At 41.7% G+C, this 57671-nt stretch carries 59 protein-coding genes and 2 pseudogenes (1 of these 61 running past the window's edge); 37 read left to right on the top strand and 24 right to left on the bottom strand.

Going from position 1 to position 57671, the window contains the following annotated elements; translation table 11 throughout:
- Positions 1–499, top strand: partial view of a plasmid replication protein, CyRepA1 family gene (locus PUQ00_RS10400; RefSeq protein WP_300415819.1) — the final stretch only. Its footprint begins 2645 nt before the window's first position; 499 of the gene's 3144 nt are visible here — the last part of the coding sequence; the start codon falls outside the window, past its left edge; its stop codon occupies positions 497–499.
- Between the two features lie 111 nt (positions 500–610).
- Here the strand turns inward: PUQ00_RS10400 and PUQ00_RS10395 are convergent.
- Positions 611–916, bottom strand: a pseudogene (locus PUQ00_RS10395) (DUF2470 domain-containing protein).
- Between the two features lie 253 nt (positions 917–1169).
- Here PUQ00_RS10395 and PUQ00_RS10390 point away from each other — a divergent pair.
- On the top strand, positions 1170–1922 hold the full coding sequence (locus tag PUQ00_RS10390; RefSeq protein ID WP_300415818.1) for a metallophosphoesterase family protein: 753 nt from the start codon (positions 1170–1172) through the stop codon (positions 1920–1922).
- A 137-nt stretch (positions 1923–2059) separates the two neighbouring features.
- On the opposite strand, the gene PUQ00_RS10385 is transcribed toward PUQ00_RS10390, so the two are convergent.
- Complete coding sequence (locus PUQ00_RS10385) at positions 2060–2923, bottom strand: M48 family metalloprotease (protein ID WP_300415816.1); 864 nt, start codon at positions 2921–2923, stop codon at positions 2060–2062.
- Between the two features lie 379 nt (positions 2924–3302).
- Between PUQ00_RS10385 and PUQ00_RS10380 the strand changes: the two genes are divergently transcribed.
- Positions 3303–3833: a DUF4330 domain-containing protein gene (locus PUQ00_RS10380; RefSeq protein WP_300415814.1), complete on the top strand. Its 531-nt coding sequence runs from the start codon at positions 3303–3305 to the stop codon at positions 3831–3833.
- 201 nt (positions 3834–4034) lie between these two features.
- Here PUQ00_RS10380 and PUQ00_RS10375 read toward each other — a convergent pair whose 3' ends face one another.
- Positions 4035–5027, bottom strand: a complete 993-nt coding sequence (locus PUQ00_RS10375) for a zinc ABC transporter substrate-binding protein (RefSeq protein ID WP_300415812.1) — start codon at positions 5025–5027, stop codon at positions 4035–4037.
- A gap of 483 nt (positions 5028–5510) precedes the next feature.
- Between PUQ00_RS10375 and PUQ00_RS10370 the strand changes: the two genes are divergently transcribed.
- The 7 genes from PUQ00_RS10370 (at position 5511) to PUQ00_RS10340 (ending at position 11009) form a co-directional block, all read left to right on the top strand.
- Complete coding sequence (locus PUQ00_RS10370; protein ID WP_300415810.1) at positions 5511–5780, top strand: hypothetical protein; 270 nt, start codon at positions 5511–5513, stop codon at positions 5778–5780.
- Positions 5774–6109, top strand: coding sequence for a hypothetical protein (locus PUQ00_RS10365; RefSeq protein ID WP_300415808.1), 336 nt, complete (start codon positions 5774–5776; stop codon positions 6107–6109). Before PUQ00_RS10370 ends, PUQ00_RS10365 begins: the two co-directional genes overlap by 7 nt.
- 461 nt (positions 6110–6570) lie before the next feature.
- A complete protein-coding gene (locus PUQ00_RS10360) occupies positions 6571–6921 on the top strand; it encodes a YtxH domain-containing protein (protein ID WP_300415806.1) in 351 nt (116 codons plus the stop codon).
- An 11-nt stretch (positions 6922–6932) separates the two neighbouring features.
- Positions 6933–7472 (top strand): DUF948 domain-containing protein, encoded by a 540-nt coding sequence (locus tag PUQ00_RS10355; protein ID WP_300415804.1) that lies wholly within the window; start codon positions 6933–6935, stop codon positions 7470–7472.
- A 389-nt stretch (positions 7473–7861) separates the two neighbouring features.
- The gene (locus tag PUQ00_RS10350; protein ID WP_300415802.1) at positions 7862–8671 is read left to right on the top strand and encodes a TPM domain-containing protein; all 810 of its coding nucleotides are present in this window, start codon (positions 7862–7864) and stop codon (positions 8669–8671) included.
- Between the two features lie 213 nt (positions 8672–8884).
- Entirely contained in the window at positions 8885–9514 is a 630-nt protein-coding gene (locus PUQ00_RS10345; RefSeq protein WP_300415800.1) for a precorrin-8X methylmutase, read from the top strand.
- Positions 9515–9614: 100 nt separating this feature from the next.
- Positions 9615–11009: a right-handed parallel beta-helix repeat-containing protein gene (locus PUQ00_RS10340; RefSeq protein ID WP_300415798.1), complete on the top strand. Its 1395-nt coding sequence runs from the start codon at positions 9615–9617 to the stop codon at positions 11007–11009.
- A 162-nt stretch (positions 11010–11171) separates the two neighbouring features.
- Here PUQ00_RS10340 and PUQ00_RS10335 read toward each other — a convergent pair whose 3' ends face one another.
- Together PUQ00_RS10335 and dapB are read right to left on the bottom strand one after the other, a co-directional pair.
- The gene (locus PUQ00_RS10335) at positions 11172–11855 is read right to left on the bottom strand and encodes a phosphate ABC transporter permease (protein ID WP_300415796.1); all 684 of its coding nucleotides are present in this window, start codon (positions 11853–11855) and stop codon (positions 11172–11174) included.
- Positions 11856–11887: 32 nt separating this feature from the next.
- Positions 11888–12724: a 4-hydroxy-tetrahydrodipicolinate reductase gene (dapB, locus tag PUQ00_RS10330; protein WP_300415794.1), complete on the bottom strand. Its 837-nt coding sequence runs from the start codon at positions 12722–12724 to the stop codon at positions 11888–11890.
- Between the two features lie 939 nt (positions 12725–13663).
- Here dapB and PUQ00_RS10325 point away from each other — a divergent pair.
- A complete protein-coding gene (locus PUQ00_RS10325) occupies positions 13664–13927 on the top strand; it encodes a tyrosine-type recombinase/integrase (protein WP_366145951.1) in 264 nt (87 codons plus the stop codon).
- A gap of 69 nt (positions 13928–13996) precedes the next feature.
- Positions 13997–14701, top strand: coding sequence for a hypothetical protein (locus PUQ00_RS10320; RefSeq protein ID WP_300415792.1), 705 nt, complete (start codon positions 13997–13999; stop codon positions 14699–14701).
- Here PUQ00_RS10320 and PUQ00_RS10315 read toward each other — a convergent pair.
- From PUQ00_RS10315 to PUQ00_RS10290, 6 genes are read right to left on the bottom strand one after another with little or no spacing between them, the layout of a single operon-like run.
- A complete protein-coding gene (locus PUQ00_RS10315; protein WP_300415790.1) occupies positions 14687–17005 on the bottom strand; it encodes a pentapeptide repeat-containing protein in 2319 nt (772 codons plus the stop codon). The two genes, PUQ00_RS10320 and PUQ00_RS10315, sit on opposite strands and share 15 nt — an antisense overlap.
- Before the next feature lie 15 nt (positions 17006–17020).
- Positions 17021–18712 (bottom strand): putative Ig domain-containing protein, encoded by a 1692-nt coding sequence (locus tag PUQ00_RS10310; RefSeq protein WP_300415788.1) that lies wholly within the window; start codon positions 18710–18712, stop codon positions 17021–17023.
- Between the two features lie 57 nt (positions 18713–18769).
- Complete coding sequence (locus tag PUQ00_RS10305) at positions 18770–19693, bottom strand: MoxR family ATPase (protein ID WP_300415786.1); 924 nt, start codon at positions 19691–19693, stop codon at positions 18770–18772.
- Positions 19675–20640, bottom strand: coding sequence for a hypothetical protein (locus PUQ00_RS10300; RefSeq protein WP_300415784.1), 966 nt, complete (start codon positions 20638–20640; stop codon positions 19675–19677). The genes PUQ00_RS10305 and PUQ00_RS10300 overlap by 19 nt, the downstream gene beginning before the upstream one ends.
- Before the next feature lie 48 nt (positions 20641–20688).
- Positions 20689–21528 (bottom strand): CHAT domain-containing protein, encoded by an 840-nt coding sequence (locus PUQ00_RS10295; protein WP_300415782.1) that lies wholly within the window; start codon positions 21526–21528, stop codon positions 20689–20691.
- Positions 21525–21893 carry a hypothetical protein gene (locus PUQ00_RS10290; RefSeq protein WP_300415780.1) on the bottom strand — a complete coding sequence of 123 codons (369 nt, stop codon included), beginning with the start codon at positions 21891–21893 and terminating at the stop codon, positions 21525–21527. The genes PUQ00_RS10295 and PUQ00_RS10290 overlap by 4 nt, the downstream gene beginning before the upstream one ends.
- Before the next feature lie 212 nt (positions 21894–22105).
- Here PUQ00_RS10290 and psbP point away from each other — a divergent pair, with 212 nt between their 5' ends.
- From psbP to PUQ00_RS10275, 3 genes are all read left to right on the top strand, one after another.
- Positions 22106–22651, top strand: a complete 546-nt coding sequence (gene psbP / locus PUQ00_RS10285) for a photosystem II reaction center PsbP (RefSeq protein ID WP_300415778.1) — start codon at positions 22106–22108, stop codon at positions 22649–22651.
- A 111-nt stretch (positions 22652–22762) separates the two neighbouring features.
- Entirely contained in the window at positions 22763–23356 is a 594-nt protein-coding gene (locus tag PUQ00_RS10280; RefSeq protein ID WP_300415829.1) for a nucleoside triphosphate pyrophosphatase, read from the top strand.
- A gap of 138 nt (positions 23357–23494) precedes the next feature.
- The gene (locus tag PUQ00_RS10275; RefSeq protein ID WP_300415777.1) at positions 23495–24232 is read left to right on the top strand and encodes a phycocyanobilin:ferredoxin oxidoreductase; all 738 of its coding nucleotides are present in this window, start codon (positions 23495–23497) and stop codon (positions 24230–24232) included.
- A gap of 37 nt (positions 24233–24269) precedes the next feature.
- Here the strand turns inward: PUQ00_RS10275 and PUQ00_RS10270 are convergent, their stop codons facing one another.
- On the bottom strand, positions 24270–24569 hold the full coding sequence (locus tag PUQ00_RS10270; RefSeq protein ID WP_300415827.1) for an N-6 DNA methylase: 300 nt from the start codon (positions 24567–24569) through the stop codon (positions 24270–24272).
- 1038 nt (positions 24570–25607) lie between these two features.
- On the opposite strand from PUQ00_RS10270, the gene PUQ00_RS10265 reads away from it, so the two are divergent.
- The 3 genes from PUQ00_RS10265 (at position 25608) to PUQ00_RS10255 (ending at position 29126) form a co-directional block, all read left to right on the top strand.
- Complete coding sequence (locus PUQ00_RS10265) at positions 25608–27032, top strand: HlyD family efflux transporter periplasmic adaptor subunit (protein WP_300415775.1); 1425 nt, start codon at positions 25608–25610, stop codon at positions 27030–27032.
- 109 nt (positions 27033–27141) lie between these two features.
- Positions 27142–28296, top strand: coding sequence for an ABC transporter permease DevC (devC, locus tag PUQ00_RS10260; protein ID WP_300415773.1), 1155 nt, complete (start codon positions 27142–27144; stop codon positions 28294–28296).
- A gap of 119 nt (positions 28297–28415) precedes the next feature.
- The gene (locus tag PUQ00_RS10255; protein ID WP_300415770.1) at positions 28416–29126 is read left to right on the top strand and encodes a DevA family ABC transporter ATP-binding protein; all 711 of its coding nucleotides are present in this window, start codon (positions 28416–28418) and stop codon (positions 29124–29126) included.
- A 189-nt stretch (positions 29127–29315) separates the two neighbouring features.
- Here the strand turns inward: PUQ00_RS10255 and PUQ00_RS10250 are convergent, their stop codons facing one another.
- Entirely contained in the window at positions 29316–30134 is an 819-nt protein-coding gene (locus PUQ00_RS10250; RefSeq protein ID WP_300415768.1) for a hypothetical protein, read from the bottom strand.
- Positions 30135–30239: 105 nt separating this feature from the next.
- Here PUQ00_RS10250 and PUQ00_RS10245 point away from each other — a divergent pair, with 105 nt between their 5' ends.
- From PUQ00_RS10245 to recG, 6 genes are all read left to right on the top strand, one after another.
- On the top strand, positions 30240–31037 hold the full coding sequence (locus tag PUQ00_RS10245; RefSeq protein ID WP_300415766.1) for an HAD family hydrolase: 798 nt from the start codon (positions 30240–30242) through the stop codon (positions 31035–31037).
- A 50-nt stretch (positions 31038–31087) separates the two neighbouring features.
- Entirely contained in the window at positions 31088–31828 is a 741-nt protein-coding gene (locus tag PUQ00_RS10240; RefSeq protein WP_300415764.1) for a Uma2 family endonuclease, read from the top strand.
- 242 nt (positions 31829–32070) lie between these two features.
- Positions 32071–32865, top strand: a complete 795-nt coding sequence (rpsB, locus tag PUQ00_RS10235) for a 30S ribosomal protein S2 (protein WP_300415762.1) — start codon at positions 32071–32073, stop codon at positions 32863–32865.
- 217 nt (positions 32866–33082) lie between these two features.
- Positions 33083–34027: a translation elongation factor Ts gene (gene tsf / locus PUQ00_RS10230; RefSeq protein WP_300415760.1), complete on the top strand. Its 945-nt coding sequence runs from the start codon at positions 33083–33085 to the stop codon at positions 34025–34027.
- Between the two features lie 225 nt (positions 34028–34252).
- Positions 34253–35086, top strand: coding sequence for a hypothetical protein (locus tag PUQ00_RS10225; protein ID WP_300415758.1), 834 nt, complete (start codon positions 34253–34255; stop codon positions 35084–35086).
- Positions 35087–35187: 101 nt separating this feature from the next.
- Complete coding sequence (gene recG / locus PUQ00_RS10220) at positions 35188–37800, top strand: ATP-dependent DNA helicase RecG (protein WP_300415756.1); 2613 nt, start codon at positions 35188–35190, stop codon at positions 37798–37800.
- Positions 37801–37900: 100 nt separating this feature from the next.
- Here recG and PUQ00_RS10215 read toward each other — a convergent pair whose 3' ends face one another.
- From PUQ00_RS10215 to PUQ00_RS10200, 4 genes are all read right to left on the bottom strand, one after another.
- Positions 37901–38752, bottom strand: a complete 852-nt coding sequence (locus PUQ00_RS10215; protein WP_300415754.1) for a hypothetical protein — start codon at positions 38750–38752, stop codon at positions 37901–37903.
- Positions 38753–39281: 529 nt separating this feature from the next.
- Entirely contained in the window at positions 39282–40235 is a 954-nt protein-coding gene (locus tag PUQ00_RS10210) for a glycosyltransferase (RefSeq protein ID WP_300415752.1), read from the bottom strand.
- A gap of 209 nt (positions 40236–40444) precedes the next feature.
- Positions 40445–41827 carry an aminopeptidase P family protein gene (locus tag PUQ00_RS10205; protein ID WP_300415750.1) on the bottom strand — a complete coding sequence of 461 codons (1383 nt, stop codon included), beginning with the start codon at positions 41825–41827 and terminating at the stop codon, positions 40445–40447.
- Between the two features lie 40 nt (positions 41828–41867).
- The gene (locus tag PUQ00_RS10200) at positions 41868–42137 is read right to left on the bottom strand and encodes a hypothetical protein (RefSeq protein ID WP_300415748.1); all 270 of its coding nucleotides are present in this window, start codon (positions 42135–42137) and stop codon (positions 41868–41870) included.
- 1098 nt (positions 42138–43235) lie between these two features.
- Here PUQ00_RS10200 and PUQ00_RS10195 point away from each other — a divergent pair.
- Together PUQ00_RS10195 and PUQ00_RS10190 are read left to right on the top strand one after the other, a co-directional pair.
- The gene (locus PUQ00_RS10195) at positions 43236–43544 is read left to right on the top strand and encodes a hypothetical protein (protein WP_300415746.1); all 309 of its coding nucleotides are present in this window, start codon (positions 43236–43238) and stop codon (positions 43542–43544) included.
- A gap of 674 nt (positions 43545–44218) precedes the next feature.
- Positions 44219–44851 carry an HD family hydrolase gene (locus PUQ00_RS10190; RefSeq protein WP_300415744.1) on the top strand — a complete coding sequence of 211 codons (633 nt, stop codon included), beginning with the start codon at positions 44219–44221 and terminating at the stop codon, positions 44849–44851.
- Here PUQ00_RS10190 and PUQ00_RS10185 read toward each other — a convergent pair.
- From PUQ00_RS10185 to PUQ00_RS10175, 3 genes are all read right to left on the bottom strand, one after another.
- Positions 44848–45567: a peptidase E gene (locus tag PUQ00_RS10185; protein WP_300415742.1), complete on the bottom strand. Its 720-nt coding sequence runs from the start codon at positions 45565–45567 to the stop codon at positions 44848–44850. The two genes, PUQ00_RS10190 and PUQ00_RS10185, sit on opposite strands and share 4 nt — an antisense overlap.
- Before the next feature lie 215 nt (positions 45568–45782).
- Positions 45783–46514 carry a biotin/lipoate A/B protein ligase family protein gene (locus PUQ00_RS10180; RefSeq protein WP_300415740.1) on the bottom strand — a complete coding sequence of 244 codons (732 nt, stop codon included), beginning with the start codon at positions 46512–46514 and terminating at the stop codon, positions 45783–45785.
- A gap of 78 nt (positions 46515–46592) precedes the next feature.
- On the bottom strand, positions 46593–47072 hold the full coding sequence (locus PUQ00_RS10175; protein WP_300415738.1) for a YbjN domain-containing protein: 480 nt from the start codon (positions 47070–47072) through the stop codon (positions 46593–46595).
- A gap of 491 nt (positions 47073–47563) precedes the next feature.
- On the opposite strand from PUQ00_RS10175, the gene PUQ00_RS10170 reads away from it, so the two are divergent.
- The 4 genes from PUQ00_RS10170 to PUQ00_RS10155 all read left to right on the top strand — a co-directional run bounded on the left by PUQ00_RS10170 (position 47564) and on the right by PUQ00_RS10155 (position 48902).
- A complete protein-coding gene (locus PUQ00_RS10170; protein ID WP_300415736.1) occupies positions 47564–47731 on the top strand; it encodes a type II toxin-antitoxin system RelE/ParE family toxin in 168 nt (55 codons plus the stop codon).
- 19 nt (positions 47732–47750) lie between these two features.
- On the top strand, positions 47751–47963 hold the full coding sequence (locus tag PUQ00_RS10165; RefSeq protein ID WP_300415825.1) for a type II toxin-antitoxin system RelE/ParE family toxin: 213 nt from the start codon (positions 47751–47753) through the stop codon (positions 47961–47963).
- Complete coding sequence (locus PUQ00_RS10160) at positions 47935–48252, top strand: DNA-binding transcriptional regulator (protein WP_300415734.1); 318 nt, start codon at positions 47935–47937, stop codon at positions 48250–48252. Before PUQ00_RS10165 ends, PUQ00_RS10160 begins: the two co-directional genes overlap by 29 nt.
- Before the next feature lie 521 nt (positions 48253–48773).
- Positions 48774–48902 (top strand): hypothetical protein, encoded by a 129-nt coding sequence (locus PUQ00_RS10155; RefSeq protein ID WP_300415732.1) that lies wholly within the window; start codon positions 48774–48776, stop codon positions 48900–48902.
- On the opposite strand, the pseudogene PUQ00_RS10150 reads toward PUQ00_RS10155, so the two are convergent.
- Positions 48883–49002, bottom strand: a pseudogene (locus PUQ00_RS10150) (DUF2887 domain-containing protein); the annotation flags it as partial. The gene PUQ00_RS10155 and the pseudogene PUQ00_RS10150 overlap by 20 nt on opposite strands.
- Before the next feature lie 66 nt (positions 49003–49068).
- On the opposite strand from PUQ00_RS10150, the gene PUQ00_RS32765 reads away from it, so the two are divergent.
- The 4 genes from PUQ00_RS32765 (at position 49069) to PUQ00_RS10135 (ending at position 52305) form a co-directional block, all read left to right on the top strand.
- On the top strand, positions 49069–49140 hold the full coding sequence (locus PUQ00_RS32765) for a tetratricopeptide repeat protein (RefSeq protein WP_309143364.1): 72 nt from the start codon (positions 49069–49071) through the stop codon (positions 49138–49140).
- A 185-nt stretch (positions 49141–49325) separates the two neighbouring features.
- The gene (locus PUQ00_RS10145; RefSeq protein ID WP_300415731.1) at positions 49326–50759 is read left to right on the top strand and encodes a BCD family MFS transporter; all 1434 of its coding nucleotides are present in this window, start codon (positions 49326–49328) and stop codon (positions 50757–50759) included.
- 90 nt (positions 50760–50849) lie between these two features.
- Positions 50850–51656 (top strand): inositol monophosphatase family protein, encoded by an 807-nt coding sequence (locus PUQ00_RS10140; protein ID WP_300415730.1) that lies wholly within the window; start codon positions 50850–50852, stop codon positions 51654–51656.
- Between the two features lie 109 nt (positions 51657–51765).
- Positions 51766–52305 (top strand): hypothetical protein, encoded by a 540-nt coding sequence (locus PUQ00_RS10135; protein WP_300415728.1) that lies wholly within the window; start codon positions 51766–51768, stop codon positions 52303–52305.
- A gap of 69 nt (positions 52306–52374) precedes the next feature.
- Here the strand turns inward: PUQ00_RS10135 and PUQ00_RS10130 are convergent, their stop codons facing one another.
- The 3 genes from PUQ00_RS10130 to PUQ00_RS10120 all read right to left on the bottom strand — a co-directional run bounded on the left by PUQ00_RS10130 (position 52375) and on the right by PUQ00_RS10120 (position 54216).
- Entirely contained in the window at positions 52375–52734 is a 360-nt protein-coding gene (locus PUQ00_RS10130; RefSeq protein ID WP_300415727.1) for a cupin domain-containing protein, read from the bottom strand.
- Positions 52735–52990: 256 nt separating this feature from the next.
- Positions 52991–53638: a pentapeptide repeat-containing protein gene (locus PUQ00_RS10125; protein WP_300415725.1), complete on the bottom strand. Its 648-nt coding sequence runs from the start codon at positions 53636–53638 to the stop codon at positions 52991–52993.
- Between the two features lie 83 nt (positions 53639–53721).
- Positions 53722–54216: a hypothetical protein gene (locus tag PUQ00_RS10120; RefSeq protein ID WP_300415723.1), complete on the bottom strand. Its 495-nt coding sequence runs from the start codon at positions 54214–54216 to the stop codon at positions 53722–53724.
- Between the two features lie 1175 nt (positions 54217–55391).
- Here PUQ00_RS10120 and PUQ00_RS10115 point away from each other — a divergent pair.
- The 3 genes from PUQ00_RS10115 to PUQ00_RS10105 all read left to right on the top strand — a co-directional run bounded on the left by PUQ00_RS10115 (position 55392) and on the right by PUQ00_RS10105 (position 57523).
- Positions 55392–55535: a hypothetical protein gene (locus PUQ00_RS10115; protein WP_300415721.1), complete on the top strand. Its 144-nt coding sequence runs from the start codon at positions 55392–55394 to the stop codon at positions 55533–55535.
- Positions 55536–55539: 4 nt separating this feature from the next.
- Positions 55540–56412: a 3-deoxy-7-phosphoheptulonate synthase gene (gene aroF, locus PUQ00_RS10110; RefSeq protein WP_300415719.1), complete on the top strand. Its 873-nt coding sequence runs from the start codon at positions 55540–55542 to the stop codon at positions 56410–56412.
- 199 nt (positions 56413–56611) lie between these two features.
- On the top strand, positions 56612–57523 hold the full coding sequence (locus PUQ00_RS10105; protein WP_300415716.1) for a hypothetical protein: 912 nt from the start codon (positions 56612–56614) through the stop codon (positions 57521–57523).
- Positions 57524–57671 lie beyond the last annotated feature (148 nt).

Below are 57671 nucleotides of genomic sequence, written 5' to 3'. Positions count from 1 at the left end.
GCAAGAATGGCATCAGCAATTATCTTGGGGTGAAGGGAAAGTTTTTCTACCAGATTTAAAAACTTACACGCTCAAAGTTGAGGCGATGAGAGCATTAGGAATGCTTCAGTTTCTCGAAGTAAAACGAGAATTTAGCGAGAGTCATACAGATTTGATATTGCTGAAAAATGTTGTTTTTCAGCATAGTAAGCATATCAAAAGAGCGCTTGGTATTAACTTAATCGGGGAGAAAGAGCAGGTTTCGGCAATAAAAATACTCAGCCGACTGTTAAATTTGTTGGGCTTGAAACTAAAGCGGATAAATGAAGTTTATCAAATTGACCTAGAAACGCTTGATGATGGGAGGGAAAGAATATTTGCAGTTTGGCATCAACGGGATGAGTTGATGTTGGCTCATGTTAAGAGCGTTGGCTATGAGTTGCCTGATTATTTTTCAGATTGGAAGCTTGAAATTATCCAAACCAAGCCTTATGTCGCAGTGGTCAATATCCTACCCTAATATCTAGTGGTGATCCATGTCATGCTTCAAAAATAATATGTTTGGGTTAAGGCTTGCTCTACTTAGACTTAAACGATGTCTTACTATTTAGTCATACAATTATGCCAATTTCTACTTTGCCTTCAGCCGCGCCTGCTTCACCATCGCAATTAGAGTTTGATGGGCATCTTCCGCATCTGCTAAAACATGATCAAACTGAATGCGAACTGGCACAGCTTCCCCATTCACTTGCGCTGTTAAATCCATACCTTGTGCATCAATTGACAGCATTTGTGCTGCCATGTCTCCGACGGGCTACGCCTACGCATCTGTGATACCGCCAAAAGCCTTAGCATAAATAACTATGGCATCACTATGATCATCATTCATATGTTTGCAGATGCGCGAACTAATATCAGCAGACAAATCCTTAGACATTGTGAGATGGAAAATAAGCAATACAGTAACAGCTTAAATTTTAAGCTAACAACGTGAATAAAATTTGCTGATTTTCTTTTTTAGCACTCAAAACTATATATATTACCCCATCCCCATCATAAATTATTTTTATTACTGGGAGAATAATTAAATTAAAATAAAACTTGTTCAGTATTTTTACCTTTCATTGCGGAAACCAGAAAGCTTAAACTGTAGCAGAAGTATTAGCCAAAACTATTGAAGCTAAGAGACAATGAGCGAAATTAGCCCCAGACGAATTGTAATTGGGGATGTGCATGGTCACTATGAAGGTTTGATGACATTGTTGGAGGCGATCGCCCTCACCTCAGAGGATCAAGTCTATTTTCTGGGAGACTTAATTGATCGCGGGCCTCATAGTGCACAAGTAGTTAATTTTGTCAAGCAAAATAACTACCCATGTTTGCTGGGAAATCATGAGCAGATGTTATTAAACATTCTGACCAATGAAAGAACCTCCTCCCCGACGATGCAAGCATGGCTGTATAGTGGAGGGCAAGCTACCGTAGCCAGTTACCACCAGGCCACAATCCCCGACGACCATCTGGATTGGTTCAAGAGTTTACCTACATATCTGGACTTGGGGGATATTTGGTTAACTCATGCTGGTGTTGACCCTTCCAAGTCGGTGACAGAACAAACTGCCGATCAACTGTGTTGGATACGAGAGGAATTTCATAGTATTGAAAAACCTTACTTCCCAGATAAGCAAATTATCATCGGTCACACCATTACTTTTACTCTGCCAGGTGTTTCTCCTGGTAAACTGGCACAAGGACAGGGATGGCTAGACATAGATACAGGCGCTTATCATCCCCGAAGTGGCTGGTTGACTGGACTGGATGTCACGAATAACTTAGTTTATCAAGTTAACATTTTTAAAAATTATCTCCGTGTTTTGCCCTTAAAAGATGTAGTGATCCAAGTTGATCCAGCCAAAATCAAAGTTGATCGCCGCAATTATTAGAATTGAGCAATATTTGAGATGAAAAGGAGTAGTGCTGTTAGCTTTCTTCGGCGCGTTTAGCCTGTGCTGAGTGGGGAATCTCACTTGTTTACTCAGAATTTTTAATTGAGAACTGGGAACTGTTTTCCCTAATGCCCTCAAGACCTCGCTAATGATCGAATATTAGCTTTATAACTACCATTATCTAAGCCATATTTTCCATTACTAGGTTGAGAGTTAATTGCAACTCTGAGGGCATCAATGCGATCGCTAGTTCCGGGGTGCGTACTCAAAAATATCGGAGCAGAACCACCCTTTTTCAGCAGCTTCTGCATAAAGGAAACCATTGCAGACTGAGCATAACCAGTGCGTGTCAAAGTTCTTAACCCTCTTTGATCAGCCTCAAATTCATTTTTACGACTGCGTGGTAAGTCTCGTGCTAACTGTACACCAATTTGCACCGCCGTACTCCGGTCTAAGCCAGCAGCTGTTAATAGGCCACTTTCGAGCGCTTTTTGCTGCATCTGTTTGACTACGTGTTTTCCGCCAATGTGACCAATTTCATGGGCGAGTACACTTGCTAGTTGCGCTTCATTGTCTGCGCTTTTCAGCAAACCCGTGTGGACATATACATAGCCACCTAAGGTAGCAAAAGCATTAATAGTGTCATCCTGAACTACTTGGAAGGTATAGGGGAGATCGGGGCGATCGCTATTAGCTGCTAAACGCCGGCCAACTTGGGTTACATAGCGATTAACTTCGGGATTGTGGTTAAGCCGGACTTGACTGCCGACTAATTCCTGATTAATCTGCTTACCAAGATCAACTTCTTGGTTAGGGGATATATTAGAAAGCTGAAATGCCTGAAATCCTTGGAGTAGAAGAGGCAAGAAGTCTAAAGTTCTTCCAGGCAAGGGTGTACTCAGACACAAACTCAGGGCGACTACCACTGAAATTAAAGGATAAAACCAGCGACGCCGTGACACACGGTAATTTGCCAAAAAACCTTTCCAATTCAACATAATCTGCACTGAAGATAATTTTCGGAGAACATAAAATGATCAGACGGTTTTAAATCATTCTAAGTTGCATTCTTAATTCAAGACCAAAGTGGTTGTTATACAACCAATCCTTACGCAAATCTAACGAATTGTGGAGGACTAGGGATTCCCTCTAGGGATAGGCTTAAACACTAGATTTTACGTTCTGGGTGCGTCAGTCATAACAGGCAAAGTTTGAGAGTCATCTACCGCTACTCCCAACTTCCGAACTCGTGATAAACTGTCGCATAACCGCAACGCCTAGCCGCTTTGAGTTATTACCAAATAGGTAAAATTGCTATTCCATCGAAAACCTTCTTGCTACAATCAATTACTTCGCTATTACCTCGGAAAACTTTTTATGGCTATTTTAGATTCAAAAGGTCGTTTGTTCGGTAAAATTAACCTCCTAGATTTAGGTGCTGCGCTGGTAATTCTGCTAGTTATATTTGGCATCTTTGTCTTTCCTGGCACTTCTGGTTCTGTTGCCCAAGTCGGAGCAAAAACAGTACCCATAGAAGTAGACTTAATAGTTCGTGGTTTGAATGTACGTGATCCTGAGCAATTATTTGACAACGGCTTAAAAAAAGGCGGTAAAACTAATGTAATTATCCGTAATCAGCCCTATGGAGAAATAGAGATTAAATCCATTCAACAGCTACCTAGAACAATCAATATTCCCCAACCTGATGGCACTGTTAAAGAATTGCCAGACCCCAAGACCAACAATTTTAGTACAGATATGCTTTTGACCCTAGAAGGTAAAGCCCAACGCACTGAAAACGGACTAGTTCTAGGTAGCAGTAAAGTGAAAATTGGTATGCCATTTGAGTTGGAAGGTTTTAACTATAACTTCAATGCAACTGTTATTGATATCAGATTCGAGAAATAACATTCACACTTTCTTTGATATATTTCCCCGTTTCTGACAGGAGAAGCAACAAAGAGCCTGATAAACTTAAAACCTCAGCCCCAACCCCTCTCCGTGAGTTCGGAGAGGGGAGATAAAGCATACCTTTATGGGAGTGACGTTAAGCTGTACCTGATTCTTAATTAGGAAACGCTATATCAGATTACTGAATTGGGGTTATAACTACTTAGTGGCTTTCGCTTCAAACATTAAATACGTCCCTCCTAACCCTTCTACAATTGTGCGTGTATTGGCAATCATCATTTTCTGATAAGTGTCCCCCTCGCTTCCTGGTTCACCAAGTCCCTCAGCATACAACTTCCTCTCAGAAATTTTTACTTTAGCAACTCTTGCTACAGATTGAAGCAAATTAGGGTTAATTGCCGCCTCAGTAAAAATTGTTGACACTTTAGCCCGTTTAATATTTGTTACCAAATTTGTCACTTGTGTAGCCGTCAGGTTTTCGTCGCTACTAATACCTTGCAATCCTCCTGCTAGTGAAAGACCATATGCTTTGGCGTAATAACTCAGTGCATCAGAGGTTGTAACTAACTTGCGTTCTTTAGTAGGAATACTGGTAATTGTTGACTTAATCCAGCTATCTAGTTGAGTCAGTTCATTTGTGATTTTTTTGGTATTGCTGGTATAAGCTTCTGCATCACTAGATTCTAATTTTCTCAGGTTACTATTAATTACCTCCACCATTCTGATCGCATTTTTGGTATTGTGCCAAAGATGAGGATCAGTTACATTTTTACCGCCTTTCGGAAATTTTTGTGGCTTAGATACTGCAAGTTGGCCAACGGCTATTTTCGGTGCAGTATTTTTAGTCGCTTTAATTAATTTGATCAGATTTGGTTCTAAATTGTAACCATTATAAAGAATAAGATTAGCTTTCTCAATGGCTTTACGATCTTCCGGTTTTGGTTTATAAAATTGGGGGTTGGCTGTAGGGGAAATTAAGCAGGTAAGGTTAACTGTGTTCCCGGCAATCTGTTTGGTTAAGTCACACAGTACGCTTGTAGTCGCTACAACTTGGGGAAGATTCTCATTTACCTGAGTGCTAGTCTGAGTGAATGTGGTTCTTGCAGCTTGATTTCCACACCCAACAAATCCAATCGTCAAGGCAACAAGAATAGCTCGGAACGAATTATTTGATGGTAGCTTTTTTGACATCCTTAACTCCTACTGGATGTATTGAAAAAATAATCATTATCAGTAACGAATTAGTTAAATTCTGGGAGAAGCCTTGAACAAGGAACAGGTTAAAGGTTAAGGGAAGAGGAATTAATAAACTCTCTCCTTTCCCACTTTCCCTTTCCCCAGACCACATCCAGCTATTTTTGCTTGGTAAACCACTCACTGGTGAGGCTTTTGCAGGCAAAATGTTAGTTAACTTTATACGACAGACTGGAAAACTGGTAGAGGTAGAAGCACAATAATAAAGGCGATGCTGGCGAGCCTCTGGTAAGGAGTGTAGTGTAGTTCTCTCACCGTCGGGTTGAAGGGGCTATCCTATTCTATTGTGCTTACACGCCACAAAGGTCGCAAATCGACTAGGATTATCAGGTTAAGGAGTGGAACGTAGCAATGCTGGGGCTTATTGAGCATACAGGTTGATTTCGCAAACCTAGTCGTGAATCTAAGGCAATTGTAACTGTGGTTTTGCGAGGTGTGGGCATATGGTTGTTACAAAATTGGCGAATTGGCGATTTTTTAGCCATCAGCCTTTGTTACACTAATTTTCATCTAGTAAAGCCTTTCAATAGCGATCGCGAGCATTATCTAACTGCTCTATATTGCCATAATCCCGGCTGTACTTTGTGCCATAATTTTTATCCTTTAGTTTCTTCATCATTAAATAAGAGCCAAGTCAAATATATAGAACAATTCCTCAAAGCTGATATTGGTGAAGATAAACAATGGTAATTTTAGTTATCCTCGTTAACACCCTCATTTCGCTGATACTACTTTATGTGGCTTGGCGAGTGTGGCAACTCAAGCAGCAGCTAGTATACATAACAGATAGGTTAACCGTCTATGAAAGTTGTACCCATGCAGCACTGAATAAAACACCCGAAAATATTTATCTCAGCCAGGAGAATATTTATAACTTACGGCAGAAAAATCAAGCTCTACAAATGCAAATCCAACAAGTGCAGCAAATTATCAGTCTACTTTTGCTAGGACGGCAAATCTGGCAGCGTTATTTTCGTAAACTAGAGTTAACATCTGGGAAAAGAACTGTTGCAAAATGATTTCTGTCAGGTTCATGAACATTAGACTTATCCGGAAATGAGAACTTTATTTGGCTGAAACCTAGCTCTGGAGAGGGTTTTAGAGGTTCCTGTTTTATATAAGCTAAAAAGCCAGCTATGTAAGGGTTTCAGCTATTTTGAGGTTTATTTGTGGATAAGTCTATTTATAATTAGGGCTGATGCGAGGACACCGGAATGTGGTGACACAAAGAGAAGTCTAAGCGGCGATTTGGGACTTAGAAGCCCGCCAGAAGGCTTACCGGAGGCATAAAAACTTTGACAGACACGGGGAGTTTTGAATTATAAGTAATTAATGGTTTTGATATCTAATGAATAAAACCTGAATAAAAGCAACATTTCTGGCTGATATTTTGTCACCATAAATTAACTGAATAAAATCGGCAAAGTCTTACAAGGGGAGAAAATCCACCTAAAATGGGTGTAAGGAGAGAAACAACAAGATGTCTAATAACCGTTCTGGAGTATTTATTGGCGGTTTGATGCTGGGAGCTACCATCGGTGCTTTGACTGGTTTGCTTGTGGCTCCACGCACAGGGCGCGAAACGCGTAAAATTTTGAAAAAATCTGCCAATGCTATCCCAGAATTGGCAGAAGATTTATCAACGAGTGTGCAAATCCAGGCAGATCGTCTCTCTGCCAGCGTACTGCGAAACTGGGATGAGACTTTAGATAGATTAGGAGAAGCGATCGCAGCAGGTGTGGACGCCAGTCAACGGGAAAGCCAAGTCTTAAAGCGACAAACATCTGTTGAAGACTCAGATTCTCTTCCCCAGGAATTAGAACGCTCATAAATGACACAACCGTGATTGAACCCCTGTTTTGGTTGGGACTTTCCTTACTCTTAGTCGCCACAAGCTTGACTGCGGTTTTAGTGGCGGCAATACCGGCTTTGCAGGAGTTAGCACGCGCGGCTCGCAGTGCAGAAAAGCTATTTGATACACTCTCACGCGAGCTACCGCCCACTCTAGAAGCTATCCGCGTGACTGGTTTGGAAATCGCTGACTTAACTGATGATGTCGGTGAAGGTGTAAAAAGTGCCAGTCAAGTCGCCAAACAAGTTGATCAAAGCCTTGACAGTGCAAGAATTCAGGCTCAAAATCTGCAAGTAGGTACACGCAGCATCTTTGTTGGCGCGAAAGCTGCTTGGAGAAACTTCACACGCCAAAAACCCGCGAGGCGAACAAGCGACCGCACCCCCAGCAATGAAAAACCACCACTAACGTTGCGAGAACGAGAAGTGCTTAGGCAAGAAAATCGCCGAATCAAAGCAGAAGTATACCGCGCTAATGACGGTTACAATGACGCTGCTAGCTGGGAAAACAATTTTGATGATGAAGATTGACTAAAAAAGGGGCATAGGGCATAAGTAGCTACACAAAAATATTTATGTCATTGCGAAGGTCGTGAAGCAATCTCAAAGTCTTGCGATTGCTTCTCTACCAGACGCTACGCGAACGTTCCGCTATGCCCCACTCGCAATGACAATGTATATTTAATTTTGCACAACTACTTAAGGCATGGGAAGAGACAAGGAAAAGGGCGCAGACAAAGAAGAAACTTGTTCAATAATCCTCCCTTGTCCCCCTTGTCCCTAATCTTCCCACTCCCCAAGCTTTGCTTTGATCCCTTAGATTAGAGTAAAGTAAACAAGTGTAAAGAACTATCACTTTTCCAGTACTGTTTTAAAACAACTTCTTTACTTTTACCGTTGATATTTGTATAAAAACGTCCATGCAATCTTGTTTTTGGCGACGAATTCTGTTATCCATTGCAGTATTTTTCCTGGCTGGGTCAATTTGGGTCATGCATTCTCCCCCGGCACTGGCTTATGACAATCCTGAGTTACTCCCTGACACCTTTACCCCAGTTGTAGACTTAGCAAAATCTCTTCCTGTGCTGCAAGAACAAAAGCTTGTCCAAGAATTAGAGCAGTTTGAAACCGATACGGGCTGGAAACTGCGAGTATTGACCCAGTATGACCGCACCCCAGGTCGGGCAGTCATAAAATATTGGGGTTTGGATGACAAAAGCATTCTACTAGTTGCAGATTCTCGTGGCGGTAACATCCTCAGTTTTAGCGTCGGCGATGCTGTTTATGAACTTTTACCCCGGACGTTCTGGATAGAACTGCAAACCCGCTTCGGTAATTTGTACTTTGTCCGCGAACAAGGCGAAGACCAAGCCATTCTCCAAGCCTTAGAATCGGTTAAAGGCTGTTTACTCAAGGGTGGTTGCAATGTTGTCCCCGGACTACCACGAGAGCAATGGATTCTCACCTTGATTAGCTCAGTTATTGGTGGGGTGATTTGTGGATTTGCAGCTCAACCCCGCGATAAAGGACAAGTTTTTGCTTGGCAATGGGCTTTAATTTTCTCACCTTTGTGGGGAATCTTATTTATTGCCTTTGGTATTGGGCCAGTGGTGACACGCACAAGCGACTGGGTACCTCTAGTTCGCAATATCTCTGGGTTTCTCATCGGCGTCTTGGTTGCCTACCTATCTCCTATTTTCAGTCGCCCTTCTTCCAGTAATGAGTTATGAGTATCGAAGATTTGAGTGGTTCAAGCCGCACTCAAACTTCTCGCTGAGTTATGAGTTGATTAAAAACTTATAACTCTTAACTCCTAACTCTAGCCCTGTCAAGGTGGTGGCAAGTATGCTGACTGAAACCTTCCTTTGTCATAAAGTTAAATCTAACTGCTAACTCTCTGAAGCTGATAAGCTGAAAGCTAATATTTGAGAAGCTCAACCAAAATGGAATGGCACGTAACTGATGCTCAAAGTTTAGCAATTATTGATAATGAAATTGAGGCTCATGTTTTTTCACCCGCAGAGTATGAGATTGTGCGTCGGGTAATCTACGCCACGGCTGACTTTGAGTATAAGTCTTTGATTCGCTTTTCTGAGCGTGCCTTGCAAGCTGGAGCAGCAGCGCTAGCAGCGCGTACCACGATTGTGGTCGATGTCCCGATGGTACAAGTAAGTATTGCCTCCGAGATTCAAAATACCTTTGCCAATCCGGTGTATTGTAGTATGGAAGCTCTGACACGCCCTCAAAAAGAAAAAACTCGCGCCGCATGGGGAATAGAAACCTTAGCAAAGCGTTATCCAGAGGGCATTTTTGTGGTAGGTCAAGCGCAAACAGCACTAACAGCACTGGTGGATTTAATTGAAGCTGAGGAAATTAGACCTGCTTTGATAATTGCGACTCCAGTGGGATTTGTAAATGTTGATGAAGCGAAGGAGCGCTTACGAGATTCTTTAGTGCCTCACATTACAATTGACAGTCGCAAAGGTAATGCAGTTGTAGCAGCTGCGATCGTTGATGGATTGGTAGACCTGGCATGGCAAGCCTATGGACAAGATGGAAATCGGGGGAGTTAGAAAAGTCGGCTTTCTCGTACCTTTTATGCTAAATACTATTTATAAGTATTAAATATCCTGATATTTTTGTTAAGTAGTGCCGATAAAGGAGCCTTTTCTTGTGGTAATTCAAGGTTTCAGTTTAAGCGCATATCTGGCAATTCCCGTGATATTAAGTCTTTTGGCTACGGGAGAAAAGATAAAAGTATCTTTAGTTGAAAACGTCCGTCAGGTATCCACTACCAGCCGCGAGCTAATCAGCACTAAGGCGACTCCGAAAACATACTATGTTAGTGGTACTGGAAACGACGAAAATAGTGGAGTTTCTTCTTCATCCGCCTTTAGGACAATTCAAAAGGCGGCAGATATGACTAACCCTGGCGACACAGTATTGATTATGAACGGAGTATACACAAATTCACCTAAAGCTGGGAGTGTAGTAAATATTAAACGTTCTGGAAATGCAAAAGCATGGATTAAGTATAAAGCATATCCTGGGCATTTCCCAAAAATTCAGCACAATACATGGAACGGTATCGTGGTTTCAAATGGAGCTTCATATATCGAGATAAGTGGGCTGGAGGTCATAGGGAACAATGCCAATGTAACTCTTGATTATGCGATGAGTCAGAAGACTAATAAACAAAACCCACTGACGAACGGAAACTGTATAAGCATTGATGGACGAACTAATGGTCATGTTCATCACATCCGTATTTTGAACAACAAAGTGCATGACTGTGGAGGAGCAGGTATTTCAGTAATCGGGGCTGATTATGTGAAGGTGGATAATAACACTGTGTTCAATAATGCTTGGTACTCAGTTTATGGTTGCAGTGGCATTTCAATGTTGAGCAATTGGAATTTTGACGACAACCGGGGATACAAGATGTTTGTAACTAACAACAAGAGCTACAACAATCGTATGTACATCCCTTGGATTGAAGTCGGAAAGATCACAGACGGTAATGGCATTATTATCGATAGTTCCAAAAATGATCATAACCCAGAATTGGGTGCATATATAGGACGTACTTTAGTAAAAAACAATCTGACATTTAATAATGGTGGTTCAGGTATTCATGCATTTTTAAGTGAGCATGTTGATATTGTAAATAACACTGCTGTTTTAAATAATCAGAGTCCAGAAATTAAAGGTGGGCAAATCTATGCTCATACGTCATCTGACATCAAGATTCTAAATAACATTCTCTATGCTTTTCCTGGTAAGGATATTAATATTAACATTAGAAATCAAAACGTTACTTATGATTATAATATCTACCTGAATAGTTCTAAGATAAGTGTTAAGGGTTCTCACGATATTGTTGCAGACTCAGAGTTTTTAAGTAAGCATCCCACTCTAGAAAAAATATCTGGCGATTGGAAATCGCGGCTAGATAAACAAAATCCGCCAAAGCGGACTTATGTAGAGTCTAAGTCGGCAGGTTTTGTTTGTGGGACAGTGATTTATCGTTTGCAAGGAAAACTCATCAAAGTGGGATGTTCTCGTTAGTAAAAAGGCAGGAAGTATAGGGTACTTGTAAAACCTCACCCCAACCCTCTCGGTGGGTTCGGAGAGGGAGCAAGAATCTTTTTTCTCATCTAATATATTTGCACTCATTGAGATGCTCCCAGCCCATACTGATTACATCCTGCTGCCTGCTTCACTTCTTCTTCAATCCTCTACTCTACGCCGCCGACGCGGCTTTTGTTGTTGGTCTTCACGCAAGCGACGACCGATTTCGTTAAAGAAATCCCGCCGCAGATAAGGATAATCGCTGACCCACAGGTCACGATTGGGAAAGTATATATCGCTGAATTCTTCAATACTGCTCAAATCTGAGCGATTTGACATAACTACCATTTCTGCAATTTGGCCGCGAGTAATAACTTTGTAGGCAGAACGTAATGGCGCTACAAACTCAATACTAAATCCTGTGTCATCACCCACCTCTAAGTTAATCTGTTTTTCTCGGTTTTCTACAATTACCAATTCGCCTTTGTTGTTGACTGTTTCGGTTTTACCCATCAGCTGGTCTGTAATCCACCAATCTAGCACTCGACCACGGAAAAAGCCGCCGTACTTATAACGGCGGCATTGCAAATTCCGCATACTTGCTTGAAACACCGGATACCACAGCCAAAAAAAAGCGCTAACTACCCCCAGCACAAATACTATTGAAGCAAACTCAAGCTTGAAAATGAATGTCACAAGCAAAATAACAACTACGGCAACTACAGAAATTAACAGCCGTTGCAAAAAATTTGAGAACTTCCCCCAGTAGTACTTGTACTGCAAACCAGTGGCAATTAGGGGGACAACTTGTTCAAATTTCTGGCGAGTCAGTGGTACTAACATGAGTGCTGAGTGATGAATGCTGAAGAATTGGTTTAAAGTAGCTTTTCTAATCCATATACTAACGACTTTAGCGCTAAGACTTTGCGAATCGCTAATAGCACTCCTGGCATATAACAAGCGCGATCGCTCGTATCATGTCGTAAAGTATAAATCTGTCCCGGTGCGCCAAAAATAACTTCCTGATGGGCAATCAATCCTGGCAAGCGAATGCTATGAATTCTAATCCCTTCTTCTGCTATACTGCCCCTGGCTCCTGGTAATTTCTCCGTTTCTTCTACAAGAGCAGGGTTAAAAGTTTTACCCAATTCTCCTAGTAACTGCGCCGTTTGAATGGCAGTACCACTGGGAGCATCAGCTTTTTGGTTGTGATGCAGTTCGATAATTTCCACATGGTCAAAATATTGGGAGGCTATGACTGCGGCTTGTTGCAACAGCACCATGCCAATGGAGAAGTTAGGAATAATTAGACAACCAGTGCTAGCTTTGTCGGCAAAGTCTGCCAACTCTTGAATTTGTTCTGGACTTAACCCAGTGGTGCCCACTACAGGACGAATGCCGTAAGCGATCGCACTGCGAATATTGTCATAAACTGAATTGGGATGGGTAAAGTCTACAATCACCCCTGGAGGAGACTGTCTATCGCCAGCCACATACCCCAACATCGGTTCTAATTGATTGGTAATTGGCACTTCCAGGGGTTCGCTTAAACCCGCCAACTCTCCAGCATCTTTATCTTGATGTTCGGGACTGTGGTCAATTGCACCCACTAGGTTTAAGTCAGGCGCAAGCGCCACCGCTTTAACCACCTCACGTCCCATTTTACCAGCAGCACCGTTAACAATAACCGGGATAGGAGCTTGATTCGTCATAGGTCGAGAAATACTTTTTGAGTCAACAAGGGAATTGTAAAGACTTTGGTGATCTAGTAGCTAGTTTCTCAAATCTTTGGCTTAATTCCGACTACCCTGATTTGTGCAGCTAATCGCTCAGTTTTTCTATTCCCCAAAGCACATCGGTTCTCATTTTCATCTCACTATCTTAGCCAGTAAACCGTTTTATTTTCCCTACTTCATTTACCACACCTTCAAAAATAATCCCATGCTGTCCCTGATAAAAGCTATCAGTCTTTTTTTGTCAAGTCTACTTGAGTATTTGTAATATTTCTGTTAAATTTATTTACATAACTTAGCAAAGACCTAACTTAACTATATAACTGGTGTTAGCTAAGAAAAAAAGATTTCGGTATCGCTATATCTAATCGACATTTGGACATCTCCCATCTACCTCGGCTATCAAGTCGGGGTTTTTTGTCTTCTCAATTAGCCATTCTTTAGTCATCTTTGAGATGACTTGGCGGGTGATGCTTCAGGCGTGAGATTGGAAATTACGTATTTGAATAATTGTGGAATATTGGCTTGACCACAAGTCCGCCTCAGAATTCATTCTGAGGCTTATAGCTCAAGTCAGCTCAACCCGGATTTCTCACAAAGCTTGAAGAAATAGGGGTCAAAAACTGCCAAAATGCATATTGCACAACAATTCCACCGGTTTGAAGTATGGCCCCAAATAAAAACGATTGTATCCCGGAACAGTTTATATTTGAATAAGTAAAATCATGTCCAGTGGTAGTTAATTTAAAGGGTGAGCCTGTAACATTAGACTTATCCGGAAATGAGAACTTTATTTGGCTGAAACCTAGCTCTGGAGAGGGTTTTAGAGGTTCCTGTTTTATATAAGCTAAAAAGTCAGCTATGTAAGGGTTTCAGCTATTTTGAGGTTTATTTGTGGATAGGTCTATTTGATGTAGGATTAACCTTAATTGCGGAAGTGGACAGAAAAAGAGAAATAACATCGCGGCTGGCATTTCCAAACACATGACCCCTCACAAAATCCGTCACAGCGGCATTACTGACAGCCTTGAGGTATCAAATGAGGACTACCGCAAAGTGCAAAGTCTCAGCCGCCACGCCGACCCCAGAACTGTGATGATTTACGATGACAACCGCAAACAGTATCAGGCGGAACTTAGCAGCAAGCTGGCTCAACGGGTGGGCAAGCGCAAGTCTTCATGAAGTTTTTGTAGGTTTCAACACATTTTCAAAGGACTTTGTGAATAGTTTTAACAAGTAAATATTGAACTCATGCTCACTCAATCAATCACCCCTATTCGCTTGCTGCGGGATTCATTAATATCAGTTATACCAATTTATACTTCACTACTTGTCTTTATAATTCCTGGATTCATATTTTCTTTATTGCAATTTGTAATTCCTAAAATATGGTTTACTGTACTAGCGAATTTATATTTTTTATCTATAGGTACTATTTTTAATGTAGCGCTAATATTTTTTGCATATAAAAAATTAAATCAAGAAGAAGTCACTATTTATCAAGCCCTGCAAAAAGCGACTGAGAAGTTTTCGGAAATCCTTATTTTCGAGATTTTCCAAGTTTTATTGCTATTATTCTTCTTCCCTCGTTTATACTTTGGGGACTATTTAATTATCATTAAAAACTATCCAGCACCAGATGCAGTACAACGATGTTGGTTATTAACAAAAGGTTATGGGTGGCGAATTTTTGGGAATTTATTAATAATAAATATCATCCAGCAAATATTAAATTTTATCGGTAGCTTAATTACTGCATCCATATTTGGAGTTTCAGTTTGGGAAGTTAATAGTGATGCACTATCCGCCACTAATGCGGCATTTATTGTTAATAATTTCTTCCAAATACCTATTTATTACTTCATATATAGACCATTATCTAAAGTATTCGTGACATTAATGTTTGTTAGATTATTAGCTAGAGATAAAAGAAAATTAGGTTCATCTGTTATGTAGAGATTGCATATAATAAACAAAATCAGCAAATTCACCAGGTTCAAATATCTCACCATAATCTCTAGGATAACGAAGAGGATTGGGATTATCTGGTGTCTCCAATTGTGTATAAATATAATCGCACTCTACCCCGTCAAGCTTAGTTGAACTTATAATATTACAGTCTGGAATATAAGCGCCAGTTAAACAAGCACCAGTTAAATTTGTTTGTTCGAGTTGAGTTTTGACGAGCTTTGCTCCAGAGAGATTAGCATCTTGCAAATTAGCGTAACTTAGGTCTGTACCAATAAAACTCGCATCTGCCAAATTAGTACCAGATAAGTTTAGACCGCGCAGGGATAGGTCATCGAAGTTTTTGTCCTGTCCCAAGCCTGTTATTATTAATTGTCTTATTTGTGAAGACTTAAAATAACTTTCTCTAACATAGGCAAGTTCGAGTTCTTTCGTATGAAACCATGAAGTACGTGTAAGGTTAGCATCACTAAAATCTACGCTTTTAACCTTTGCCTCAGAAAAATTGGCATCAGTTAGATTAGCCCCTCGAAAACTTGTACCCTTCATCCAAAAACTCGTAGCAGCAACGGCAGCATTCACAACGAAAGTATATTTCTCATTTCCGTTGATGGCTTGCCAACCTACGTATACACCTAGTCCAGCAATGCTTGTAAGTATCAGCGCACTCCCAGCAGAATTAAGTTCTGTTTGTTGATTCAGGATTAAAAACAAAAACCAAATTGGAATCCAACATAAGCCTACTGTTAAAGCCAATGCTTTATTGACAATCTTACCTAAAGCTATTCCTACAGCTTCAGCCAGAATCAAACCCACAGCTGCAACTAGAACACAAATAATAGCCAAAACAATGTCTCTATTCAGATCAAAACCTTTTGAACTGAATACGGACTCAAGCCATGCCTTAAATTTAGCATCAGGGACACCAGAGATTTTCGTTGTAGAATTTTTGAAACCGAATATTATTAACCAACCAAAAAATCCAACAAACACGCCTGAAGTTATAGTCAAGCGAGTACCCCATTTCCCAAGAAAACTTAAAGCTCCTAACCTAGCACTACTACAACCAATCATCAAGGCTATAATTCCAGCTATTGCTAAAATTGTCTTTGTAACCCAATCCCAAATAGAGGGTAATCCTATGGCTGCACCTAGAGCTGAGGTACCTGTTACAACTAAAGTGACAGATCCTAAGCTTGTCTCAATACCTTGACGGAGGATTACAACACAGATAACCGCAAACAGTAGAAGCGCACTTATAGCAAAAATGTAAGTTGCTTCGTTAATAGGAGTTATGAGAAAGGTTTGTAGGTAATACCCCATAATGATTGCGCCAATGCCTGATGAGAGCGATAACAGCATTGAGCAAAATATTAACCACATTTCTCGATAACTTTGCAGTCCTGCGGTGGTATGTGTAAAGTTAGTACCAACAAGAATAGCATCGGTAAAATCTGCACCTCGAATATTTGAATAGCTAAAATCTGCACCCGTTAAATCTTGCCCTTTAAAAGATTTACCCTGCAAATTCGCACGGCTGAAATTAAGAGTGCGTTCCGAACGCAATGCATTTAACCTTGATTGGACAGGTGTGGGAGTGGGCAACCTTACACCTGCAATTCGGATTTGGTTATCTGCACCCACCAATTCCTTCAAATGCGCGGTTGCTACTTCAATATTTCCACGCACAAAAGCTGCTATACCGCGAGCATACGTTAACAAAGATTGAAACTCAGGCAGTGACAATGCTAAATTCTCCAACAAAGACAACATACGTAGAATTTCAGCCGGATTATCAAAATTTAGCTGAGAAAACGTTAATGCTAACTCGTAGGTGGTTTTGTGGGGACGAGTGTAGGCTAATGCTGCCCATCGCTGCGCTTTTGCAAAATTTTGAATATAAGGCTCGTCACTCTGCAAATGTTGACGAATGTGGTCTAGTAAGAAATTTGATAACTCTTCAATTCGTGTTTGACCAAAACAATCATCTTCTTGCAGACGATTTAGCAACTCGCTTCGCACCGTTGCGTCCATCTGGTATAGTTCATACCCAACTTCGTTACATAGGCTTGAAAGTAACAAATCGGCTACAGCAAACCAAGGAATATTTAGGGCTTGACCACGGATATCCTGCCGAAAGTTAATCCACAAAGAGTAAAGTAGATCCGAGGTAAGTACCAACGGCAAAGCAGCGTGATATGCCAGCAGGAGATGTGCTTGACCAAAGCGTTTTTCAAAAGACGCAATCCGTCGAGCAGCAATACCGGGTTTTAGGCTAGAGGTAACTGTCATACAACCAATTTATTTTCAAAGTTTCGATACCCCAAAATGTCCAGATTGACCGCGTAGGACAGAAATCGCACTATATAAGCCTTGGCGACTTAATTCAAACATCGCCACCAATCGAGCAATTTCACCTGCGGTAGTGCCAAACCAACGATAACGAGGCATTGGATTGAGCCAAGCAATATGACGAACCTGCTGTCTGAGTTGCTCTAAAAACTGTGCAGTTACTTCCCTTCGCTCTGGGTTTAACCCACCTCTGGCAGCACCGGCATCGCTAAATATCAAGGCAGAAGTATAGGGAAAACGCAGGCTGTTTAAAATATCGTCAATTTTTTCTGGCATTTGATAGTAGCGATCGCGGTAAAGGTAATCAATTGGACAATTATGGAAGTAATAAATATTTGTATCTTCCAAACGTCCGCCTCGGATGGCAGTTTCTGCTAATTGGTGCGATAAATTTTGAAATGGCATCATCGAACCATCTTGATCGATAAACAGCAACAGCTTACTCCGGTTCACACGACGCGGCACAATCACAGGTTCAACCAATACTCCCTGTCTGCTAATCTGCTCAATTGTTGCCTCGACATCAAGTTCTGTTGGTACTCCTTCTCGAAGCATACGGCGTAGATAACGCCAACTCTGTTTCATTTGGCGACGGGTTAGTGGAGGATATTCAGTTATTTGAATAAAGCGGTTGAGAGGTTTTACAGTTTCTGCTTGGGAAGTTTTTTGTTGAGCTTCTAGTACTTTTTTCTCGTTGTTTGTATTTCCTAAAGCTTCAGATGAACTTTTCTCTGGCGTTATATTTTCTGGCTCAGAAGGTAGGGAGTTTTGAACAGCATTAGGTTCTGTATTTTCCCTTAATAAAATAATACAGGCAATGGCGAGAGTAATAGCAAAACCCATAAAGGATGGTGATTCTAGTATAAAAAGCAAGATTGAAGTTTCTTTGACATCGCTATCTACCTTAATCTCGAAATTCTGCGACATCATAGCGCCGTGGTTATCGGTTACTCGAAGCTCTACAGAATAACTTTTTGGTTTCTTTTGAGGTGATTTTCCATCTGATGAAACTGCTGTTTCATCTTTGCAATTACCAACATTGTTTCCTTCAATACCAGATAGTGTAGCTGTTCCGTTTTGATCATTTTTAAAAGTTAACCACGAAGGGTAGCGTACCGCCTCTATTGTGACAATATCACCTTTATCAACATCATGAGCCTTGATAATATATTTGTAAGGGTTTCCTTTTTCGATCTGCGTCTCAGGTCTGCTAGTAAAGATAGGGACGTGATTTGAATGCCAAACTCTGACAGCAATTCCGAATATAAGAATAAAAATTCCTACTGGAATTACATAATCCCGCAGTAAAATCAAATACTTATAAATTTGGAAGGATTTATGCCCTTCTTCAGGAGTATTTTCTTTTGGAGATTTTTCAAAGATTAAAGTAGACGAAGTGAGCAGTATGGAAGGGTTAATTGACTCAATATTAGGAAAAATAATTTTTTCAAAATGATAATCAAATAATTGTTTATCTTGTTTCGATTTAACCCATAGAGTACGGCATAATCTAGCTAAGGCAGCTTTGTTTTCAATGCCATAACCTGCTTGCAATGCCTTTAAAACTGCTTGATAATCATCTACTCCAAGCGGTAATCCAGCTTTGCGTAATTGAGTAAATAGTTCTAGGAGAGGAAGATTATCCATTTAGGAGAAACTCAAAAATAAGGCTCAGAGGCTGGAACTTATAAATAGCTAAGAGAATTATTTGAGATAACGTTTATGGTCATCCCAATTTTTCAGTAAGACACCTGCAAATGGAATTTTACCTGACAATTTCGCCAAAATCTCATCTTGAGGATATCGACGAAGCACATAAAGCCAGTCAATTAATTCGCTAGTGGTAACTTTTTTTCCAGCCTCACCTTTGTCTTTCTGCATTTCTTCACGTAATTCCAAAAAGCGGTCTATAGCTTTTCTTACTAATGCTTCTGATTCCGCAGGAAAGCGAGCATTGATGATAGAAAGCAGTCTTTCTTGATTCGGAAAATCAACGTAATGAAATAAACAACGTCGTAGAAATGCGTCAGGTAAGTCTTTTTCGTCATTACTAGTAATAAAGACAATAGGGGGAATATTTGCCTTAATCATCTGGCGAGTTTCGTCAACAACAAAACAAAGCTGATCTAACTCCAGTAGTAAATCATTTGGAAAGTCAATATCAGCCTTATCAATTTCATCTATTAAAACTACTGTAGGTTTTTCAGAAAGAAATGCTTCTCCTAATGCTCCCCAGGTGATGTATGTTGAAGGTTGATTAATTCGTTGTTTTTCCTCTGGCGTTAGGCTATTAGAAGCTGCAAGTTGAGCATCCCGTAAACGTCCAACAGCATCGTAGTTATATAAACCATCTTTTGCTCGACTTGTAGATTTTATATACCAGGCTTTTAAATCAAGTCCTAATTCATAAGCAACTGCTCTAGCTAACTGGCTTTTACCGCATCCAGGTTCTCCTTTTAGCAGCAAAGGACGTTGCAAGCATATCGCAAGATTAACTGCCTCTACTAATTCAGAATCAGGTAAATAGGGATATAACAGTTGACCTGTCTGAGGGTCGCATTCTCCTGGCTCAGGCTGGACTAAGCCTGTATATTCAGATACATGATTGCTCAACAAATTTTTAACCATTCCTCAAGCCATTCACATTCACATAAATTACATATTTCCCGAAATGCTGGTATTGGCATACCAGCCTCACTGTTTTTTAGAATTGTTTGTATTACTTGATCTATATTTTCTACTAGTTGATCTGGCAAGTAAACAAATTCACGATTAATCCAATCTCGCAAAGCAGTATCAGAAAAAAGTTTTAATATAGGTAGTTTGACAGGTATATAACAACTCCAAGTTTGCTCAAAAATTTCAGCAAACGAAACGTTCCAGCTTTGGCTTTCAACAAAGCTTTCGTTATCTATTAAAAACATTAGTAATTTGAAGTTAGTCTGGGAGGCAACACTTTGAGCTTTAGTAGCAAGTGGCAACCAAAATTCCTGTATTAGTTCCTGTAATAGCTGTTCACCCATGAATTCCACATTATCAACGACAATGTAAATATTTTTAGTTGTCCACGACTTAAATACTTTCTCCGCAATTAAATCTGGAGAATCTTTAATTTCTCCAAAGTGGCGACCTAATTCCCTCCACATTGTTTGAGAATTTGGATTATAAACAAGACAGTCGAGGTCAACCAATACGGGTCTATCTGAAACTCTACGAATTTCTTTAAGTAATCGATTAGCTAACCAATGTTGTCCATAATCTTGAGAACAGCCGTGAATCATAAACGCTGCTATTTGTTGCCTTCTAATAAATCTCGAAAATAGCTGTTCTTGCTCTGTGTAGTCTAATCTCTGTAGCAGGTAATAGAGTTGCTGATTCTTGATTTGACGAATTTGCCAATCAAGTTCCTCTCGCTTTTCCTTTGCTTGTTTAAGTAACTGTTCATATTGGAGACTTCTAGTTACATCCGTTTCAATTGCTAGAGCGCTACCTAATCTATTTATCTTTTCTATTAATATGCTGTAATCATGCTGTAATCCTTCAAGATTATTGTCAAAATTTTGATTAGAAAGCATCGAACTTTTAATAAATAGCTATTACTATCCGTCTGATTCAATTTATATTCACTGAAGTTTATTGTTTATAATTTCAAGCTGTTCATCAAGACGCTTGCATTCTAATTGAGTCCGTTCAATCTGTTTTTCTAACTTAAAACAAACAGCTTCGTCCGTCTCAATCGCTATAGTATTTCTTAAACGTCGTAGTTTTTCATTGAATAAGTCGTATTGTTGCTGTAATCCTTCACGCTCTTTTTCTAACTGACGACGTTGCCAGCTATCCAAGTTGCTATGTTTAGATGTTATATATTTGACAGTAGCAGATAATTTCGGACTTTTCTTTAATACGGGAGTTAAATGTGCCGGAATTCCTGCCATACGGATAGAATTACGCCCCCACTTGTAAGCAAACTCAAAGTCACGTCCCCCACCTAAAGCATCGTAAAACCCAAAAGCAAATTCGAGAGCAGCATTATCCCCAATAGGCTGATTCATACCAATTACGTAGGAAATATGCTGAGCAATTGCTTCTGCCTGAATCTCGGAGTAACAGGCGTTCAAAATTACACACTCTATCTCCGAGGCAACTAGTTCAAACAAACCTGCTAATGATTCAGCATCAACAAACTTAGTTTTTCCAACTTCATCCTCAAAAACAAGACCATCTTCCCCGCTACCATGTCCCGAAAAGTGAACTATCTCAGGATTCACCTCTAAAATCGCACGTTGAACATCTCTTGGACGAACTGCCCACCGTTGCACCAAAGCAAAGCGATCGCGGTGTTGCGATCGCCGCAAACTTTCACTAATGTCGCGCACTTCCTGATCTAATCGCAGCGAAGTTGTACCTTTAGGATTTGCTGTCAGAATCAAAATGGTTTTCATCGGGATACCATTAATACTCATATGAAATCGATAGACTCGTAAGTAAGTACAGATTCTTTTTGTTTAGTTAATAAGGCTTCAATTCGCCCCTGTACTAAACTCGAAGCTCGAAATATCGGCACTCCTTCTACTAGCTCAATGCGGACAGCACCATCTAATGGCAAACTGTTGGGCAAGTATGAGAATTTCATAGGTAAATTAGTTGTCATGGCATCTATCTCAAAATATACAGTCTTTATTTGAGTAGGGGAAATGTCAGAAATTACTTTCTCCAAACTGTAGGTGAGAGAATTTTGGGTTCCTTGGCATCTAAATACTATTTCCACAATGGTTAAAAATCTTCCAGTCAGCTTGAGATGACTTTTGCTATTAGCCTTAGAATTCATTGCCAGGCGGGTAGGCGATGTCTACGACAACCTACGCTTACGCATTTCCCACCACTTGCGATACATCAGGGAGTCAGGGAGTATCTGCCGATATTTGAGCATTTATCCCTCCCCATCTAATGCGTCATCTGAAGCGTCCCAGTTGGTGGGAGAATAAAAACGAGAAATGATGCAAGCATTGTGTGATCTCCAGCCCAAAGGAATCTCTAGAAATGTGGAAACGAATTGTATTAATTTTACTATTGGTGTTGAGCTTCAGCTTGACTAATTCTGGAGTAGCGGCTGCGGCTGGACTCAAAAGCTTTGTAGACACTAGTGATGGCTATCAGTTTTTATATCCTAACGGCTGGCTGCCAGTTAAAGTTGCCAACGGGCCAGACGTGGTTTTCCACGATTTGATTGAGGTGTCTGAAAATGTTTCGGTTGTGATTAGCCCAGTTCCAGAAGGCAAAACTTTGTCAGAATTAGGAACCCCAACAGAAGTAGGATATAAATTAGGAAAAGCTGCTCTCGCGCCTCCTGACTCTGGTCGTTCGGCTGAATTAATCAATGCCGCGCAGCGAGAAGTAGACGGTAAAATATACTACCTTTTAGAATATGAGGTTAAACTCCCCAATCAACAGCAACGGCATAACATCGCCAGCGTCGCTGTTAGCCGTGGTAAACTTTTTACGTTCAACGCCTCAATTCCTGAAAAACGCTGGCAGAGAGTTAAACGAATGATTGATGAGGTTGTCAATTCTTTTTCTGTTTATTAATTGGGGAAAGGGGAATGGGGAATGAGGGAGATGAGGGAGATGAAGAGAAAGAACCAATGCCCAATGCCCAATGCCCCATGCCCAATGTCCAGTTACCAAGTTTTTCAGATCATGAAAATTCCACCTTTTGTACTTGCCTCAGCTTCCCCAGCCCGTCGCCGCTTGCTGCAAACTGTTGGTATTGAAGCGATAGTTCGACCAAGTGACTTTGATGAGTCGCAAATTGAACTAAGTGATCCAGCAGAATTAGTCAAAACTCTTGCCCGATACAAGGCGGAAACTGTAGCCCCGCAGTTTGAATCCTCTTTGATTATGGGTTGTGATTCAGTTTTGTCGATCAATGGTGAAATTTACGGCAAACCAGCAGACATCTCGGAAGCGATCGCTCGTTGGCAGACAATGCAAGGTAACTTTGGCGACTTGTACACAGGTCATGCCTTAATTGACATAAACCAAAACCGTACTTTAGTCAAGTCTCAAGTCACAAGAGTTTACTTTGTTCAAATGAGTGACAAGGCAATTAAAGCCTATGTTGCCACAGGTGAACCTCTCAAGTGTGCTGGGGCCTTTGCGATTGAGGGTTTTGGTAGTTTCTTCGTGGAAAAAATCGCCGGTTGTCACAGCAATGTAATTGGACTCAGTTTACCCCTGCTGCGGCAGATGCTAGGGGAATTGGGATACGATGTCACCGATTTCTGGCAATAGTCATTAATCATTAGTAAATGCCCAATGCCCAATGCCCAATGCCCAATGCCCATAAAGTGTTTGCTTATATTGCAGTCGATAACAGGTGTGGCACGACAGGTTGTAGACTGGCTACTAGATCGCATTCCCAACTAGAATATGTCATTTACTTCTATGCCCTCGCTGCGTGAGCAACAACATCCCCTAATTCGTCAGCTAGCTGATTGTATTGAGGCAGCTTGGCATCAGCACCTGGATTTATCGCCCTACCATTTGCCTGATGAGTTGGGGTATGTGGAAGGTAGACTAGAAGGCGAAAAACTGACGATTGAAAATCGCTGCTATCAAACGCCCCAGTTTCGGAAAATGCACTTGGAACTGGCAAAAATCGGAAATATGCTGGATATTTTGCACTGCGTCATGTTTCCCCGTCCAGAATACAACCTGCCAATGTTTGGTTGCGATTTAGTTGGGGGTAGAGGTCAAATTAGTGCAGCGATCGCAGACCTTTCTCCGATTCACGTAGAGCGTACCTTACCAGAATCTTATACTTCTGCACTGACACAGCTAACAGTGCTTAACTTTTCTCAACCTCGTGAATTACCTGAATGGGGAAATATTTTTTCGGATTTTTGCATCTTTGTGCGCCCCAGTTCCCCAGAAGAAGAAACAATGTTTCTCGCGCGTGTGCGAGAATTTTTAGATATTCATTGCACCCAAGCGATCGCTTCTAGTCGAGTTTCAGTTGAACAAGTCACACAAAATCTCGCCGGACAACACAACTACTGCACCAAACAGCAGCAAAACGACAAAACCCGCCGCGTACTAGAAAAAGCCTTTGGCCCAGCTTGGGCAGAACATTACATGACCACAGTTTTATTCGACCTGCCCAATTAAGGTGAATTCTAGTAATAAAATTACCATAACCGTTGGTTTAAACTCCGCTCAGGGAACATTTATCAAACTGAAGTTGCTCAAGCTGTTTTGTCGTGAGATGACCCTGACGCAAATAGTCGTAACTCTCACACAAAAACCCCGCAGCTCCACAAGCCCGATCATAAATGCGATCGCCAATCTGCGGTTTCACCACCTGAATAATCGCTCGAATCAACGGACGCGACGTGTAATACTCACCGCCATTGCGCCCCGCATTCCCCATATTTTTGATTTTGGCTTCATAGAGATGGGATAGCTGATGTTTCTCCTGTTGCGATCGAAACCTTAGCTGATCAATATATTCCAGCGCATCTCGCAGACTATAGCCACTAGAGGGTTGACCTTAGCTTGGTTTGCGAGACTCACAGTTCACCATCTGTAGGCTCTGTTACGTTTTCGCGTAACGGATAAATGTAGAATTCATTCAAAGAGAGTTTAATGGAGTCCCAAAACAGCAACAGAGAGAGTATTAAGGTCTTTGAAGCGAATATCACAAAATGGTTTGTTGTCTTGGTAGGTGCAAGCAACTAGAGACAACTAACTCATTGATCAGAAAGTTAAGCAAACTCTAATGTTAGGAATACCCAAGTTGACAGATATTTTTTAGTTAATCGTTGATTGACTTAAGGAAGACTAACTTTTGTAGCAAGATTGTATCCAGCAAAGGCAACAGTCTATTTTTGATGTTTTTTTTCAATTTTGTGGCTAACTGTAGCCATACTGAATGTAGCAGTACAATACCGCATTATACCAATTTTGGATTTTGTGTAGAGACGCGATATATTACGTCTCTATATCTGGATTCATACTGCTTGTGAATTCTACTAACTGCGATGTCTACGACGGGCGTAGATGCAGCACTCATGTCTCAATAATACTCAGAGTTATTGAATAGCCAGCTACTATAGCGCTTCTCAGTTTCAATACATACCTAACCCCAACCCCTTCTCTACTAGCGTTGGGAGTAAACCCCAAAGCCTCTCTCCTAAAAGGAGAAAGGAATGGAAGTTAAGTAAGTGTATTGCATACAAACGAGCACAGACGCGGAGCAGTGAGGGAGACGCCAAGACAACGAGCGTCTTGCGTTAGCGTTCGCGTAGCGTCTCGTAGAGAAGCGGTAGCGACGTAGGAGCGTCACCCGTGGGGCTTGTCGTCAGAAATCGCTATAGAAAACACCATTTTGCAAAGCCATAGTGGTGAGCGTTCATCACACAATAAATTTTAAGCCATACCTAGCTTTAAACCACTGTTATTTGTCCTAAGCGGCTGGCTGTTGATTAAAAACCCTTTTATTTTTACTTCCATCAGCACAATTCAGGTAAACGGACAACATACTATGTCAAGGGTGACTGAAAAGCCAAAGCCAAGTGAGCAGCCACTTAATCGTGAACAACCTAAGATTTGGTGGGGTATCGCTGTAGCTGTGCCAGTAGTAATCGCTGCTGGGATACTAGGTACAGCTAAAATCGAGCAGTTGAGAAAACTAACCACATCCGTACCCATAATGCCATCTACCAATAGCATTAGTGCTGTAGGGCGTTTGGAACCGCGAGGCCAAGTTGTTAAGTTGTCCGCCCCATCGTCAGGATTAGCGCCATCGTCACGAATTCAGCAACTTCTGGTGAGAGAAGGTGAACAGGTAAAGCAAGGTCAAATTGTGGCAATTTTGGACAACCGCGATACCCAAATAGCCGGACTAGAAGAGGCAAAAGCCAAAGTGCAAGAAGCTCGTGCGAATTTAGCGCAAGTCAGAGCCGGATCTCCAAGAGATATTCAAGCCCAAAGAGCAGTTATTGCTCGCCTACAAGCCCAGTTACTGGGGGAAAGGGATGCTCAACAAGCAACGATCGCCCGGATTGCAGCTCAGTTAAGTGGGGGTAAACTCGTCCAACAAGCAACAGTAAATCGCCTAGAAGCTGAACTTAGTGGGCAAAGAGAAGTTCTGAGAGCAACGCTTACACGTATTAAAGCCGAACAACGCAATGCCCAAGTCGATGCCGGACGCTATGATTTTTTATACAGAGAAGGTGCGATTTCTCAGCAAGAGCGAGACAGAAGACGCTTGAGTGCAGTAAGTTCTAATCAGCAGGTTGCTGAAAGTCAAGCTACCTTGAAGCAGACATTGGCAACCCTGCGACAGCAAATTGCTGAGGCTAGAGCCAACCAAATCCAAAATTTAGCAACTTTGCAACAGCAGCTAATCGAAGCCAAAGTTAACCGCGATAAAACTTTAGCAACTTTGCAAAGACAAATCGATGAAGAAAAGGCCAAACTAAACAAAATTTTAGATGTTAGTCCTACTGATGTGCAAGTAGCACAAGCCCAAGTTAGTAATGCGATCGCAAATATCAGAAAAGCCGAAGCAGAACTGAGATTGAGCTATGTTCAAGCACCAATCGCCGGAGAGATTTTAAAGGTTTACACCAAGTCAGGCGAAGCGATCGGTGCAAATGGTATTGCTGAAATTGGACAAACCAGTCAAATGTTTGTGATTGCTGAAGTCCCCGAAGACAGTATTGGGAAAGTGCGTATTGGTCAAAATGCTACTATCAGCAGCGATAATGGAGCATTTAGCGGTGAATTAAAGGGAACTGTCACTGAAATTGGCAGAAAAATTGGTAAAAAAGATGTGCTGAATACAGATCCAGCAGCAGATGTCGATGCCAGAGTCGTAGAAGTGAAAATTGCTCTGCCTCCAGCAGATAGCCAGAAAGTTTCTGGTTTAACTTACGCTAAAGTTGTTGTCGAAATTAATAACTAATTCCGTTATAGGTGAGCAGCAATACCAATTTAGGATTTGATATTTTGGATTGTAAATGTTCTTAATTACGAATTACGAATTATCTTAACTGTGCTTGGATGCCTAGAAAATGAATCAAAGAATACCTCTGTCGTGGCTACAACTGACAAGGGAAAAAACTCGCCTAGCTGTGGCTTTAGCAGGAATTGCTTTTGCTGATATTTTAATGTTTATGCAACTCGGTTTCCGAGATGCTTTGTATTATAGTAACGTTCGATTTCATAATAGCTTGCAAGGCGATATTGTTTTAATTAATAGTCAATCTAGCGCTGTTCTGGCGATGAGGAGCTTTTCTCAAAGACGGTTATATAAAGCTTTAGAGTTACCCGCAGTACAATCAGTACATCCGATATATTTAGACTATACAACTTGGAAAAATCCTGTAACAGGACGTCCTCGTAGTATCCTTGTTTTTGGAATGAACCCAGAAACTAACATAGTTAACTTACCTGGAGTTCAGGAGAGTTTAGATAAACTTAAACTGCCAGATGTAGTTTTATATGACCGTTCTTCTAGGCTGGAATATGGGCCAATTGCTGCTGATTATGAACAAGGAAAGACTGTAACAGCAGAAGTGCGAAGGCGACGAATTAAAGTAGTGGGACTATTTACATTAGGTGCATCATTTGGTGCAGATGGTAATTTAATTACCAGTGATATTAACTTTATGCGGATATTTCCTAATCGTCAGCAAGGATTAATTGATATTGGGTTGATTAGATTAAAACCAGGAGCGAACCCTAAAGTTGTTGCCCAAGAATTACGAAAGTATTTACCTAAAGAGGTAAATGTTTTAACTAAGCAAGAATTTATTGATTTTGAGCGGAATTATTGGGCAAATAGTACAGCTATTGGGTTTATTTTCACATTAGGAACTGTCATGGGTTTCATTGTGGGGACTGTAATTGTTTATCAAATCCTTTATACAGAAGTTGCAGATCACCTAGCTGAGTATGCTACTCTCAAGGCCATAGGCTATACACAAAACTATTTATTGACAGTCATCCTTCAAGAGGCTTTACTGTTAGCAGTTTTAGGATATTTCCCGGGAATAGTTTTTACTTTATTTATGTATAAAAGTGCCAGAGAAGCGACACTTTTGCCAGTTTTTATGAGTTTTGATCGTGCAATAATGGTGTTATTTTTGACTATGATGATGTGCATTATTTCTGGTGCGATCGCAGTCCGAAAATTACGTTCTGCCGATCCAGCAGATATCTTTTAATTAATTCAAGATTAATTAAAAGATATTGTTGATAATCAGAGTTTACAATTAAGAAACATTAATTTCTGATAGGCACTACAGTTCCGTCTCGGAACTGCTAACTTATAGCTAACAAATTTATGATCAGACAAGAACCTGTAATTGCCATTAAAAATCTCAATCACTACTATGGCAAAAGCGCACTGAAAAAACAGATATTATTTGATATCAACCTAGAAATTTATCCTGGTGAAATTGTAATTATGACCGGGCCATCAGGTTCAGGTAAAACAACATTACTGAGCTTAATTGGTGGTTTGCGGTCTGTACAAGAGGGAAGTTTAAAATTTTTAGGTGAAGAACTTGTTGGCGTCAGTCAAAACAAACTGGTGCAGATGCGACGCAACATTGGTTATATTTTCCAAGCTCACAATTTGCTAGGGTTCTTGACAGCGAAGCAAAATGTGCAAATGGCAGTAGAATTGAATAATAATATTTCTCAAACAGAAGCAGTGGCTAAGTCAAAAGCCATGCTGGGGTCAGTTGGTCTAGAAGAACGAGTAGATTACTACCCAGACAATCTTTCTGGTGGACAAAAACAAAGAATTGCGATCGCTCGCGCCCTAGTGAATCGTCCTCCACTGGTGCTAGCAGACGAACCAACAGCAGCATTAGATAAACAATCAGGACGCGATGTTGTGGAAATAATGCAAAGTCTAGCCAAAAATCAGGGAACTACTATCTTATTAGTGACACACGACAACCGCATTTTAGACATAGCCGATCGCATTGTAGAAATGGAAGATGGTCTTTTAACCCGTAATTCCCCAAATACAGGTATTCAGTCATGATTCCAAAATGAAAAATCATAACTCAATAAATAAGCTGTTACCCAAATAAACATAGCCTATTTACTCATAAAAGTTGTCCTACCTTGCACAAAGCTTCTATGTCATTGGTCATTTGTATCTACAAAGGACAAATGACAAATGACAAATGACTAATAACTAATGACTAATAACTAATGACAGCCATAATTATTATCTAGTCGAGCCTGATTTTTTCATTCCAGGTGGCTTTGGCTGAATTGGAGTATTTGGTTGACGACTAGTGCGAAAAGTCACATTCACGCCTTCATTCGATTGCTCCAGCACCAGTAGAGGCGTAGGTTTAGCCTTTTGATCCCAATGCATGGTAGCAATCCGACCTTGAATTATTGGTTGCCAACTATCTTCGTTTTCTATCGGGCTTAGATAAGTTTCTATACAGTCAATAATTTGACTAATAGTTGCAGAAGTCGCTTGCGTCGGTAACTTCGTTAACCGAATTTGAATGCGAAACAGCACTCGCTTGGCAGAGTTCCCTGGACTACCAGTCTCATATTCTACATCAAAAATTTCATCTACTTGCCGTCCAGTGCTATTAGCAATTCCGACTGATCCAAGTTGTGCTTGATTTGGACGTAGGGCTTGAGTAATTTTATCTTTGATCTGAATCTTCACTTGATTAAGGATTGCAAAATGAAACACCTCCTCTGCCATCCGCATTCGCAGATAATCTAGGTTAAAGTCCCGTGAGTTGACCAAATCGGGATTAGTTTCCATTTTGCGAATTGTTTCCAGCGCCAGCTTAAATTTTTTCTCTAGTTCTCGCGCACGGAATTGTTCAAACTTAAGTTTTTTCTCTAGCTTATTGATCTGGAGCTTACTATACACAATCAAAGCAATCACCGCTAAAGCCAGTCCTCCAGAGGTTACTACCATTATTGGTAGTATTTGAGGATTACTTGCTGGCACTTCCTGGAACGGCTTTTTAGTCTTTGTTTCGGAGGATTGGGCAAGAAAGATCGAAGTGGGCATGGTTGGGAAACTGAAAAACTTGACTCCTGATGTTTAGGATGCCCAAATCTTGAATGCCATCTTGCTGTATGATTAATATTCTTTACAGCCTTTTACAAACGGCTTATGTCCAGACACCAGAGCCTCCGTGCCCTGTCTGAGGTTTTATCTACTAGCCTGAGCAATATTCGTCTGATAGCCACAGATATGGATGGCACCCTAACTAGACGAGGAAAATTTACTCCCGCACTGCTGCAAGCTTTAGAGGATTTAGCGGCAGCTGACATTAAGGTGCTGATTGTCACAGGACGTTCTGCTGGGTGGGTGAGTGGATTGAGTGCGTTAATGCCAGTGGCCGGTGCTATGGCAGAAAATGGCGGTTTGTACTTTCCACCTGGGAACCAGAAACCAGTAGTCTTAACACCCATTCCCGATTTAGTTAAACATCGCCAGCACTTGGCTACGACTTTTGAGAATTTACAAACTAAATTTCCCCAAATCCAAGAATCTGCTGATAATCGCTTTCGCATCACCGACTGGACTTTTGATGTAGCTGGTTTGCGTCAAGACGAACTACAAACCCTAGACAATCTCTGTCAACAAATGGGCTGGGGATTTACCTATAGCAACGTCCAGTGTCACATTAAACCCCAAGGGCAAGATAAAGCTGTGGGATTGTTGCAGGTATTGCGCGAATATTTGCCCCACTACTTACCAGAACAAATTGTGACTGTTGGCGATAGTCCTAATGATGAAAGTTTATTTGATCAACGTTATTTTCCTATTTCTGTAGGCGTCGCAAACGTGCTGGAATATGTGAATCAGTTGAAATCTCACCCTGTTTATATTACCACTGCTGCCGAAGGGGAAGGATTTTGTGAGTTATCTAGTTATATTTTGAAAAGCTTGCACATCCCAAGTTAGGGAGAGCCAAACTTGTTCTACAATAATCTCGTAGCACTGATTTTACAACCATGACGGCTACTCTACCTGTTAGTGTCGAATCAGAAATTTTCTATCCCAGTGCTGATGGTCAACCAGTGGCAGAAACCTACGACCATTTTTATGCCTTACTAACTACCTTGGAAGTCCTGAAACAGTATTTGGCAAATCGTCAGGCAACAGTATTGGGAAATCAATTTCTTTATTATGCACAAGGTTTTCCCAAATTGCGGGTAGCCCCAGATGTGATGGTGATTTTTGATGTTGCACCCGGTGGTCGGGACAACTATAAAATCTGGGATGAGGGTCAAGTACCCACAGTTATTTTTGAAATGACATCCTTTGGTACTAAGGGACAAGATGAAATCTTCAAAAAGACCCTCTATGAGCAGCTATGTGTCAAGGAATACTGGCTATTTGACCCTAAAGGCGAGTGGGTAGAACAACAGTTACGTGGCTATCGCCTGCGGGGAGAAATCTACGAACCTATACAAGATGGACGTAGTGAACCGTTACAACTGCGTTTGGTGGTTGAGGGAAGGTTAATTGGGTTTTATCGAGAAGATACAGGGGAAAAATTACTGATCCCCAATGAACTGGCAGAAGCTTTAGGGCAGGAAGTTTTAGCAAGACAGCAGGCAGAAAAGCTGGTAGAACAGGAACGCCAACGAGCAGAACAGGAACGCCAACGAGCAGAACAGGCAGAATTACAGATAGAACAGTTAAAAGCAAGATTACGATCGCTCAATGTAGACCCCGATACTATTCAGTAACAGAATTTCATTTGCCCTGGCTCTAAGTTGACACAGGTGAGCTAGCTGTGTGCCCCTAAAAAAGACATGCAAGTTACCTCCAGTCAGGGAACCCGCTCACACCACTGAAAACCGCTATAACTCTTCGGAATGTGCTAACCTAGTATGGTTAACTAATCTCGCACATCTGAGAATTCGGGTGTTTCCCAGTTGGGAAATGCACTTGGATGGAGGTTTAACCCGAATCGGAGTTAAGAATTTATATGCCAGTAGTTTCATTGGCTCAAATGATGGAGTCAGGGGTTCACTTTGGGCATCAGACCCGGCGTTGGAACCCAAAAATGTCTCCTTACATTTATACTTCCCGCAATGGTGTGCATATCATCGACTTGGTGCAAACTGCCCAGTTGATGGATAATGCTTACAACTATATGCGATCGCACGCAGAACAAGGCAAGAAATTTCTTTTCGTTGGCACCAAGCGGCAAGCAGCTGGAATTATTGCCCAAGAAGCCACCCGTTGTGGTTCCCACTACATTAACCAGCGCTGGTTGGGCGGAATGTTGACCAACTGGGCAACCATCAAAACACGGGTAGACCGTCTGAAAGATTTAGAACGCCGTGAGGAAACTGGCGCACTAGATTTATTACCGAAAAAAGAAGCATCGATGCTACGTCGGGAAATGACGAAGCTTCAGAAATACTTGGGCGGCATTAAAACAATGCGTAAAGTACCCGATATCGTGGTAATTGTAGACCAACGGCGGGAATATAACGCAGTTCAAGAATGCCAAAAGCTGAATATTCCGATTGTGTCTATGCTGGATACAAACTGTGACCCAGATGTAGTAGATATCCCCATCCCAGCAAACGATGATGCTATCAGGTCAATTAAGCTGATAGTAGGAAAATTGGCGGATGCTATTTATGAAGGTCGTCACGGTCAGCTGGATGCTGAAGAGTATGACGAAGATTACGAAGGCGGTGAGTATGACGAAGACTACGAAGAAAGCGAATATACTGATGCCGTAATTCCCGACGAGGAAGTAGAGGAATAAGTAAAGCAGGGGTGAAGCAAATGTCCGAGGGAGGGCGGCGGCTGGCAGAGTAGCAGCAAGCCGCTCTAGCCTGCGGCAAATCGTAGGCAAAGGTAGAGGCGAAAAAACTCATACCTCAAAACTTGATTATTTTTTCTCCCCCAGCCCTGAGTAAGATAGAAATACTCAACATCCGTGAGCGATTACAAATCGAGGTCAAGTTAGGAATTGAGGCAACATGGCGGAAATATCTGCAAAACTCGTCCAAGAGCTACGCCAAAAAACTGGTGCCGGCATGATGGACTGCAAAAAGGCGCTGAAAGAGACTGATGGCAACATACAAGAAGCTATAGACTTGCTACGCAAAAAGGGCATCGCTTCGGCGGGGAAAAAAAGCGATCACATTGCGGCAGAAGGTCTAGTAGACACTTACATTCAGCCCGGAGGTCGGGTGGGTGTACTCATAGAAGTCAATTGCCAAACCGACTTTGTTGCTCGTAACGAGGCTTTTAAAGCTTTAGTTAAGAATCTCGCAAAGCAAGCAGCGACTGCTGATAGTGTTGAGTCTTTGTTGGCTCAACCCTATATTGATCATCAAAGCGTAATTGTAGAAGAATTCATCAAGCAAACCATTGCCACACTTGGTGAAAATATCCAAGTGCGTCGCTTTGTTAATTTTGCAATAGCAGAAGGCACGCAAGGTATAGTAGACAGCTACATTCACACTGGTGGTCGAGTTGGTGTATTGGTAGAACTGGGTTCCCAAAGTGAGTCAGTGGCTACTAATTCAGAGTTCCAAACCTTGGCACGGAACACTGCAATGCAAGTTGCAGCTTGCCCAAACGTCGAGTATGTTAGTGTAGACCAAATCCCTAGCGAAATTGCTCAAAAGGAAAAAGAAATTGAAATGGGCAAGGATGATTTGGCGAACAAGCCAGATAACATCAAAGAAAAGATTGTTCAGGGACGGATTGAAAAACGTTTGAAAGAATTGGCTTTGCTCGATCAGCCTTACATTCGCGATCAAAGTATTTCCGTGGAAGACTTGGTGAAGCAAGTGAAGGCGCAATTAGGCGAAGAGATTCAAGTGAGTCGCTTTGTCCGCTATATACTGGGCGAAGGCATTGAAAAGCAAGAAATTAGCTTTGCTGATGAAGTCGCTGCACAAATTGGCAGCAAGTAATATTTGTCATTTGTCATTTGTCATTTGTCATTTGTCTTTACCAAGGACAAAGGACTAATGACTCTTTAGGGAGCAGGTCAAGCAAATAGCCTGACCTGTATTTTATTATTAGAGACGCGAAATTTCGCATTTAATTTAAAATCTAAAATCCTCTGGAAAGTTATCCTAAAATAAATTTGTACATTTGTACTATGTAATAGTTCACATGGGCAAGAACGAAAAGATATGGCAAGAGCAATCGAGCGAATTGAACGGGATATTGCAGCACTCAAAGAAGCGATTCGGGCGATCGCAGTAGAACTACAAAACGCTTATACTAGTTATCTAAACACCTTGGGGCTAGCTGTACGAAAACAGTTGATTCTGGCGAGTTACCACCTTTGTACGCAAGGGTATCCCGAAAACTTTCTGCATTTATCATTGAATCAGCGCCAACAATTGCAACAAGCCATCCGCAAGTTGGGTCAATTGGCAGCTGAACAATTGCTCACTTCTATTAAAAGTGAGCAAACAGAGGGAGATGGGGGAGATGGGGGAGATGGGGGAGATGAGGAAGTAACTCCTGTGATATTGGGCACATCTAACCCTGAACCTCTTACCCCCGATACCTCTAGTCCTATAGAACTGGCAAAATGGCAACAGAACTTAGAAGAGGTCACGCAAGAGATACTGAAAAAACTTTCGCATGATGCTAATCTTTTATTACAAAAAGCTGGGGTATTACCCAAAAAAGTACCAGAACCGGTTTTAGCAGCAGCGGCTGCGGCAGCATTAGAAGCGTCTGCCGAGGTAATGCCAGGGCCACCCAACTTATTAAACTTAGTAATTGAAATTGAAAATGAGCAGCAGTCAGAAGATTCTGGACTGAAGCAAATCATGGCTATTAATCTGCGGCTAGGGGAAATTGAATTTGCTGATGTGACACTCTCCTCTGAGCGCAGGCAAATCCGCAGTATTTTAGTTCAGCTAAACAAGCTCGGACGAGAGTATCAAAAGAAACATCGAGAAAGAGCGATCGCTGAAGCTGAAGCTGCATGGCGTGCTAGTTGGTTTGAATAAAGTTATGAGTTATGAATTATGAATTATGAGTAATTTATTCCTAACTCCTGTACAGACGCGATTAATCGCGTCTGTACTCCTAACTCTCACTCTGCTGACCAATGACTAATGAAAAACCAGATTGGATAAGATTGCACAAAGCCTTGGCAATAGAAGCCGAACATGGCTTTACAGACTTAGTGGGCAGACAGTATCGCTTCAGTGAATTTCTGAGTCTAACTTTGGGCAAATTCCCAACAGGCTTACCGCAAACTGAACGCCGCCGTTGGCAAGGACTAGCGGTGCAATTTGCTAGTTATCCACATTTAGCACTGGAACAAAGACAACATTTAGTAGCAGAGACTCGCAGGTATCTTTCCCAACTACAGCAGGAGGAGCATACTTCTCTACGAGAGGCTGCGCCAACGACTGCGCTCAGTAACCAGGCGAGCAGAGGAGCAGAGGAGCAGGGGAAAACTTATCAATCCAAAATCGTTCGACTGAGCGAAACTGAAGTCCAAAATCGTTCGACTGAGCGTAGCCGTACTCCTTCGGAGAAGCAAGCTACGCGTAGCGTTCGGCAGGAAAGTCCAAAATCTAAAATTATCACTGAGGTGAGTCGGAGACTTGCACCGAAAATTGAACAAAAACTCAGTGATTTACCAGAAATAGGCTTCAAAAAAGCTGATAATTTGGCACGGCTTGGTTTACACACCGTTCGCGACTTGCTTTTCTACTATCCCCGTGACCACATTGATTATGCGCGTCAGGTGAATATCCGCGAGTTACAGGCGGGTGAGACGGTGACAATAGTCGCTACAGTGAAGCGTTGCAACTGCTTTACTAGTCCCAAAAATCAGAAATTATCAATTTTAGAACTAATCGTCAAAGATAACAGCGGTGAAATCAAAATTGGTCGTTTTTACGCAGGTACGCGCTTTAGCAGTCGCGCTTGGCAAGAAAGTTTAAAACGCCGTTATCCAGTAGGTAGTATTCTGGCGGCGTGTGGGTTGGTGAAAGAAAGTAAATACGGCTTGACACTGGATAATCCAGAACTAGAGGTTTTGGCAAATCCAGGAGATTCGATTGAGTCGCTGAATATTGGGCGGGTGGTACCAATTTATGGACTGACTGAGGGCGTGGTGGCGAATACAGTGCGACAGGCGGTAATTGCTGTTTTGCCAGCTGCGGCTCAGATGAAAGACCCCTTGCCAAGTGGTTTGCGACAGAAGTATGGTTTGATGGAATTGAAAGATGCGATCGCTAACATCCATTTTCCCAGCGATAGCGCCGCCCTACAAGTTGCCCGTCGTCGCCTAGTCTTTGATGAATTTTTCTACCTACAACTTGGTTTACTGCAACGTCAGCAGCAAGCAAGGGCAATTCAAACCAGCGCTATCCTTGTTCCACGCGGTCAACTTGTAGAGAAATTCTACGAAATACTGCCTTTTCAACTCACTGGCGCACAGCAACGAGTTCTCAACGATATTCTCAACGACTTGCAAAAACCTGCACCAATGAATCGTTTGGTGCAAGGCGATGTCGGTTCTGGTAAAACGGTCGTCGCCGTGCTAGCTATCCTTGCAGCAATTCAATCCGGCTACCAAGCCGCGCTGATGGCTCCCACGGAAGTTTTGGCAGAACAACATTATCGCAAGTTAGTTAGCTGGTTTAATCTCTTGCATTTACCAGTGGAATTACTGACAGGCTCCACCAAAACTGCTAAACGAAGACAAATACATTCTCAGTTGGCAACTGGTGAATTACCTCTGTTAGTGGGAACCCATGCCTTGATTCAAGACCCGGTAAACTTCCAGCAATTGGGGTTAGTGGTGATTGATGAACAGCATCGCTTTGGTGTAGAACAACGGGCGCGTTTACAGCAAAAAGGTGAACAACCCCATGTGTTAACTATGACAGCTACCCCGATTCCCAGAACCTTAGCACTGACGATACACGGGGATTTGGATGTGAGCCAAATTGATGAGTTACCACCAGGACGCCAAAAGATTCAAACAACAGTATTGCCAGGTCAGCAACGCAACCATGCTTACGACCTCATCCGCCGAGAAATTGCTCAAGGTAGACAAGTTTACGTGGTTTTGCCATTAGTGGAAGAATCAGAAAAACTGGATCTGCGATCGGCTGTGGAAGAGCATAAAAAGCTACAAGAAAGTGTTTTTCCCGACTTTCAAGTGGGGCTGCTGCACGGTCGCATGAGTTCAGCCGATAAGGATGAAGCGATTACCAAATTCCGCGATAACCAAACGCAGGTTCTGGTTTCTACTACTGTTGTTGAGGTAGGTGTAGACGTACCTAATGCTACGGTGATGCTCATTGAAAATACTGAGCGATTTGGCTTATCACAACTGCACCAATTGCGGGGGCGTGTCGGTCGGGGCGCGGCTCAGTCTTACTGTCTGTTGATGAGCAGTTCCAGAAGCCCTGATGCTCAACAACGGTTGAAGGTATTGGAACAATCTCAGGATGGTTTTTTCATCTCCGAGATGGATATGCGTTTTCGTGGGCCAGGGCAAGTACTGGGAACTCGTCAATCTGGAGTGCCAGATTTTACTTTAGCGAGTTTGGTTGAGGATGAGGAAGTTTTACTTTTGGCACGGCAAGCAGCCGAGAAAATTATAGAAATGGATGCAACTTTAGAGCGTTGGTATTTGATGAAAGAAGAGTTGAAGTATCGATATGAGCGCTTAATGGGTGGGGCGATTTTGACTTAATAGTTGGGATGTTATGGTGTGTAGAGACGTTGCAATGCAACGTCTCTACAATCCTTATCGATAGACAAATTATTTTATCTAAACCCTATTTGACTACACTTTATCTAGGGAAGTCAACTAATTGAATAATTTCGCCACCAGATATAGGAGAGGATTTAAATTGATATCTTTTACCTGGTTGCAGTGACTGAGGTGGAGTTGTTAGGGTACAACCAATTCTACAAGTTGAATTAAACTGAATCTTTAAATCTTCACCTGTGTATTTTTCTTCTTCTCCTGGGCGTAATGTATGTTTGTTTCCATTTAAGAGATACACTATCTTACCAGACATCTGATTAGAGATGATTGTAGAAATTTCAGGATTAATTGGCTCAAAAATTGAGCGAAGAATCTCGTTGTTTGGACAAGTGTATGCAGTTTTAGTTCGGATATCAGCGCATACATTGAGATCAACAGCCGAGTTAAAACAAGTAGAATTTTTAGTTACCGTAGCATCTCTGCGTCTAACATCAAGTTTTTTGTCAATTATAGCTGTAAATGAGCCAGAATCAATCACTTTCTTATTCTCTTTAATCTCGTACTGAAATTCATTTTCACCTTCCATAACAACGAAATTACTACCACGATGTTTTGTTCCAAAAGCTATTTGAGTGCCTTCAGAAGATTTTCCCTTCTGGTATTCTCTATCTGTGTACGGATATGGATCGCTTTCCAAACCTCTAGTTACATTTTTAACAACTACGCGTCTTTTAGAAGCTGGATGAGTTTTACTAGAAGTAAACCAAGCTTTTATTGAGCCTGAGTCTTTACCTGGGCATTCACCATCATACTCAATTTCTTGAATGGATGCTTTGTTTAGTTCTCGACTTCCTACAAACTCCCAACCTATATCAGCAGAAGATTTCAGTTCTGGGGGGAATTGTGCTGTTGACGATGCTAAAAAAAATGTCACAACTAGAGTGCAGCTAAAAGTTGTGAGCAAAAAAAATCTAATAGTTGGTCGGATAAGATGATGTAGTTGGTTCCAGAATCGATTAAATTTCATCATAGGACAATGTGATTCGTTGAATCTGAGTTTGGTTAATGATGATAAGAGGATATTTTAAAAGTCCTGGAAGGTATAGTTTTGCCGTTCAGACTTAGGTTAACTCTGACGAAAAATCAAGGTTTCAGTCATGTACTGAGATGCTTGGCAGAGTGCTCACTATGAGAGCAAAAGACCCTTTTAAAACATCCTCTAACATTATTAAGATTCAAATGCTAATCGAAGTATTTCGGATTATTTTCTAGATTTAGAGGTAAATTTTATTAAATGCCCTATGCATAAGATTTTCCGGCTCTAGATTAAAAAAAGTAGCTTATTGCACTGAGTATAAAAAGTAAACCTATTTTTAGGTAGCCAAGGTTGTACAATTGCGTTGAACAAATCGCTGATTTCAAGTCACATTCAAATCGCGTTATGTCTACAGCTCAATTTTGAATTACAATGCTTGTTGTATTTGAGCATAGGCTTCATAGACACCCTTCACGTTGTACCAGTTGAGAAAAATTCGAGCAATTTCTAAAGCTAATTGAGGTTTACCTATATTAATGAGCGATTGCAAAAATGGAGCCATAGTCCGCTCATTAAGTGCGCCATTGAGGGAAAGAATTCCCCAAAGTAAGCGATGCACCCAAGTCATTTGAATCATCATTCGCACTTCCCACGTAGGATGCTTTTGATAAAACAAAACTCCCATACGTCCGCGTTGAATTTCTTGGTCAATTAATCGGGGAATTTGTTCTAAGTTAAATGGTGGATGCCAGTGATATCCTACGGCTTCTGGACATTTAATTAGTGTCAAACCTAGTTTTTTCAGCCGCACACCTAGTTCTAAATCTTCCCAGCCATAAAGTTGAAAACTGGTGTCAAAAAGTCCGGCTTTCTCTAGCCAATGTTTGGGGATTGCTACATTTCCCGTAGCAAAAAAAGCTGCTGAAAAATCTGTGACTTTGTAGGGTTCAGCCGTTGGATTACTGAAATTGCAAGTATTAATTACTGCACCGTAAGTGAAAAAGCGATCGCTCCTCAATTTCTCCTGTCCCTGCATTAGTGCATTAGCATGAGCTTGCAGGAAATTTTCAAGCACCACTAGATCACTATCAATAAAGATAATTGTGTTTCCCAGCGCCTGTTGTACCCCCAAATTTCGAGCCGCAGCTGGGCCAGCATGGTCTTGTTGAAACCAGCGTACATGGGGAAACTCCTCTTTGTATTCTGTCAACCAATCCAATGTGCCATCAGTAGAACCATCATCCACCAAAACAATCTCGTAATTAGAAACTGCACTTGGCTGACTTAACTCTTGCATCTCTAAGGCGCGGAGGCACTTTTCTAAAATTGGTTGGCGATTATAAGTCGGTATTACAACGCTGAAAAACACAGTCTCACCCACAACACTATTTACCCATCTCCAGGATAGGACAGATAGGACGCTGACACTGTTCCTTACTTGATTCTGGTTACAGAAATGGTGAATCTGCCAATGATGCAATTTTATGATCTCGTAGTGCCGTGGGAGTACGAATGTTATTTAATTGGAAGTTGGGGCGATCGCCTTTGGGGGATGCTCTGAACTTCTGTGCGATGCCTACGACGAATTTTTTAACAACTCACTAAATCTTCCACAGCACTGGAACTATTTGGTAATGCGGCTGTTAAAACTTCGCTACCTATTTCAGTGACTAATACATCATCTTCGATGCGGATTCCGCGGACATCGGCAAATTCAGATAAACGTTGCCAATTCACCACATTCTGATATTTTGAGCGAACATTAGCATCATTTAAAATTGCTGGTACTTGATAAAAACCAGGTTCAATTGTGACTAACATTCCTGCACGCAGGGGACGATTTAAACGCAGGTAGCTTAAACCAAAGCGATCGCTTCTTTCACGCCCTTCTTCATACCCTGCTAAATCGCCCAAATCTTCCATATCATGGACATCTAAACCCAGTAGATGACCGATACCATGAGGGAAAAACAGCGCATGAGCATCCATCTCTACTAAATCTTGGGGATTTCCTTGTAAAATGCCTAACTCTACTAAACCTTCAGCGATGACCGTGGCAGCCAGCAAATGAATATCCCCATACTCTATACCAGGATGTATTTTGGCAATGCAAGCATCATGGGCTGCAAGTACGACATTATAAATATCTCTCTGGGTAGATGAAAATTTACCGGATACTGGCCATGTCCGGGTGACATCACCTGCCCAACCCGTCTGAGTTTCAGCGCCAACATCACTAAGCAGTAAATCACCTGATTGTAGAGGGTGGTGATATTCTTCATTATGCAAAACTTCACCGTGAACGGTGACAATACTGTTGTAGGAAGTGGTCATATTGTGGGCAATAATTACCCCTTCCATCGCTGCACGAACTTCTGCTTCCAGTTTCGCTTTCGGTGTTGCTGCCATACCAGCTTTGTGTGCTTCAACAGTGACAGCCGCAGCTTTTCGCAACTGGGTTAATGCAGCTTGATCATGGGTGAGACGTAGGGTAACGATCGCCTTAGCTAACTCTAAGTCAATTCCTTGGGGAGGACTTTGTGGTAAAACCCATCTATTTAATAGCTGCGATTGCTGCGTCCAAGTAGCGGCATCTTGTACAGCAAGTGTAGCGACATCTTCTACCCAAGACTCTAATTCTGCCATTGGTCGAGCTACATCCGCCCCAATCTTCTGGGCTATTTCCTCGCGCGTTGGCATTTCTCCATGCCAAAGGGCGCTGCTGGGTGAAGGATCGTCGATGAATAGTTCTAGCTTGCCCGCTTCTAGACGAATTGCCGCCTTTGATAATGGCAGTCCGGCGAAGTAGAGAAAATGACTGCTGGCGCGAAACGGAAAAGCGTTTGCTGGAAAGTTGCGCGAACTGTTGCTACCTGACCAGAGAATTGCGGGAAAATTAATCAGGTTGGCTAGTTGTTGGCGTCGGAGGCGTAAAGTCTCGATTAGGGAAGTAGAAGTTTGTGGGATAAGCATAAATGGAAACTCAAAGAAAAGGTGATATTTTTGTCTTTATTTAGTCGTTATCTTCTTTATCGTCATCGTTTTTATCATTCTTGCGATCGTCATGTTTACCATCGTTTTTATCATTCTTGCGATCGCCATTTTTGTCGTTCTGCTTTACCTGATTTGGCTGTAGGACTGGTTTTTGTTGCCCAGTTGGAGCAACTGGCTGCGGTACTTCAAGAACGCAACTAACTAATCCTCCAGAAACTAGCGCTAAGTTGAGAGCAGCAAAGATGCTTCTGAAGATTTTTATCCTGATGTTTGCGTTTTCCTTTAACATTGACCCTAGTTTTTGAAGATTCTATTACTAATTTCTAAGGTAACGTGATCTCGATGAACCTCTCCCTGTCTTGAGCTTTAGTTCAAGTCTGCCCCTCTCCACTTGACTACGGTAGGTTCTGCGTAGGCGTAGCCCGCCGCAGGCATCGCACTCACTCAGTATATTGCTCAAAGCGCTACCGAGATGCGAAAAACCCTCGTTCGCTATCTAACTGATGAAATCGTCGCCAATATCCTGGAAACTCCTTCTGGGCTAAAATTGGGAGGAGAACGGAGAAAAGTTACGGTTTTAGTATCTGATTTAAGAAGATTTTCAGCTATTTCTAAATAATTGCTCCATGAAGAAGTAGTAAAGATTTTGAATGGCAATATTGACCTTAAAATTGCTGGATAATTACAAATATAACCGAAGGTAATGAAACACCCTGTGACAATTTGTGAAATTCGTGGCATTAGCAGTCAATATAATTTATTCTTACCTAAAGATGATGAAAAAATAATCATTATCAATCAATAAGTACCTGTAGAATAGACTTTTTTCTAGGGAAAAAATGCAGTAAGAACAGTATTTCTTGGGTCATTGGCTAGCCTCTGTGAAAAAGGGGCGTAACTGCGAGTGCTACATTCTTTATAACTCTTGAGTAATCTCAAACTCAAGTTATTGATTGAAGCAAAACTGGTTACAGAAGAAGAATACATCTATGCCAAGGTGATCCAACAATCTAATGTTGACGAGCATCTTTTTCTGCTTGGTTTACAGATATTCCCCCAAAAGCGCTGGCAATTCTCAATACACTTCGTCAGCCTGGGTGAGATTAGGACATCAATATTGAAATAGTAACGAAGGGAGGTGTATGTAAATAGGGTGAACCGAAAAAGTAGGTAGTGTAACTTTTTTTAAAAAAGTAGCAATTGTTGCTGATAGAACCAGGCGATCGCGGTAAGATTTGGGACTTAAGCCTGATCCATCTCCAATAACTCCTAACTCTGACCGAATAATTAATAATTCGTAATTTATGGGATAGAGCAACTAACTTGAGTTCTGGAGATAAGAATATGATTTCTTCTAAAACTAGATTAAATTACATCCAAAGGACAGATGACAAACATAAACAACTTTCAAAGACTAGTAGAACTTGCAAATGATTATGGAATTATTTGCCAGCCAACACCAGAGGAATGCTTGATTGCAACCTTACCTGGAGACGATGATTTCTTATTAGCTTTTACTTGGTCTGGCCCAGTTGAGGGAGACCCGCCAGAGCATGAATTAATAGCAATTAGTGTACAGGATCTAGTCAAACAAGTCACTGTTGCAGCTTGGCAGATTCCTATTTATTTATTCGGAAACGTTTTAAGGCAGGCTCAGATGCTTGTCACTGCCCACAAAGATTTCGTTAGCAGTTAGCAGAGAAGCCCTAGCTAAAAACTACTATCCCTGTCCACAGTGGCAGGGATTTTTATTTGGACTACTGTGCCCAAAACTAGAGAAACTAAGAGTGGATGCCAGTTTTAAAGATTTGTAAAATATTATCTGAAAAAAGTAAAATAATAATTAATCTGTTATTTTATTATTAAATTTTTTAACTATTTTAACAAACTATGTTCAGTTTAATTCCCCTGCCTCTTGTCATAGCAGGAATTGAACGCCTAATTAAAATCCCCGTCACAAAACGTAATTGCGAACTTGTACTGAGCGCAGCCGTTGGCGCAGCCTCTCGTAGAGAAGTATTGCGAATTGGTTTAAAGTTTTGGCGGGTTCTCCCAAGGTGAGAACCCCTGGCGTGCAAATTCTATTCGCGCTGGCTCTAAGTTGACTAAAAATTGCTGTAAATTGGCGGTACAGTTTTGAAAGTGTCACTCAATATACTTGCCCTTTGATAGAAGCAGTGATACTATCAATTTGTGTGAGGAGCAAGTTAAAAATAAAAAGCGTTTGGGGTGGAAACACGGCAACACTCCCAAGCGCTTTTTAATTGGGATACAGAAAAAAGTACTTGCAGATTCGCTGGAGTTTTTGAGATAATCACTTACAATGCAAGATCGAGTCAACTCCACCCATAATCAAAACTAGAAATTCAGGTGCAAATCAATCGGCTGACTCAACAAATTCAGTTCATCATCGAGATTGATCAATTGAAACAGGTGATGCGCCAAACTCTACTCACTGATGGGTCACGCCGGGAAAATAGTGCAGAACACTCTTGGCATTTAGCAGTGATGGCAAGTGTATTAGCAGAATATGCCCCAGAGGGTGTTGATATATTTCATGCGATCAAAATGCTGCTAATTCACGATTTGGTAGAAATTGATGCAGGTGACACCTTCTGTTACGATGTGCAGGCTAATCACAGCAAGGCAGCAAGAGAAGCACAAGCAGCGTTACGCTTATTTGGACTTTTACCAGCAAATCAAGGTAGCGAGTTGCGTTCACTTTGGGATGAGTTTGAAGCAGGAGAAACACCCACTGCTAAGTTTGCCACAGCCCTAGACCGTATACAACCCTTGCTGCATAATCAGCAAAATGGGGGTGGGACTTTTCGGATTCATGGGATTAGGCGCGAGCAAGTGATGAAACGATTAGCACCTGTAGAAACGGGTGCGCCGGAACTTTGGCCGTTTGTTTTGCAAGTAATTGATGATTTTGTCGCCGCAGGGTATCTTAAAGATGATACTGCCCTAATTACTCAAGATTTTCGCGTTGAAAATTATTAGCTTTTTCCCAAGTATATAGGTTCTAAAATCGTTTCTTTAACCGTCTGATCTACTCTTTCTAAACTATAGGCTTTGGGTTGCGGACGTGAACTGACAACTTTTTCCAATTCCTCTCCAACAAAATGGAGAGCAACCCCATCGTCTACAGCATATCCAGAGCTAATAAGTCCTTCTGATAAAAGTTGATGATAAGCAGGTTTTCTTCTTGGCTCACCGTCATAGTGAGGACAGTTACTACCTTTTAGAAAGCCAAGACACTGTAATACAGTCATGTTCCCAGGAATAGAGTCTGTCACTCCCTCTTCAAACCAACAAATAGAGCCTGCACTCAAGCCAGAAAGAATAACGCCACTTGACCAAGCTTCTCTCAAAATATGGTCAAGTCCCCACTCTTTCCAAAGAGCAATTAGATTTTTAGTGTTTCCACCTCCTACATAAATAATGTCCTGATCAAGAATAAAAGACCTAAAGTCCGATGTCGGTGGGTAAAACAAGGACAAATGAGATGGCTTACATAGAAGTTGCCCAAAAGCTGAGTAGAATCTAACAATATATTTGTCAGAATCACCACTTGCTGTAGGGATAAAACAAATCTTCGGTCTTTTCTTTTTGCACAATCCCAGGATATATCGATCCAGCAGAGGGTTTTCAGGTTCCATTGAAAAGCCTCCACCGCCCATTGCAATGATTTGTTTAGGAAGTGAATTTGTGCTCATTTTGAAATTCTGTTCTATTTCTATCCCATCAAATGACCTAAGAGGCTATTTATAAAGTAAATATTAAGTAGGGTGTGTTACGGCTATGCAAGGATTTGGGAGTTCGAGAGAGTGAGAAGTAGCCGTAACGCACCATGTTTCTCGGTGCGTTAAGCGTTGCTATAACGCACCCTACAATTTAAGGTTTACTTTATAAATCATCTCTAAGAACCAGCCTATGAAACTAGTTTCGCCAAAATTGCCTCCCACTCAGATTGCGAGAGTGGTTTTACCTCTATCTGCATATCAAAACAATCGCTAGCTGCAATGACTAAAGCTGCAATAATCTTTTCAATACTCAGACTTTGAGGCAGTTGTACAGTCGTAAAAGATTCTGTACCAAATACCTGAGTGAACAGTTCAGCATCAGGTTGCAAACGCATTGAACCATGTTGTAAAATTGCCCCACCACGTCGCAGTTGAGCGCTACCAATAAGTTTGCCACCGTCTGGCAAAACTAAATCTGCACTGGTAGCGGTGCCAAAACAGTTAGCGTTGTGGATGTAACCTCGCCCAGATGTACCGTAATCTAATTCTACGCCAAGCGATCGCCAGCCTTGAATTAAAAACTTACAAATTGTTTCGTACACCTGGAGGCGATTACCCGTCAGCCCAGATGTGACTACAGCGTAAGTTAAATCACCTTGGTGTAGCACTGCCCGTCCACCAGTAGGACGCGGTACTAAATCCAGTTTTTGCCCTTGCCAAGTTAAATGTTGCCAATTTTCAGGGTATTGGCGTTGATGATAGCCCAGAGAAATAGCAGGTGGCGACCAGGTATAAAAGCGCAGAGTTGACGGATGCTTTCCAGACTGGTGCTGTTCTAACAACCAGAGGTCAATCGCCATCTGTACATTACCAGCCGCCTCTAGCAAAGGAATTAGTCGCCAAATCTGATTGCTAGGCATCAGATGTAGCAACAGCCCAATCTAAAATCCAAAATCCTTCGACTGAGGGTAACGTTCCGCAGGAAAGTCCAAAATTCCTTAAGTCGCACCAAATTCAGATTGTAAAGCTTCATCGTTATTATCAGCGATCGTTGCCACAATGGTAATTAGCCGAGACACTTCGCCAGGAGATAACTCCGCTAAGGTGCGTGTCGATATCACAACCACTCGGTTTTCAATAATACCAAAACGCGCTTCAAAAGTACTAGAGCAGTTTAACTCCAAAAGATACCGCATCAACTTAGGTTCATTTTGGGCAGGTAAATTTAGCACCGCAGACCAAACCGTTATGGTGTCTTCATCGGTTATCCCGTTGAGTTGGACAAATACTTGCACACTTCCGTACTTAAACTTCCAAAGATAACCACCCTCTGGAGTGTGGCTAACCATCGCACTGTCGTCTTGTTCCAAAGAGTCGATGACATTTTCAATTACCTCCACATGGTTAATGCTTGTCGTCTCGGCAATTAGCTCATTAACCGATTCGTTACTAGTTACGGTTTCTTGGTAGTTTGTCATAGATTTTTTCTCAATATACTCGCTGTTTTATCTACACATACTTTATAACTTGTGGACGCAGTTAGTTTGAGCTTTGTTTTGCGGCTACTTTCCAAATGCCTAAAGTAAATAGACCGTGCTGTAAAGGTTTAGCAATGCTAAACCCCCACGAAAGATGTGGTTTTTGACACTTTGCATATTTGGCATTTATTGTCAATGAGTAAGTCGGATTAATATGTCACATTTTGGCGCGATGTCTGACGACAAGGCTAGCGCGATCGCTATTTTTTAGCTAGTTGCTGCTCAATGTAGTGATAAGTCTTTGTTCAAGCTTTTTGACTTTTATAGTGTATCGTCATTGCCAAGACTGGGAATAGGGCATTGGGTATTAAGAATTTAGCGCGTCATTTTTCAGACTTCTAAATAGACAAAAATCTATCAAAACCTATCACGATATTGAGCTTGCAAAGCATAGCACCAAGTGCTATATAATAAGCGAAGGCAATGACTATATGATGATAATCTACAAAACCCGATGGTTTGACCGTTGGGCACGCAAAGAGGGTTTAAAAGACCTTAGCCTCTGTGCGGCTGTAAACGAAATGACGGCAGGACTTTACGAAGCCGATTTAGGAGGCGGACTGTTCAAAAAGCGGATGTGCCCGCTCTGGACAAGGTAAGCGTGGTGGGTTTCGTACACTGGTTGCCACCAACAAGGGAGATTGCTGGTTTTTTGTTTTCGGCTTCTCGAAAAACGATCGCAGCAACATTAACAAAAAAGAAGAAGAAGCATTAAAAAAGCTGGCATCGGTACTGTTATCTTACACGCTACAGGATCTTGAAAAAGCCAAGCTGGAAGATGAATTGATGGAGGTAATTTGCAATGCCGAAGAAGAAATCAGCGATTCTTGAAGCCGTTCACGAAACGGCTACGGGACTGTACAAGGCTGGACTGATGGATGAGACTACATTGCGTGAATTCGACTGTCTGTGCTTGTCTGGGATTGAACCGCTAGAACCTAAGCAAATTAAGCAAATACGCGAATCATCTCATGTCAGTCAGGCAGTATTTGCGGCGATTTTGAATACAAGTCTGTCAACGGTTCAAAAGTGGGAAATCGGTCAGAAGCGTCCCAGTGGCACGGCTCTTAAGCTGTTGCACCTAGTTAAGAAACGGGGATTGAATAGCTTGATTGATTAAGGGGTCAACCCCAACTCTTGGAGACGCTACGCGAACGGGGAATTAAAAATTAAAAATTAAAAATTAAAAATTAAAAATTAAAAATTAAAAATTAATAATCCCTATAAATAAATTTAGCGCAAAGTCTGAGCGGAGGTTTCCTCCGTTGGCACAGCCCGCCGCAGGCATCAAAACTTTGTAAGAGAGGGGCTTGTAATAGACTTATCCGGAAATGAGAACTTTATTTGGCTGAAACCTAGCTCTGGAGAGGGTTTTAGAGGTTCCTGTTTTATATAAGCTAAAAAGCCAGCTATGTAAGGGTTTCAGCTATTTTGAGGTTTATTTGTGGATAAGTCTAATAATGACTTAGTATTTCTCGCGCTCTGCGTCTTGAAATACATTTTTTCTGTTCTCCATAAATAAATTTAGGGGCTTGTACCCTTTTCGTTTTTGGTCAACCCTGCACGATATGCACCTATACTGAATGCGATCGCTATTTTTTAGCTAGTTCCTGCTCAATGGTATGAGCTTCATACCAAAGTATGGTACTAGCTTATTTTCTGATAGTTCCCATTTGGGCATTAGATGCGATCGCCTCCAATGAAGTCATGAATATATTAATGTGTCATATTTTGGCGCGATCGCTCCTTTGCGAAAAGCGGTTTCTTTGACTTCAACTGATTCAAATCGATAGTTTTGCGCTTGAACAGGAGGATGATCAACTACTTCAAAGAGTAACCCAGGAAAGCTTTTAAAAATTTGATAGTAAATGGAATCTCGTTTGACTACTTCATCCTAAAATTCTCTGGTTATCCGTAGGCGTAGCCCGTCGTAGACATCGCAGATTACAACCAAGCCATAAAAATTAATCCTAACTTGGCTGAAGCATACGCTAATCGAGGTGTATAATTGCTTGCCAAATAAGTGCGTGCGATACCTTTCCTGGGGAACGCTACGCGTAGCTTGCTTCCCGGTAAGGGTACGGTGAGCGACGCTAACGCAACTTCCATTTTTCGTTCGCTGATTTGGAGCGGGTAGGGTTTATCTTTATTTAAAGAGAGACAAAATCCGATAAACTATACGAAAAAGTAGCTATGGCAAGCGGTGAAGTATTTGATACCAAAACAAAATCCTTATCTGTGCCAAGAGTAAACCTGCTGACTATGTTCCGACTGGGTTTATTTCAGATGGGGTTGAGCATGATGTCAATTTTGACTTTGGGAGTACTCAACAGAGTCATGATTCAAGAAATAGCAATTCCGGCAACGCTGGTATCAGTAGTTCTAGCACTGCCTTTATTTGTTGCTCCTTCCCGTGTCTGGTTCGGCCAGATTTCCGATGCCAAGCCGTTATGGGGATACCACCGCACAGCTTATGTTTGGGTGGGCGCGGCAATATTTGCGATCGCAGCCTTTTTAGCTGTACAAGTAATGTGGCAGCTTAATAATGCCGTAATTAGTGCAGGTGGTTGGGCATGGACAACCCAAACAATCGGCTGGACAGCGCTTCTATCCCTCATATTCGCTATATACGGTCTAGGAATTTGTGCTAGCAGCACTGCCTTTGCTGCTTTGTTGGTAGATATATCTGAAGAAGATAACCGTTCCAAAGTAGTAGGTGTTGTTTGGTCAATGCTAATGGTGGGGATTATTGTTGGGGCGATTATTAGTGCTAGCTTGCTGAAGCAATTAACGCCAGAAGCAACAACAGCAACCTTGCAGGCGGCGATCAACAGGCTGTTTACTATCGTCCCAACAATTGTATTTGGGCTGGCGATCGTAGCGACATTGGGCGTAGAAAAAAAATACTCCCAATATCTAAGCCGTTCCACAGTGGTAAATCGAGAAGACAGCATTACTCTGGGCAAAGCTTGGGAAATTTTAACGGCTAGTCCGCAAACAGGTATATTTTTCACCTTTTTACTGGTGATGACTCTCTGCTTGTTTATGCAAGACCCGATTTTAGAACCTTATGCAGGTCAGGTATTTAAAATGCCTTTGGCTGAAAGTACTAAACTGAACGTTTTTTATGGAACAGGTATACTGATTGCCTATGGTGTGAGTGGTTTTTTGATTGTGCCACGTTTAGGTAAGCAAAGAACTGCAAGACTAGGCTGTATATTAGTGGCATTTTGTACAGTATTACTTGGGATATCAGGCTTCACAGCTAATCCAGCTTTCCTGAAGCTAAGTTTAATTTTATTCGGTTTAGGCACTGGTGTCTTAACTACGGCAGCAGTTAGCTTGATGTTGGATCTCACCGCCGCAAAAGCCGCAGGTACATTTATTGGGGCTTGGGGGTTAGCGCAGTCTGTCTCTAGAGGTGTGGCAGTGGTTTTAGGTGGTACTTTATTGGATGTAGGTCGTAAGCTATTACCCAATTTAGTTTTAGCTTATGGACTGGTATTTGCTTTAGAAGCCGTGGGAATGATCGTGTCGATTTGGTTTCTCAACCGGGTGAATGTAGCGGAATTTCAAACAAATACAAAGCTGGCGATCGCTTCGGTTTTAGAAAGCGATTTAGATTAAACTGTATGGGGCATTGGGCATTGGGCATTGGGCATTGGGCATTGGGCATGGGACAAATGACAAATGACAAATGACAAATGACAAATAACCATGAATGATTTTTGGACGACAATTCTTGATTTTGCCCAAACTACCACTACCAGAGTGGGCAAGCAGCTAATGCAAGATTTTGGGCAAGTACAGGCTTCCCAAAAAGCTGATGGTAGTTTGGTGACGCAAGCAGATAAATGGGCAGATCAGGAAATTCGGGATGCGATCGCTTCTAATTTTTCTGGTTACGGCATTTTGAGCGAAGAGAGTGATCAGTCATTTCCCGGTACCGAGTGGTGCTGGGTAATTGATCCTCTCGATGGTACAACCAACTTCACACGCGGCATTCCCATCTGGACAATATCTCTGGGTTTACTGTATCAAGGTACACCCATTTTTGGTTATGTTTACGCACCAACCTTGAATCAAGCTTTTCATGGTTTCTGGGCAGGTTCATCTGGATTAACACCGCCAACAGGAGCATTTCTCAATCGCCACCCCATCCATAGCAGTGTAGATAATCCCAGCAACAATCACTTTTTTAACCTCTGTTCCCGTAGCACCGCAGTTATTCAAAACGGCTTTCCCTGCAAAATTCGGATGTTGGGTGTCGCTAGCTATAACTTTTTGACAGTTGCGACTGGGGCAACTCTTGGTGGTATTGAAGCGACACCAAAAGTTTGGGACTTAGCGGGGGCTTGGGTAATTGTCCAAGCAGCTGGCGGTGTTTGGTTATCGCTCAAGTCAGAACCGTTTCCGTTGTCATCGGGAGAAGATTATAGCGATCGCTCTTTTCCCACCCTTGTTGTTAGTCGCCCAGAATTAGTTCCGGTATTTCAACCTTTTTTGGAAGGTGTAAAAATTTAACTATACAAAACTCAACTATAAATAAAGCTGGTGATAATCTGAGCATTCTGATAATTGAAGTAGTATTGTAGCTTCGATTACACTAGCTTATCTAGTATAAATCATTTTTATGTTGTCTAATCTAGATTTAATTCGAGAGTTTGTGCAAAACTCTATCCAGAAAAAAGAAGTTTTGTTGTCAAATCCTTCTTTGACAGCGCAAACAGTGTATAAGACCAATCAACTAACAGCGAAATCTGAAGGCGTAATTGCCACCGTCCAACTATCTAACACCCTATGTGAATTCTTGGTTTATCCGAAATCATCCCACTGGGAATTGATAAATCAGGCATTAGCAGAATATGGTTATCTCCTGAAAGGAGAAGTAGATAGTCGGGGTTTCTATCAGTATGAATACTGCAAAATTCCCAAAGGATATCAGATGCACTGTACTAAATCTGTACTTCTATGGCGAGCTTGGTGGAGATATCGCAAGTATACTTCCACACAAGGAATTTCGTTGGAACTTCTGATTAGAAAACGAGATTTATGGTATCCAATCCGAGATTTAATTATTAGCGACGGACTTCTTTATATCAAAACGTTAGGAAGCGAGATCGCACTTGCCTCAGATGACTTGGTTACTTGGTTAAACAAAATTGACGGCTGAAAGTGAGTAGTTGTTGAAAAATGCTGAGATTTTTTTCGCTTACTTTGAGACTATGACTATAACTGGTTTTTAATAAACTGTTTCATCTTCCTTCCGCCATGCTGGATCAACAATACATATAAATACTAGAGGTTCGATGCCAGAGTTAGAAATAAATTGCCGCGTATTAGGAGGAATATACACAGCGTCTCCCGGCTGAACAATCTGGGTTTCATCATCAATCTGCATTTCTCCGATGCCACTAAGAATATAATAGACTTCTGAGGTAGAGAGCGAGTGGGGTTGAGAGGTTTTTCCTACTGGCACTGTTGCATGAGCCAAACTATAGCGCAATGTCAGAAGTTGCTTATCTGGATGTAGCAGTTCTCGCAGAATGGTGTTATCACCGGCGATGAATTCTGGACAGTCTTGAAGTTTTTGAACTAGCATCAATGAATTTTTGGTTTGAGCTTTTGAATCTCACTATAGAAGTATAAGCCCACTTTTGGCACTTCATTTTGTAATCTACGAAGATTAACAAATATAGCAATGACTAGGTTGGGCTGCGTCTACGCTATCTAATCACAAGCATAGCCCAGCCACCAATCGGCCACTCTACGAGTTCCCGTTCTCCAACGGAGTACCCGCAGGGTACAAGAACTGCTATGTTGCTTTATCATTTGAGTAATTGATCACGCAACCTCAGTTATTGATAAATTGCACCATCAGGCATAATTGCCCCAGCTAAGTTAGCACCAATTAGTTTAACCAGAAGGCGTTCGCCAGAGCGAATCCGCGCTCCCGTCAAGTCCGCTCCTCGCAAGTCGGTTCCACTGAGATCCGCTCCAATCAAATTAGCACCACGTAAATTCGCCTCCCTGAGATCCGCTAAAAGTAGGTTTGCCCGAAATAAATTTGCATCAGATAAATTCGCACCTCTAAGATTAACTTTGTGCATAAAAGTATCGCTGAGATTAGCACCACTCAAATTGGCATAACTCAGATTTCTGCCAGACAAGTCTTTATTGCTCAAATTTGCCCGACTATAGTCTTTGCCACTCAAGTCTGAGTTTTGCTTTGCTGGTTGCTGGGTTGTTTGAGATGGTTTTTCTTGTTGAGGTGGCGGAGAGTGAACTGTAGGTTGATGTTTGGTTTTTAGAGAGCGCAACTTTTCACGAGCTTCATTTATGGCTTTCAGCTTGTCTTGTGCTTTCTGCTGTAAACGGAGATTGTCTTTAGGAATGCGATCGGGATGCCAAACAAAAACTAAATCTTTGTAAGCCTGGTTCACTTCCTCAAGTGTTGCCCCAGGCTCTAATTCCAAAACTCTATAGTACCGCTCCAGATCGCTCATACGATATTTTGGTGGACAATCAACTTAATTATCAGTGATGGAGTCATGTATTCGCTGCATCTTTTGTCACTTGCCCTGCTCCCTCATCTTCCCATCTCCCCATTTCTCCATCGAGCGATCGCTCTCAAATATGCTCCAACTGGAATTTGATAGACTTCAATAAAAATCCAAACAATAATTGCTAAATGTGATAAGAAAGTTAATATTGTCCAAATATATGGCATCCAGGTAATCGGTTCCTTGAGATTAGCAGGAAAATAGTAAGCTACTATGCCAATTAAAGTAGTGGGAAGAATGATAAAAACTGCTGCTGCTAATCCATAACCCCAACCTAATTCCATCCCTTCCAACTGGCCTTCTGTCCAATTAAACCCATTCCAACGCCAACTTAAGGGTGGTTGCCTAGAAGGCATCTTGATTTGCTCTAATTCTAGGTTGACTGTAAAAATCTCGTGGCAAAAGTCACAAGCCATAGCTTCCATCAATGGCATATGAGAAATCTTACCTATCCGACAGACTGGGCAGGGGTAAACTCCATGATAGTCGAAAGATTGGGCTAAGATTTTGGAACTGGGCATAATGAAACTGATGATCCTAAAAAGTTGATCTGGTCAATGAGGACTTGGGTAAGAATAATGTATGGCGATCGTCAATTGTCTGCAATAAGCTTTCGCAAGGTGAGGTGACAAGTCAGGAGAATTATAATTTTAACTTCTCAATGGTGGATCTTTGAACTTTTGAGGCACGGAAGTCACCGCTTAGAGTTGTCTCTGATTACCTTGAGTTAGATGGATTCTATTCATTAGAGAATAGCCATATTCGGAATTTTTAGATTTTTCACAATTGATTTTTAATCACTTACACTACCCATTAGTCATGACACAACAATATTTGTCAACTTATATATAGCAGAATTCAGAATCCAGAATGAGCTACGCCCCGCTCCGCTAACAGAAGTAAAACAGGATTTATACCTGGCTTTGGGACGAATCGTTGTGTACTTCACCTTCCTTGAAATCTGCTATAGCTATGGTGATATCTAATGACAAGCCTTTGTCTACCAGAGGCTGCGCCAACGGGTTTGAGAGTGACGCTCAAAAACTCGCTAACGACGAGAACCGCCTTTCCTTCTCTACGAGACGCTGCGAGAACGGAACGCTCTGCGCGTTCGCACACCGTCTCGTAGAAAAGACTGCGACCCCTCACCACTTTCTTCGTCTAGGCAAACAACCAACTAGTACTTCACCACATAATCAGAACAGGGCGTGATTTTGAATTCCGCCAAGCGTTACTAATCTTGACTCCCACAGTTGTACTGAGTCTATCGCTTTTTTATCGTTTATGGGGGTCTTGACACCGCCTAGTCTTCCTGGTAATGTTAATTTATATAGGCATAGTTCTTAAGTTTTCCAGCACAAACCCAGCAAATGCTTAATATAAATTCCTACTTTTATTTTTGGTTTAGGGTGGTTCACCGGGAGTGAATCGAGTTTCCTAACGGAAACCGCCCGGTGAACCGCAGAGCTAACTCTGCGGTTTTTGTTTTTTTAAGGAGAATTTCATCGTCATGACTTATTTTAGTAGCTGGTTTTATGGCTTTTACTTTTGGCCCAGAGTAAGTTCCGGGTAAATCGCGTCATGCCGATAAATCAGAACGCGCCCGGAACTCTTAAAGGTTTCGGGCTTTTTTGTTGTTACTGGGAGTGGGGAGTAAGAATTTTAGATTTTAGATTTTAGATTTTAGATTAAAGAATTGAAATTTAATCCAAAATCGTCAATCCCTTCCGGTTCAGCAGTCGCTCATGGGGGAAACCCCCAAGACCGGGCTGCTTCACCAAAATCCAAAATTAAATTGCCCAATGCCCAATGCCCAATACTTAATTTTTTAGGAGAATAGAACCATGATTAATGCCAAACTTGCCGCACAATCCCATCTAAACCACCAGACAATTGTTAAACTTTCAGAAAAAGTCGCTTTCGGGGGCGAAAAACTAGTAATTATCGGTGGCCCCTGCACCGTTGAAAGCTTAGAACAAATGGAGATAGTCGCCCAAAAGCTATCTACTGCATCCGTGCAGGGGTTGCGTGGCGGTGTCTACAAACCTCGCACATCTCCTTACGCTTTCCAGGGTATGGGAGAGGCAGGATTAGAGATTTTGGCAAGAGTGCGATCGCATTACAATCTGCCAGTTGTCACCGAGGTGATGTCAATTTCTCAAATTGAAGTAGTCGCCGCCCACGCTGATATGCTTCAAGTTGGTAGCCGCAATATGCAAAACTTCGACTTGCTCAAAGCTTTGGGACAAGCTGGCAAACCAATACTACTCAAGCGTGGTTTAGCAGCGATAATTGAAGAATTCGTCATGGCTGCTGAATATATCCTCAGCCACGGGAATCCTGATGTGGTGTTGTGTGAAAGAGGTATCCGCAGCTTCGATGATTACACTCGCAATGTCCTGGATTTAGGGGCAGTGGTAGCACTCAAGCAAATAACTCATTTGCCTGTGATTGTAGATCCTTCCCATGCTGTCGGTAAACGGGAACTGGTGGCACCTCTGGCTAGGGCGGCGATCGCTTGCGGTGCAGATGGATTAATTATTGAATGTCACCCAGAACCAGAAAAATCTGTTTCTGATGCCCGTCAAGCACTTTCTTTAGAAGATATGGTGCATTTAGTTGATAGTTTAAAGCCTGTAGCAACAGCCGTTGGGCGCAGTATATCAGAAGCGATCGGGGCGGGTTTATCACCTGCCCCGATTTTTTGTGCTGCTTAAATTTCAGTTGAGAGCGTAGTTTACCGCCGTAGGCATCGCTTGTGTTGAATGTCTTAGTCAAAAGATTTATTTTGGCTTCAGGACAAACTGCGATCGCTCTCATAAAATCAAAGTTGTTGCTTAAGCTATTGCATTTAGCTAGAGAATAAAATCTGACGGGTAAATCTATTTAAAATTTAACTTAAGTTAGGGTATCGCTATGACTAGCCGACTACACGTTCCTAATAACATTACTACTAAAGCAATATCTTCATTATCAACTGCTCCAACTCAGGGAATGTTCCAATCGCGTCCCTTTGTGGTGCAGGCGCAAAGCGCAAATCAAGTATCTGACTTGAATACATCGCTGATCCGGTCGGAAAAATACGGACATAATTTGAATCAGATGCACTCCACGAGTGATTCAGATATTACAGCGGTACAATCAAAGCAAGATAACCAGCCCGTCCAGTTAGCTAGAGGGCAAAAACGTCAATCAAGCTCATCAGTAGGTAACAATCTAATTGGGCAACCTAAAATACGCAAAAAAAAGCCAAAATTAACAATAGATACAAATCCGACTGGGAAAGCACCACACACCAGACGAAATGCAGCAGGGTATAAGAATCCGTCCCATGACCACAAAAATATGCTGCCTTTATATTCACCTGTGAGTCCAATTCCACCAACCATAAAAAATGATAAACAGAAAAAAGAATGGTTGTTGGCACCCAATAGACGTCTCAATACATATAGCCCGACTCATACCAATCCACCGACGATAGTCCAAGGACACCAGAATACGGTGATGGGGCACAAGCCAGATGCAGCAGAAGTTTGGAATACAGGAGGTCATAAGAACTCCAGAAAAGATAATCTGGAGCACAATCGCCAAACAAGTTCTTATCATGGGCTAGAAGACCGTCAAAAATCAGATGCAAGTGGGTCTCAAGCTGATAGATATAACAGTCCTAGCCCAACAATAGGAAGTCATGAATCATATTTTAATGTTCGCCATCCGGATTTTGACCCTCGGAACCCTTGGACAAATCGTTTCCGCGAACCGGATAGTAACGGTGGTTGGAAGGGTGTAAAATATGACTCAGCGACAAAGGATTATGTACCTAAATAAGAGATATTACACTTTGCCTATTGCCATTGGTTAAGTTGATATACAAAACAAAAAAATCTCGGCACTCATAACGTTATTGCACCTTCTGCAAAATAGACATCTCCGAAAAAGAATGTAGAGACGCGAAATTTCGCGTCTCTACAAGGGT

The sequence above is a fragment of the Nostoc sp. S13 genome, from assembly GCF_029379315.1.
Classification (GTDB): domain Bacteria; phylum Cyanobacteriota; class Cyanobacteriia; order Cyanobacteriales; family Nostocaceae; genus Nostoc.
This window is presented reverse-complemented; position numbering and strand designations above follow the sequence as displayed.

Coding starts and splice junctions, on each gene's coding strand:
- PUQ00_RS10390 (WP_300415818.1), top strand. CDS start 1,170: ATGAGCGAAATTAGCCCCAGACGAATTGTAATTGGGGATGTGCATGGT.
- PUQ00_RS10385 (WP_300415816.1), bottom strand. CDS start 2,923: ATGTTGAATTGGAAAGGTTTTTTGGCAAATTACCGTGTGTCACGGCGT.
- PUQ00_RS10380 (WP_300415814.1), top strand. CDS start 3,303: ATGGCTATTTTAGATTCAAAAGGTCGTTTGTTCGGTAAAATTAACCTC.
- PUQ00_RS10375 (WP_300415812.1), bottom strand. CDS start 5,027: ATGTCAAAAAAGCTACCATCAAATAATTCGTTCCGAGCTATTCTTGTT.
- PUQ00_RS10365 (WP_300415808.1), top strand. CDS start 5,774: ATGGTAATTTTAGTTATCCTCGTTAACACCCTCATTTCGCTGATACTA.
- PUQ00_RS10360 (WP_300415806.1), top strand. CDS start 6,571: ATGTCTAATAACCGTTCTGGAGTATTTATTGGCGGTTTGATGCTGGGA.
- PUQ00_RS10350 (WP_300415802.1), top strand. CDS start 7,862: ATGCAATCTTGTTTTTGGCGACGAATTCTGTTATCCATTGCAGTATTT.
- PUQ00_RS10345 (WP_300415800.1), top strand. CDS start 8,885: ATGGAATGGCACGTAACTGATGCTCAAAGTTTAGCAATTATTGATAAT.
- PUQ00_RS10335 (WP_300415796.1), bottom strand. CDS start 11,855: ATGTTAGTACCACTGACTCGCCAGAAATTTGAACAAGTTGTCCCCCTA.
- dapB (WP_300415794.1), bottom strand. CDS start 12,724: ATGACGAATCAAGCTCCTATCCCGGTTATTGTTAACGGTGCTGCTGGT.
- PUQ00_RS10320 (WP_300415792.1), top strand. CDS start 13,997: ATGCTCACTCAATCAATCACCCCTATTCGCTTGCTGCGGGATTCATTA.
- PUQ00_RS10315 (WP_300415790.1), bottom strand. CDS start 17,005: ATGACAGTTACCTCTAGCCTAAAACCCGGTATTGCTGCTCGACGGATT.
- PUQ00_RS10310 (WP_300415788.1), bottom strand. CDS start 18,712: ATGGATAATCTTCCTCTCCTAGAACTATTTACTCAATTACGCAAAGCT.
- PUQ00_RS10305 (WP_300415786.1), bottom strand. CDS start 19,693: ATGGTTAAAAATTTGTTGAGCAATCATGTATCTGAATATACAGGCTTA.
- PUQ00_RS10300 (WP_300415784.1), bottom strand. CDS start 20,640: ATGCTTTCTAATCAAAATTTTGACAATAATCTTGAAGGATTACAGCAT.
- PUQ00_RS10295 (WP_300415782.1), bottom strand. CDS start 21,528: ATGAGTATTAATGGTATCCCGATGAAAACCATTTTGATTCTGACAGCA.
- PUQ00_RS10290 (WP_300415780.1), bottom strand. CDS start 21,893: ATGAATTCTAAGGCTAATAGCAAAAGTCATCTCAAGCTGACTGGAAGA.
- psbP (WP_300415778.1), top strand. CDS start 22,106: ATGTGGAAACGAATTGTATTAATTTTACTATTGGTGTTGAGCTTCAGC.
- PUQ00_RS10280 (WP_300415829.1), top strand. CDS start 22,763: ATGAAAATTCCACCTTTTGTACTTGCCTCAGCTTCCCCAGCCCGTCGC.
- PUQ00_RS10275 (WP_300415777.1), top strand. CDS start 23,495: ATGTCATTTACTTCTATGCCCTCGCTGCGTGAGCAACAACATCCCCTA.
- PUQ00_RS10265 (WP_300415775.1), top strand. CDS start 25,608: ATGTCAAGGGTGACTGAAAAGCCAAAGCCAAGTGAGCAGCCACTTAAT.
- devC (WP_300415773.1), top strand. CDS start 27,142: ATGAATCAAAGAATACCTCTGTCGTGGCTACAACTGACAAGGGAAAAA.
- PUQ00_RS10255 (WP_300415770.1), top strand. CDS start 28,416: ATGATCAGACAAGAACCTGTAATTGCCATTAAAAATCTCAATCACTAC.
- PUQ00_RS10250 (WP_300415768.1), bottom strand. CDS start 30,134: ATGCCCACTTCGATCTTTCTTGCCCAATCCTCCGAAACAAAGACTAAA.
- PUQ00_RS10245 (WP_300415766.1), top strand. CDS start 30,240: ATGTCCAGACACCAGAGCCTCCGTGCCCTGTCTGAGGTTTTATCTACT.
- PUQ00_RS10240 (WP_300415764.1), top strand. CDS start 31,088: ATGACGGCTACTCTACCTGTTAGTGTCGAATCAGAAATTTTCTATCCC.
- rpsB (WP_300415762.1), top strand. CDS start 32,071: ATGCCAGTAGTTTCATTGGCTCAAATGATGGAGTCAGGGGTTCACTTT.
- tsf (WP_300415760.1), top strand. CDS start 33,083: ATGGCGGAAATATCTGCAAAACTCGTCCAAGAGCTACGCCAAAAAACT.
- PUQ00_RS10225 (WP_300415758.1), top strand. CDS start 34,253: ATGGCAAGAGCAATCGAGCGAATTGAACGGGATATTGCAGCACTCAAA.
- recG (WP_300415756.1), top strand. CDS start 35,188: ATGACTAATGAAAAACCAGATTGGATAAGATTGCACAAAGCCTTGGCA.
- PUQ00_RS10205 (WP_300415750.1), bottom strand. CDS start 41,827: ATGCTTATCCCACAAACTTCTACTTCCCTAATCGAGACTTTACGCCTC.
- PUQ00_RS10200 (WP_300415748.1), bottom strand. CDS start 42,137: ATGTTAAAGGAAAACGCAAACATCAGGATAAAAATCTTCAGAAGCATC.
- PUQ00_RS10195 (WP_300415746.1), top strand. CDS start 43,236: ATGACAAACATAAACAACTTTCAAAGACTAGTAGAACTTGCAAATGAT.
- PUQ00_RS10185 (WP_300415742.1), bottom strand. CDS start 45,567: ATGAGCACAAATTCACTTCCTAAACAAATCATTGCAATGGGCGGTGGA.
- PUQ00_RS10180 (WP_300415740.1), bottom strand. CDS start 46,514: ATGCCTAGCAATCAGATTTGGCGACTAATTCCTTTGCTAGAGGCGGCT.
- PUQ00_RS10175 (WP_300415738.1), bottom strand. CDS start 47,072: ATGACAAACTACCAAGAAACCGTAACTAGTAACGAATCGGTTAATGAG.
- PUQ00_RS10170 (WP_300415736.1), top strand. CDS start 47,564: ATGATGATAATCTACAAAACCCGATGGTTTGACCGTTGGGCACGCAAA.
- PUQ00_RS10160 (WP_300415734.1), top strand. CDS start 47,935: ATGCCGAAGAAGAAATCAGCGATTCTTGAAGCCGTTCACGAAACGGCT.
- PUQ00_RS10155 (WP_300415732.1), top strand. CDS start 48,774: ATGGTACTAGCTTATTTTCTGATAGTTCCCATTTGGGCATTAGATGCG.
- PUQ00_RS10145 (WP_300415731.1), top strand. CDS start 49,326: ATGGCAAGCGGTGAAGTATTTGATACCAAAACAAAATCCTTATCTGTG.
- PUQ00_RS10140 (WP_300415730.1), top strand. CDS start 50,850: ATGAATGATTTTTGGACGACAATTCTTGATTTTGCCCAAACTACCACT.
- PUQ00_RS10135 (WP_300415728.1), top strand. CDS start 51,766: ATGTTGTCTAATCTAGATTTAATTCGAGAGTTTGTGCAAAACTCTATC.
- PUQ00_RS10130 (WP_300415727.1), bottom strand. CDS start 52,734: ATGCTAGTTCAAAAACTTCAAGACTGTCCAGAATTCATCGCCGGTGAT.
- PUQ00_RS10125 (WP_300415725.1), bottom strand. CDS start 53,638: ATGAGCGATCTGGAGCGGTACTATAGAGTTTTGGAATTAGAGCCTGGG.
- PUQ00_RS10120 (WP_300415723.1), bottom strand. CDS start 54,216: ATGCCCAGTTCCAAAATCTTAGCCCAATCTTTCGACTATCATGGAGTT.
- aroF (WP_300415719.1), top strand. CDS start 55,540: ATGATTAATGCCAAACTTGCCGCACAATCCCATCTAAACCACCAGACA.
- PUQ00_RS10105 (WP_300415716.1), top strand. CDS start 56,612: ATGACTAGCCGACTACACGTTCCTAATAACATTACTACTAAAGCAATA.